Origin of the sequence: Burkholderia sp. AcTa6-5 (assembly GCF_017815075.1) — a bacterium.
In the GTDB taxonomy this organism is placed as follows: Bacteria; Pseudomonadota; Gammaproteobacteria; order Burkholderiales; family Burkholderiaceae; genus Burkholderia; species Burkholderia sola.
Genome location: NZ_JAGIQE010000002.1, coordinates 170553 through 228223 on the forward strand (window position 1 = coordinate 170553; position 57671 = coordinate 228223).

The window sequence follows — 57671 nt, forward strand, 5'->3', positions numbered from 1 at the left end:
AGGTGCTGCTCGACGAATACCGGAAGCTGCTCAACGATCGCACGAAGATCGTGTCCGTCACGCAGGTGTCGAACGCGCTCGGTACGGTCGTGCCGGTGAAGGAGATCGTCGAGCTCGCGCATCGCGCGGGCGCGAAGGCGCTCGTCGACGGTGCGCAGTCGATCTCGCACATGCGTGTGGACGTGCAGGCGCTCGATGCGGATTTCTTCGTGTTCTCCGGACACAAGATTTACGGGCCGACCGGGATCGGCGTCGTGTACGGCAAGCGCGCGATCCTCGACGACATGCCGCCGTGGCAGGGGGGCGGCAACATGATCGCGGACGTGACGTTCGAGCGCACGGTGTTCCAGCCGCCGCCGAACCGCTTCGAAGCCGGCACCGGCAACATCGCGGATGCGGTGGGGCTCGGCGCGGCGCTCGACTATGTGAACCGCATCGGCATCGAGAACATCGCGCGCTACGAGCACGATCTGCTTGCGTATGCAACGAGCGTGCTCGCGCCGGTGCCGGGCGTGCGGCTCGTCGGTACCGCGCGCGACAAGGCGAGCGTGCTGTCGTTCGTGCTGAAGGGCTATGAAACCGAGGAGGTCGGGCAGGCGCTGAACGAAGAGGGCATCGCGGTGCGCTCGGGGCATCACTGCGCGCAACCGATCCTGCGGCGTTTCGGGCTCGAGGCCACGGTGCGGCCGTCGCTCGCGTTCTACAACACGTGCGATGAAGTCGATGCGCTGGTGAGCGTCGTCAGGAGACTGGCGGCGCGGCGTTGACGTTTTCGTTGCGCTGACGTCGATGTTGCCCGCTTGCGGCGGCCTTTGCGGGTCGCCGCAAGCGTTTTTATGCTACCCGGTTAGAAACGCACGACCGGCTTCTGCTCGACGCTGAAGCCGTCACGCAGCACACTGGCCGAATCCGCGAAATAACGGCGGATCTCCGACAGCAGATCGGTGTTGCCGCGCCGGCAGAACACCACGCCCGATCCTTCCTCCGTCAACAGCTCATCGATCAGCGATTCGGGTTGCCCGATATCGGCGAGATGGACGTTCTGCACGCCGTGCGCGAGCGCATCGAGCGCGTCGCGTACGCACGGCGCCGCGTCGGCGGCTGGATGTTCGGCGAGCCATTGCTCGAGTTCCGCGATGCCGTACAGACCGGCAAGCTCGCCGAGTTCGCGCAGCCATGCACTGTCGACCATCATCACCAGCGTGACGGCGCCCGTGCGTTGCGCGAACAGGCTGCCGAGCCGTTCCGGGCGCAACAGCCGGTCGTGGCCCGCGTCGTCCGGTGCGACCGGCATCACGACGGGCACCAGTCCATTGTCGAGAAACGCGTTCAACGCAGCGCTGTCGAATCGTGCGATCGCGCTTGTGCTCGCGTGGTCGGGTTCAGCGCTGGCAACCAGCAAGCCGCCGTCGTGACCGTCGACACCGATCGCCCGGGCGCCGTGGCTGCCGATCAGGCGCACCAGTTCATGATTGATGCCGGTCATGGCCGCATGCACGGTGTGGACCGATTGCGTGCCGGACGCGGTCGGGATGCTTTGGATCACGATCGGACGGATGCCGGTGAGTGCGAGCAGCGCGACATCCTGTGCGAAGGCGGAGCGCGCGTGGGCGTCGCTCGCGGCACCGCCGTCGACGATGACGACGGTCTGTCCGTGCAGCGCCTGCATGAAAGGCAGCGCGCGGGTCAGGCCGGCCACGCGTCGGGTGGGAGTATCAGGGTCTGGGAACATGGGAATCAGAAATGATGGAGGGAATGCCTGCCGTTGCACGATGTCGGGTCAAACAGTGCGTTGCATGAGCCGGTGAATCTCTTCGGGCGTTTGCGCATCGCGCGACGCCTGCCGGATCGCGCGTTCGCTGAACCATCGCGCGGCATCGGCGAGCAGTTCGAGGTGCACGCGGCCGTCCGCGTGCGGCAGCACCAGCACGATGAATTCATGCACGGGCTTGCGGTCCGGCGCGTTGAACGCGAACGGGTACCGCGCGCGAACGAACAGCGCGACGGCCGAGCCGAGCCCGTCGACGCGCGCATGCGGAATCGCGACGCCTTGCCCGAGGCCGGTCGAGCCGAGTTGCTCGCGCTTGATCAGTTCGGCGCGGATCCGGTCGGCGGATACGCCGCTGCCGCGCGCGACATGGCGCGCGATCAGGTCGAACAACTGGCTCGCGCTTTCCACGGGTACATCGAGCAGGATGTTGTCCGGCGGACAAGCGTTGGCGAGCCGGGGCGCGGACGGCGTGCTGCCGCGTCGGTGAGGGAGGGGGGATTGGCCGCCGACGGCGGCCTGCTGCGTTTGCATGCGGATTGCTCCGTGTCGGGATGACAGGGAAATCCTAGATAACCTCGCGTAAAGACGGTGTCAGATACGCGGTGTGCAAGCATTAAAATTTCGTATCGAGCGCCGACGGAGCCGCGCCCGATATGGGCAACCTCAGGTGCCCGACAGTACGAACGGCAGCGTCGTCAGCACAAACACCGAAATGCCGACGACCGGCGCACCGAACGCGATTGCCGCGAACGCGACCGCGGCGCTCGCCAGTACGAGCGTTCTCGACACCCGGCGATGCCGGTCGTGCGCCGTCGGTCGTGCTTCGTGGAGGGTTTCGGTCCGCCGCCCGATCACGTGTTTCCAGAACGTCAAACCCAGCATCATTTCACGGCTCCTGTATGAAAGACGATCGCGACGGGGCATGCGATGCTGCGGAAGCGGAAGGCCCCGTGAATGACATCAGTGATGCAAAACAACCGGCTAGAATCGGCGGATCGATGGCGCGTCGTTACGCGGCCTGTGTCGATGCACGTGCTCGAACGCATACATTGCGATGCGTGACGACCACATCGACATCGCGTTCAAGCGTGCACGGAAAGGACTACGGCGCGCATCGTCCGCCTGTCGGCAGGACGGTGACTCGGGAAGGTGACGCAGGCGTCCGGCCTGTCAGGCAGAAAAGCAACTCGGAGGACGAGGACTTCGGATGCGCATGGCGCGTGCTCGGCGGTGGATGGCGGACCCATTCTAGTGAACGGATGCGCGGGCGCAAGTAAAAAGGTCGTAAAGGCGTGTGAGTCGCGCGTTACGTGCACTGCGAAAGATGCGCGCTGGTGTGGCAGGGTGCGCATCGGAACGTTTGGTTTGCGCCAACTGCTCCGCAGACGGTCGATCCTAAAGAAAAACGCGTGACGACTTCCGTCGCCACGCGTTTCCCGTGACTACATGACCGCGCGCATACCGACAAACCGGCGCGCACGCCGCCGCGTCGTCAGAAATCGAACCCCGGCCCGCCCGCGCCCGGGCCGCCGGGCGCGGCGGCCGGCGCCGCATCCTTCGGCGCTTCGAACACGGTCGCATCGGTCGTCAGCAGCAGCCCGGCCACCGACGCCGCATTCTGCAGCGCGGTGCGCGTGACCTTGGTCGGATCGAGCACGCCCGATTCGACGAGGTCGCCGTACTCGCCCGTCTGCGCGTTGTAGCCGAAGTTGCCCGCGCCTTCCGCGACCTTCGCGACGACGACGCTCGCCTCCTCGCCCGCATTCGTGACGATCTGGCGCAGCGGTTCTTCCAGCGCGCGCAGCACGATCTTGATGCCCGCGTCCTGATCGGCGTTCGCGCCCTTCAGTTCGCGAATCGCCTGCCGTACGCGGATCAGCGCGACGCCGCCGCCCGGCACGATGCCTTCCTCGACGGCCGCGCGCGTCGCGTGCAGCGCGTCGTCGACGCGATCTTTCTTCTCCTTCACCTCGATTTCGGTCGCGCCGCCGACCTTGATCACCGCCACGCCGCCCGCGAGCTTCGCGACGCGTTCCTGCAGCTTCTCGCGATCGTAGTCGGACGTCGCCTCTTCGATCTGCACGCGGATCTGCTTCACGCGCGCCTCGATGTTCTTCGCATCGCCCGCGCCGTCGATCACCGTGGTGTTTTCCTTGCCGACTTCGATGCGCTTCGCCTGGCCGAGCTCGGCGAGCGTGGCCTTCTCAAGCGTCAGGCCCGTTTCCTCGGCGATCACCTGGCCGCCGGTGAGGATCGCGATGTCCTCGAGCAGCGCCTTGCGGCGATCGCCGAAGCCCGGTGCCTTGACCGCCACCGTCTTCAGGATCCCGCGGATGTTGTTCACGACGAGCGTCGCGAGCGCTTCGCCTTCGACGTCTTCCGCGATGATCAGCAGCGGCCGGCCCGACTTCGCGACCTGTTCGAGCACCGGCAGCAGATCGCGGATGTTCGAGATCTTCTTGTCGTGCAGCAGGATGTACGGGTTTTCGATCTCGGCGATCTGCTTGTCCGGATTGTTGATGAAATACGGCGACAGGTAGCCGCGATCGAACTGCAGCCCTTCGACGACGTCGAGCTCGTCGGCGAGCGACTTGCCGTCCTCGACGGTGATCACGCCTTCCTTGCCGACGCGGTCGATCGCCTCGGCGATACGCTGGCCGATCGATTCCTCGCCGTTCGCGGAGATCGTCGCGACCTGCGCGATTTCCTTGCTCGTGGTGGTCGGCTTGCTGATCTTCTTCAATTCGTCGACGGCCGACGCGACGGCCTTGTCGATGCCGCGCTTCAGGTCGAGCGGATTGAGCCCGGCCGCGACGTACTTCTGGCCTTCACGGACGATCGCCTGCGCGAGCACGGTAGCCGTCGTCGTGCCGTCGCCGGCCGCGTCGCTGGTGCGCGACGCGACTTCCTTCACGAGCTGCGCACCGATGTTCTGCAGCTTGTCCGCGAGTTCGATTTCCTTCGCGACCGACACGCCGTCCTTCGTGACGACGGGCGCGCCGAAGCTGCGTTCGAGCACGACGTTGCGGCCCTTCGGCCCGAGCGTGACCTTTACCGCGTTCGCGAGAATGTTCACGCCTTCGGTCAACTTCGATCGTGCGATGTCGCTGAAAATGATTTCCTTGGCTGCCATGATTGCGCTCCGTTATTGATTGACGACCGCGACGATGTCTTCTTCGCGCAGCACGAGAAACTCGTTGCCGTCCACCTTGACGGCTTGCCCCGCGTACTTGCCGAACAGCACGCGCTCGCCGACCTGCAGGTCGGGCACGATGCGCTGGCCGTCGGTATCCTTGCGGCCGGGGCCGACGGCGATCACTTCGCCCTGGTCGGGTTTCTCGGCGGCGCTATCGGGAATCACGATGCCCGATGCGGTGGTGGTTTCCTGGTCGAGTCGCTTCACGATCACGCGGTCGTGCAAGGGGCGTAGGCTCATCTTTTCGTCCTGTGCTGTTCTGTCGAAATTGGCTGGCACTCTTTAACAGAGAGTGCTGACGAGTATAAAAACGCGCGGCGGTGCGATCCAATAACGGATTCGGAAAAGCATTTGCGCGAATGCGCTTTGGACGGGAAGACGGGGAGCGGAGAGGGAGGAGGCGGAAGAAGGCGGCGTGTGCCGCCTTCAGACGTCACGATGCGACGCGAATCACGACCTTGCCGAAGTGCTGCCCCGATTGCAGGTATGCATACGCTTGCGGCGCCTCGTCGAAGCCGAACACGCGATCGACCACCGGCTTGATCCGTTTCGCGTCGACGAGCCGCACGACGTCGTCGAGCATCGCGCGGCTGCCGACCATGAAGCCGTGCAGACGCCGGAAGCCGCCGATCAGCGGCAGCAGCCCGAGTTCGGGCCCGTCGAAGCTGCTGAGCCCGCCGATCACCGACACGATGCCGCCTGTTTTCGTCGCGGCGAGCGAGCGCGGCAGCGTATCGCGTCCGCCGACTTCGACGACGAGATCCGCGCCCGCACCGCCGGTGAGGCGCAATACTTCGTGTTGCCATTCGGGCATCGTCCGGTAGTTGATCGTTGCGTCCGCACCGAGTGCACGAGCGCGTTCGAGCTTCGCGTCGCTCGACGACGTGACGATCGTGCGCAACCCGGCGGCCTGCGCGAGCTGTAGCGCGATGATCGATACGCCACCCGTGCCGAGCAGCACGACGGTCGCGCCCGGCGACAGTCCGCCGTCGACGAACAGCGCGTTCCACGCGGTGACGCCCGCGCACGACAGCGTCGCGGCTTCGTCGTAGTCGAGATGCGCGGGGATCGCGACCAGCGCGGCCTCGTCGGACACGAAGCGTTCGGCGAGCACGCCGTCGAATTGCGCGCCGGGCGAACCCGACACTTTGTGCGGTGTCGGCGGCCCGTCGATCCACCGCGGGAAGTACGTATTGATCACGCGGTCGCCCGGCTTGAAGCGCGTGACGTCGCGGCCCGTCTCGACCACTTCTCCGGCGCCGTCGGCGACCGGGATCAGCGCGTCGGTGCCGATACCGAGATAGTCGCCGCGCGCGAACATCAGGTCGCGATAGTTCAGCGCGGCCGAATGGATCCTGACGACGACGCCGGTCGGCCCGACCGCGCGCGGTGTCGCGTCGATGCGCCGGAGCCCGGCAATGCCGTCGCCCGGTTTGATTTGCCATGCATGCATGTCGACTCCTTTTCGAGATAGTCAGGACTATCATAGTGTTGCGCAGGTGGACGCATTGGCGAGAATTCGGCCGACGATTGTCGCCAGCACGGACACAACCCTGTCATCGCACCGGAGCGGAGCGGCATGGATGAACGGCTGAGAGGCGTCGCCGAATTTGTCGACGTGGTGGAATCGGGCAGCTTCGCGGCGGCGGCGCTGCGCCTCGGCATGACGCGCTCGGCCGTCGCGAAGATCGTCGCGCGGCTCGAACTGCGTCTCGGCGCGCGGCTGCTGCAGCGCACGACGCGCCAGCTCGGCCTGACCGACGAAGGGCTCGTCTATTACGAGCAATGCCGGCGGCTGCTGGCCGAACTCGGCGAAACGGAGGCTGCGCTCGACGCGGGGCGCCGCGAGCCGGCCGGGCGAGTGCGCGTCAGCGTGCCGGTGCTGTTCGGGCGGCAGTGCGTGGCGCCCGTGGTGCGGCGTCTCGTCGAGCGCCACCCGCGGCTCGAAATCGACATGTCGTTCAGCGACCGCGTGGCCGACCTCGTCAACGACGGCTTCGACCTGGCGGTGCGCATCGGCGAGTTGGCCGATACGAACGCGCTGGTCGGCCGCAAGCTGGGCGTGCAGCGCATGGGCATCTGCGCATCGCCCGCGTATCTCGCGCGTCACGGCCGGCCGTCGGGGCTCGACGAACTCGCGTCGCACGTCGGCATCGCGTATTCGCGCGGTGGACAACCGACGCCATGGCGGGTCATCGGCGCGGACGGCGCGGTGCACGACCATCGCGCGGCCGGCCGGCTGCGGTTCGACGACCTGCAGGCGATCGCCGATGCGGCTGCCGCCGGCGCGGGCCTTGCGTGGCTGCCGTGCTGGCTGATGGCGCCGTACGTGCGCGACGGCCGCCTCGCGCTCGTGATGGACAGCGACAGCGTGTCGGGCGCCGAAGTGTTCGCGGTGCGACCGGCGGCGCGTCACGTGCCGTCGAAGGTGCGCGTGGTCGTCGATGCGCTGGTCGACGAGATTCCGAACATGCTGGCGTCGGACGACGCGAACGGCGAGCGCGGATAACGGCGAGCGGTTCTCCGATGACGACGTGACAATCTGGTTGGATGCGTGTCGCACTCTCGTGCGTCTCGCATAGTCAGCCTGAACCCAGTGAGGAAAAACCGGTAAGCCGCTTTTTTCGGGCGACTAGCGCTTGCGTCGTCGCGGATCGATACCGTTTTGTTCGAGCAGCTTGCGCAGCCGCGAGTTTTCGATCCACAGTGAAGCGAACGCGGTCACCGTCATCAGAAGCGGAAACCATTCGCCTGTCGCGCTGATGATCGCCCAGCCTGCGGCCGTGACGATCAGTGCCGTGACGATGAGAAGCAATCGGTCTGCAAGCCAATTCATTGCGCACCCCGAATCGCAGTGTTCGCCTTCAGGCCGAGATAGCTGTACGGGCGCGGCGCGAGCACTTTCTCGGGATAAGTCGCGCAATTCTTACATGTCCCTTTCCAAAAATTGACCGGCAACTCTAGCAGGTTGTCGAGCAGATCGATCGAGTTTAGATCGGGTGATTGCGCCGGCGATATCCCGCCCATGGTGCCGGGTAGCGCTGACGCTGGCATGCCGATCGGTCGCGGTAACCTTCGCGATTGCCGCGATCGGTGTAGTTTTGCAGCTCTTGTTGGCCGTCTCGAGACTTTTTCTAACGTTTCCACGCCAAGGATGGCGAGGGTATGGAGCGCATTGGTGCGCTACGGCGACGCGTCGCGTGTGTCGGCGCTGTTTTCCTGATACCACCCGCCACCGCGTTGATCGCGCTCGTCGTGGTCAGCGAGACGAGCGGCGGGCTCGCGTGGTGAGGCATGGCGCTCGCGGCCGCCGGTCTGTATCGGGTGATGCGGTATTGAGTGCACGACAGGGACTACCTGGGGCAGGTAACAGAATTTAAAGATTTCCGACGCTGGGAGCACATACGTACATCCGGAATGCGGGCGTCTGCGCGGCGCCAAACAGCGAGCCGCAGCGCCTCGGCGGCATGTCTCGGGGAAACAATGCGAGCCGTCAGTCCCGACGCGCGCAGGTTTTTGCGTGTTCCATGAAAACCGCGAGCTTGTGACATCGTGTTGCGAAAAGTAGATTCGCCCGACGGTAACGCCGGGGTTTCGAATGGCTTCAATCGCAATCGAATTGGGTTCGGGAAAGCGCGCGACACTGACGCGCGCGGGACGTGGAACGTTGTTGGCCAGTCAGCGCGCCGCAATCTCCGAACTGATGCTGCACTGGCCGAAGTATGCAGGCCTGACGACGAATGCGGTGATGTACGTGCGGCAATTGGGCCTTGGTACCGTTCGTGGTGCACCGCTCGATGTGCTCAGGTCCGCCATCGAGGATGGGCGGGTCGTCGTCGAGATTGAGCGCGTGGCGGTGAATGGCGGCGCTTCAGGTGGTCGGCGGTCCCTGCCCCCTCTCCCTCGTGGGAACCGGTTCGGTAGAGTGGCACCCATGGCGTTGCGGTCTGCGGACACGCCAATCCCGAGTTGGGCACGGCCAAGCGATGTATCGGCTGATGAGTTGATACGATACCTGGAGAGCATCATAGCTGGCACAGGCAGTGGTATTGCCGGCATCGCGCCCGTACGGGTTGATAGTGCGCTGCTCAGCGACGCGACACCGTTCTCGCTCGACGACTCACCGTGGGGCGACGCTATGACCACGGCGGCTGTCGACGCGTTTCAAGAGGCACAGTGTTTCGCACGATACGAAATCGACATGGAAATGTGTGCGGCCGCTGGCGCGATGTATAAAGACCCCAGAACCTACGCATTGTGCAGGCAACGTGCTTTCGAAAAAATTTCAGACCTGTAGAGGACGGTGACATGAGCAAACCGAGACGCGCCACCATCGTGTTTTACGACGAGGAGACCGAACAGGTTACGCTGTGCACGGTGTTTCGCCGCGACGTGCAGGCCGTCCTTGACCGCGAAATGAATGCAGGTGTCGCCATCACGATTCCGCCGCATGCAGAACCGAATGACGGGTGCCCGATTACCGATGAGGACGCGCGGCGATTGGGCGGCATGGCGCTGCTGATGCAGGCGGGTGTACATCCGGAATTGCGCGAACGGCTCAAGTTCGCAGAGTCGGGTTCCATCGACTGGTCCCCCGTTCAGCGCCCGGACACCGACTGAGAATTGGGGTGGGGCGCCTGCATCATGCCGTCGTGATGGTCTACGACGAGAAGAAGGGCGGACGTCCCCGTAAAAGGCGCGGTGCCGGACAAACGTGCGCCGCAATCGCGATTCGCCCGAAGCTGATGCGACGTGATTCAACCTGACGCGGCGAATCAATCGTCGTGCGAGTTGCGGAATACTGGCCTCCTTACATATTCCCCCACCCCGTTAGCATGTGACGAATCCGACTTTGGGCGTTGCGCGCGCGACGCTAAGATCGCCGCTCCCGTAGATCGAGCGTCAACAAGAATGAAAAAGTCCGCGTCGCCGTTGCATGCTTTTCGTTTCCGTGTCGTCTGCGCCGCGATTGCCGGCGCGGTGTCGCTCGCGTCGTGCGGCGGCGTCGACAGCAGTCCGCCGCCGCAGGCCAGCGCGACGCCCGCGGCCAAGCGCCCGAACATCCTGTACATCATGGCCGACGATCTCGGCTATTCCGACATCCATGCGTTCGGCGGCGAAATCAACACGCCGAACCTCGACGCGCTCGTCGCGTCGGGCCGCATCCTGTCGAACCACCACACGGGCACTGTTTGCGCGATCACGCGCGCGATGCTGGTGTCGGGCACCGATCACCATCTCGTCGGCGAGGGCACGATGGGCGTGCCGACCGACGAGCGGCGCGGGCTGCCCGGCTACGAGGGCTACCTGAACGATCGCGCGCTGTCGTTCGCGCAATTGCTGAAGGACGCCGGTTATCACACGTATATCGCGGGCAAGTGGCACATCGGCTCGGGCATCGTCGGCAGTGCGACGGGCAGCGGGCAGACACCCGACCAGTGGGGCTTCGAGCGCAGCTACGTGCTGCTCGGCGGCGCGGCGACGAACCACTTCGCGCACGAGCCGGCCGGCTCGTCGAACTACACGGAAGACGGTCGTTACGTGCAGCCGGGCCAGCCCGGGCAACCGGGGGGCACGGGCGGCAGCCCTGCCGTGTTCTATTCGACCGATTTCTATACGCGGAAGCTGATCTCGTACATCGATGCGAACAAGCAGGACGGCAAGCCGTTCTTCGCGTACGCGGCCTACACGTCGCCGCACTGGCCGCTGCAGGTGCCCGATCCGTGGCTGCACAAGTACGCGGGCGTGTACGACGCCGGCTACGACGCGATCCGCAACGCGCGGATCGCGCGACAGAAGGCGCTCGGCCTGATTCCCGCCGATTTCAAGCCGTTCGACGGGCTGCCGGAGACGACGGCGGCATCGCCCGCGACCGCGAACAACGGCACGGCCAGCGCGAAGTACATCAGCGCGGTGCATTCGGCCGCGGACGGCTACAGCGACTACGGCTCCGGCAAGGTCGACAGGCTGTGGTCGAGCCTGTCGCCGGCCGAGCGCAAGGCTCAGGCGCGCTACATGGAAATCTACGCGGGGATGGTCGAGAACCTCGACTACAACATCGGACTCCTGATCCAGCATCTGAAGGACATCGGCGAATACGACAACACGTTCATCATGTTCCAGTCGGACAACGGCGCGGAAGGCTGGCCGATCGATTCCGGCGCGGACCCGACGGCGACCGATACCGCGAACGGACAGGACCCGATCTACTCGACGCTCGGCACCGACAACGGCAAGCAGAACGCACAGCGCCTGCAGTACGGGCTGCGCTGGGCCGAAGTGAGCGCGGCGCCGTTCCGGCTCACGAAGGGCTATTCGGGCGAAGGCGGCGTATCGACGCCGACGATCGTGCACCTGCCGGGCCAGTCGCAACCGTTGCCGACGCTGCGCGCGTTCACGCACGTGACCGACAACACGGCGACGTTCCTCGCGGTCGCGGGCGTCACGCCGCCGTCGCAACCGGCGCCGCCGCTGGTCAACACGCTGACGGGCGTCGACCAGAACAAGGGCAAGGTCATTTACAACAACCGCTACGTGTATCCGGTGACGGGCCAGTCGCTGCTGCCGGTGCTCACCGGTTCGACGACGGGCGAAGTGCATACGACGCCGTTCGGCGACGAAGCATACGGCCGCGCGTATCTGCGCAGCGCCGACGGTCGCTGGAAGGCATTGTGGACCGAGCCGCCGCTCGGCCCGCTCGACGGTCACTGGCAGCTTTACGATCTCGCGGCGGACCGTGGCGAGACGACCGACGTGTCGGCGCAGAACCCGTCGGTGATCGGCACGCTGGTTGATCAGTGGAAGACCTACATGAGCAACGTCGGTGGCGTCGAGCCGCTGCGTCCGCGCGGCTACTACTGATCGCGAGGCGACACGATGCGGTTGCGTTTCTGGACGATCGGCGCGGCGCTGGCCGCCACGCTGTTCGCCGCCGCGTTCGCGGTGGGTTATGCGAATCCGGCGGTGCCGGCAGGCGGCGCGTTCGACGATCTGAATCGCGGCCGCGCGCTCGCGCCGCTCGGTTCGGAGCGCGAGTGCAAGCGCTATTCGGGGCTGCCGGCGAAGTGGCGCGACGATCCGAAGGCGGGCATGGTGCACTTGCGCGGCGGCGCGTTCGTGTTCGGCAGCACGCGCGGCTATGCGGACGAGCGTCCGGCCGGCGACGGCACGACGCGCGTCGGCGGCTTCTGGATCGACCAGACCGACGTGACGATCGCGCAGTTCGCAGCCTTCGTGCAGGCGACCGGTTACGTGACCGAGGCCGAGCAGCAGGGCGGGGCGGCGGTGTTCCATGTGCCGACGCGCGACGAGATGAATGCACGCGACCTCGCGTGGTGGTCGTGGGTGAAGGGCGCGTCGTGGCGGCATCCGCGCGGGCCCGGCAGCGACGTGGACGGGCTCGGCAACCTGCCGGTGACGCTCGTCACGCAGCGCGATGCGCTCGCGTATGCGCACTGGCTCGGCCGCGACCTGCCGAACGAGGCCGAATGGGAATACGCGGGCAAGGCCGGCCGCGACGACGCGTCGCTCGATGCGGCGCCGCGCGACGCGAACGGCAAGCCGGCCGCGAACTACTGGCAGGGCGCGTTTCCGGTGCTCGACTCGGCCGAGGACGGTCACGCGGGGCTGGCGCCCGTCGGCTGCTATGCGGCGAACGGCTTTCGTCTTTACGACATGATCGGCAACGCATGGGAATGGACGAAGGATGCGTACACGGGCCCGCATCAGTCGCATACGAACGGCGACACCGCAGCCGTCGCACCGTCGACGCGCCGGCACGATACGCCGATGGTCATCAAGGGCGGCTCGTTCCTGTGTTCGCGCGATTACTGCGTGCGCTATCGCGCGTCGTCGCGCGAACAGCAGGAAGCGGATCTCGGCGCATCGCATATCGGGTTTCGCACGATCCTGAGGGACGCGTCGTGACCGCGGGCATCGGGCGATTCGTTTCGGCGTGGCTGCTGGCTGCCTGCGCGGTGATGCAGCAGGGTTCGGCGATGGCTGCCGAAGCCGCCGCACGTGCCGCACCGGCAGTGCGCGTCGGCGTCACGCGCGGCGTGCATGCGCAGATCCTCGACGAAGTGAAGAAGGCGGCCGCCGCGCGCGGGCTGGGCGTCGACGTCGTCGAATTCGACGATGCGTCGCGCATCGACACGGCGCTGGCCGACGGGCGGATCGACGCGGCCAGCTTCGAGGATGCGCAGCGCCTGAGCGCCACGCGCGCGGCGAAAGGCTATGCGCTGACCGCCGTCGCGCCGACGGTCACGCTGCCGATGGCATTCTATTCGCGCAAGCTGAAGAACCTGAACGAACTGCAACCGGGCGCGACGGTCGCGCTGCCCGCCGATCCGCGCGGGATGGCGCGCGCGCTCGTGCTGCTGCAGAACGACACGCTGGTGACGCTGCGCGAAAAAGCCGGCCTGCATGCGACGCTGCGCGACGTGACGGGCAACCGGCTCGCGCTGAAATTCGCCACGCTGCGCCGCGACCGGCTTTACGCGGCGCTCGACACGGCCGCATTCGTCGCGATCGACAGCGACGACGCGGCCCGCGCCGGGCTGCAGCCCGCGCGCGACAGCATCAGCCTCGAGGACGCCCGCTCGCCGTATGCGAACGTGCTCACGGTGCGCGACGCCGATCGTGCGAAGCCGTGGGTCGCGCAGCTCGTCGCCGCGTATCACTCGGACGACGTCGCGCGCTTCATCCTCACGCGCTACCAGGATTCGGTGCGGCGGCCGTGGTAGACACCTACCTGCTCGCGTGCAACGCGTGCGGACGCTGCTGCAACAGCGCGCCGACGCTGTCGTTGCGCGAACTGTTCCGGCATCGGCACCGCTTCGTCGGCGCGTTGACGATTCGTCGCGTGCCGAAGCGGCGGATCGGCGAACGCTGGCAGGCGGGCGGGCGCGAGCACACGCTCGATGCGGACGACGTCGCGGCCGCCGATGCGCTGGCGGACCGGCTGTTTCATCGCGGCGGCGGCGTGCACGGCGAATGGCTCGCGCTGACGCTGCAAGGCTACGACTATCCGTCGCTCGGCCGTTGCGCGGCGCTCGCCGACGACGGCCGCTGCGGCGTGCACGCGAACAAGCCGTCGATCTGCCGCGCGGTGCCGCTCGATCCGATGCTGCCCGACCGGTTGCAGGCCAGCGTGCTTGCGGCACGACACGACGATGCGGCGTGGCTCGGCGCGAACTGCATCGTCGAGGCCGGGAGCGTGCAATCCACAAACGAATCGTCGTTCCCGATTCCGCTGGTGACGGCCGGGCAGGTCGCGGATCGTGCGGCGCTCGACGCGTATCGCGATGCGCTCGTGTTCGAGCGCGCGGTGTGGCGCGACGCCGTATTCGCGTCGCTGACCGACGGCGGGCAGGACCTGCGCGATGCGCTGTCGCGGCTGGCGCCCGGCGGCTACCTGACCGTGTCGATCGTGCCGGTCCTGCTCGTCGTCGCTCAGGTATCCGCGCATTGCCGCGCGCTGTGCGTCGACTTCATCGACGCGCAGTTGGCGTTGATCGGCGCGAACGTCGAAGCGGCGCTCGCGCGTCGACGGTCCGACGACCGGCCGGCGACGCACGAATTGCGTGGCTTCGCGCAGGCGCTGGAACGGGCGCGACAAGCGCTCGCAGCCATGCCGTCACCCACTGCCGCCACGCGCGACGATGCGTCATGCATCGACGCGTGGCTCGACGATCGCGCCGCCGCCGCTCCGCTCGCCGCTTGACGACGATCGCGGCACGCCGTGCGTGCCTTACACTTGGCGCTCTTTCATCGTGGCAGAGTGAGCGGGCATGTACGCGTCGACCTTCATTTTTCGTGCCGGGCAGTACGACGACGAATTCCACCGGCTCGACCGGCAGATCGCCGACATGGCGCGCGCGACGCCCGGTTATCTCGGCGAGGAAACGTGGGAGAACGCGGAAGCCGGCTTGATCCAGAATATCTACTACTGGGAATCCGAGGCGGCGCTGCGGCAGTTGATCCAGCATCCCGCGCATCTCGAAGCCAAGGCGAAGCAGGCGCGCTGGCTGGACGGGTATCGTGTCGTGATTTCGCAGGTGCTTCGCGAGTACGGCGACGGCAAGCTGACGCCGCCGCGTCCGGAGCCCTCCGCGTAACGGTCGCCGGTCACGCGGTCGCGCCGGTCTCTCCCGGCGTGGCCGGTTCGCGCGCCGCGCGCTCCCAGATCGGGAACGTCGCGTTCTGGATCGACGTCTGCGCGTCGATGACCTTGCGGTGGTCGATGCCGGGCAGGTCGAGCAATCGGTCGACCGCCGCCTTCGCGCCTTCGGCATCCTGCGGAAAGGCACACGCGAACTGCTTGTTCGTATCGAACAGGATCCACCAGACATCCGACACGAACGGCCCCTGGTCGTTGGTTTCGATCAGGATCGCGCCGAGGTCGGACAGCGCGATGCCGCGTGTCGTCCCGGTCTGATCGGTCGACGCGATGCGCGTATCGGTTGCCGTCACGGTCCAGCCGCGCTGCCGGGCAGGCGGACGCGTCGATGCCGGCGCGGCATTCGGCCGGGCCAGGCCGCCGGTGCCGGTGACAGCACCGTTCGGTACGACCCCATCCACGGCGCCGACGGCACCGCTTCGCGTCACGCCATCCTGCCGCGCGCGCCCGTCGATCCACGGCAGCGCGGCGGCGCCCACCATCGCCGCGATCCACCAGTAGTACCCGGCCCCGAACGTGCGGATCGTTTCGTAGTTCGCATCGGTCGGGATCGTATGCCAGCCGAGCGCAAAGACGACGACCACGGCCAGTAGCGCCGACACGGTACGGCTCGGCCTGAGCAGCGCGACGACGAGCAGCGGGTTGCCGAGCCACGCGAATTGCAGGTCGAGGATCGCGAGCGGCCCGAGCGCGAGCACGGTGTAGCCGTGCAACCAGCTTACCGCGCCGACCGCATTCGGCGGTTCGGCCGCGACGGGCAGCAGCAGCGACGCGACATACAGCGCGACGATCACGACGCGCGCGAGGTTCAGGCGGGACGAAGTGGAGCGGATCTGCATGTTGCCTTCTCGTGGTGCACGATCATGCGAAGCGACGAATGCCGGACGGCCGGGCGGTCATTCACGATGCGCGGCGCCGATGTGGCGACGCGCCGATCGCGATTGTGGGCGATTCGCGCGGCGATGTCGAACGTGCGTCATCCAGCGCGTCGGGGTCAAAGCGCTTCGACCAGCAAGCGCGTGCTCTTTTCGCAATACTCGTGACACGCCGCCCGCGCGGCGATCGACGCACCGTGCACGAACCGCGGCGCGTCCGTTCGCCGCGACATCGACACGACGATCGACGGCGGCGACGGCTGCAGCGGCAGCTCGACGACTTCGCCGCTTTCGATCAGCGCATCGACGAACAGCACCGGAATCGCGGCGACGCCGAAACCGTCGCGCACCAGTTGCACGATCACCGAGATCGATGGCGACCCGGTGATGCGCGTCTCCGACAGCGGCACGCCGTGCGCATGCGCGAGCGTGCGGACGATGTCTTCCAGCGCGCGATGGGGCGCGGTGCCGCGCCCGTAGGTGAGGATCGGCTGGCGCAGCACCTGCCGCGCGAGGCCGGTGCGCGTGTTCGGCAGCAGCCCGGCGCGCGCGATCCAGCGCACCGGGTAGTTCGCGAGCGCGTCGCACACGACCGACGCCTCGTCGCTGCCTTCCACGCGAATGATCAGGTCGAGTTCTCCGGCCATCAGCCGGCGCTGCAGCACGACGCTGACGTCGACGGTCAGGTCGATTTCCAGTTGCGGGTAGTCGGCCGCGAGCCGCCGCATGTAATGCGGCAGCCAGCTGTGCACGACCGTCTCGATCACGCCGAGCCGCAGCTTGCCGCGCAGCGCGCGCTCGCCGGACGCGGCGGCCTGCAGTTCCTGCGTCGCCTCGACGACGGCCTTCGCATAGCCGAGCAGGTATTCGCCGTTCGGCGTGAGCCGGAACGCGCGGCTGTCGCGATCGACGAGTACGGTATGCAGTTCGTCCTCGAGCGCCTTCAGGCGCTGCGAGATCGCGGCCGGCGTCGCGTGCAGCGCGGCCGCGGTCGTGCGGAAGTTGCGCAGCTTCGCGAGCATGACGAAGGTTTCGAGAAAACGCGTGTTCATGGCAGTCGGGCGAGCAATGGATGCGCAGCTTGCCGGCGACGAAAAGTGAACGGGACCGGGGAAAACCCGCAGACCCGTTAAGAAATTCTATACAACGGGCGCAAAAAAACTCGTTGGCGACAAAATTTTTTCCTTTCTATTCTTCGCCATATCCGATGACACACCACCGTCATCGCCCCGCCATCCCGATCTGCGACCGACCATCATGACGCCTTCCGAATTCCGCCAGTCCGTGCGCCGCGGCGCGTTCCGCGGCCCGACCGCCGGCCATTGCGGCCCGTTTGCCCAGGCGAACCTCGCGATCCTGCCCGACGCGTATGCGCACGATTTCCTGCGCTTCTGCCAGGCGAACCCGAAGGCCTGCCCGCTGCTGGGCGTCGGCGAACCGGGCGCGTTCCGGATCGCCGCGCTCGGCGAGGATCTCGACATCCGCACCGACGTGCCGAGCTACAACGTATATAGGGACGGCCGCCTGACCGAGCAGGTCGAATCGCTCGAAGCGCTGTGGCGCGACGATTTCGTCGTATTTGCGATCGGCTGCTCGTTCTCGTTCGAGGACATGCTCGCCCGCGAAGGGATCGGGTTGCGCCACGTCGAGGAGGGGCGCAACGTGCCGATGTACCGCACGTCGATCGCGAACCGCCGCGCGGGGATTTTCGGCGGCCAGCTGGTCGTGTCGATGCGGCCGCTGCGCGGCGCCGACGCGATCCGCGCGGTGCAGATCACGAGCCGGTTTCCGGGTGTGCACGGCGCGCCGATCCATATCGGCCATCCGCGGGAACTCGGCATCGAGGATCTGGACGCGCCCGAATTCGGCGACGCGGTGACGATCCGCGACGGCGAGCTGCCGGTGTTCTGGGCGTGCGGCGTGACGCCGCAAACCGCGCTGATGGACGCGAAGCTGCCGATCGCGATCGCGCATACGCCCGGCCACATGCTGATGACCGACATCACGAACGCGTCGCTGGCCGTGTTCTGACCCGCCGGCCCCGCACGCGACACACCTACGACAGACACACAGCACCACACGCCATTTGATCGGCGCACAACGACAGGAGTACCACCATGGAAAGCAAGACCCTCGCGGCGCCCGCCGCCGAGCCCGCGAGCCGCGAGCGCAGCGGCCTGTTCTCGTGGTACGCGGATGCGCAACCGCGCGAACGCCGCGCGTTCTGGAGCTGCAAGGTCGGCTACATGCTCGACGGGATGGACACGCAGATGCTGTCGTTCGTGATCCCGACGCTCGTCGCGACCTGGGGCATCTCGTTGGCCGACGCAGGCTTCATCGGCACGATCACGCTGCTCGCGTCGGCGCTCGGCGGCTGGATCGCCGGCATCCTGTCCGACCGGATCGGCCGCGTACGCACGCTGCAGCTCACGGTGATGTGGTTCGCGGTGTTCACCGCGCTGTGCGGGCTCGCGCAGAACTATCACCAACTGGTCGCGGCGCGCGCGCTGATGGGCTTCGGCTTCGGCGGCGAATGGACGGCCGGCGCGGTGCTGATCGGCGAAGTGATCCGCGCGCGCGACCGCGGCAGGGCGGTCGGCCTCGTGCAGTCGGGCTGGGCGATCGGCTGGGGGCTGTGCGCGCTGCTGTATGCGCTGCTGTTCTCGGTGCTGCCGGCCGAGCAGGCGTGGCGCGCGCTGTTCCTCGTCGGCCTCGCGCCCGCGCTGCTGGTGGTCGCGATCCGCCGCTACGTGAAGGAGCCGGACGTCTACGAGAAGGAGAAGGCCGCGCAGGCGAAGGTGGCCGATGCGCCGCGCCTCACCGAGATCTTCGCGCCGAAGCTGATCACGACGACGCTGCGCGCGGCGCTGCTGACGACCGGCGCGCAGGGCGGCTACTACGCGATCACGACGTGGCTGCCGACCTTCCTGAAGACCGAGCGGCACCTGACGGTGATGGGCACCGGCGGCTATCTCGCGATGATCATCTTCGGTTCGTGGGTCGGCTACCTGACGAGCGCATACCTGACCGACCGCCTCGGCCGCAAGCCGAACTTCATCCTGTTCGCGGTCGGCTCGATGGTGATCGCGTTCGCGTACACGTCGCTGAACCTGACCAACGCGTCGATGCTGTGGCTCGGCTTCCCGCTCGGCTTCTTCGCATCGGGCATCTTCTCGGGGATGGGCGCGTTCCTCACCGAGTTGTTCCCGACCCGCGTGCGCGGCTCCGGCCAGGGCTTTTGCTACAACGTGGGCCGCGCGATCGGCGCGCTGTTCCCGTTCCTGATCGGCGCGCTGTCCAAGCAGTACGGGCTCGGCACGAGCATCGGCATCTTCGCGGTCGCCGCGTACGGCGTGGTGATCGTCGCCGCGCTGACACTGCCCGAGACCCGCGGCCGCGAACTCGACGCTGCCTGACCGACGGCAGCGGCGGGGCCGTCGGCCCCGCGCTTTTTTCCCCTTTCATCGACACCGTGACACGGCGTGCGACGCGCGCCGTGCGGCGGCGTTCGTCCCTCGATTCAACGACGCATCGACCGACATCATGACTGACCGACACCTTTCCTCCGTTCCCTCCGACGCCGCGCGCTGGCAATTCTGGATCGACCGCGGCGGCACGTTCACCGACATCGTCGCGCGGCGGCCCGACGGCACGCTCGTCACGCACAAGCTGCTGTCGGAGAACCCCGAGCAGTACCAAGACGCGGCCGTGGCCGGCATCCGCCACCTGCTCGGCCTCGCGGCCGGCGAGCCGATCACGCCCGCGCAGGTCGACATGGTGAAGATGGGCACGACGGTCGCGACCAACGCGCTGCTCGAACGCAAGGGCGAACGCACCGCGCTCGCGACGACGCGCGGTTTTCGCGACGTGCTGCGTATCGCGTACCAGAACCGGCCGCGCCTGTTCGATCTCGACATCGCGCTGCCCGACGCGCTGTACGAGACGGTCGTCGAGATCGACGAGCGCGTCGGCGCGCACGGCGACGTGGTCGTGCCGCTCGATGTTCAGGGTGCCGAAGCGTCGTTGCGTCGCGTGTTCGACAGCGGCGTGCGTGCGCTCGCGATCGTGCTGATCCACGGCTATCGCCATACCGCGCACGAACGGATGCTGGCGGCGCTCGCGCGCCGCATCGGCTTCACGCAGGTGTCGGTGTCGCACGAGGTGTCGCCGCTGATGAAGATGGTGTCGCGCGGCGATACGACCGTGGTCGACGCATACCTGTCGCCGATCCTGCGCCGCTACGTCGAGCAGGTCGCGCACGAGATGCCCGGCGTGAACCTGCAGTTCATGCAGAGCAGCGGCGGCCTCACGCGCGCCGACGCGTTCCAGGGCAAGGATGCGATCCTGTCGGGCCCGGCCGGCGGCATCGTCGGGATGGTGCGCGCGGCGCGTGCGGCCGGCTTCGAGCAGGTGATCGGCTTCGACATGGGCGGCACGTCGACCGACGTGTCGCACTACAACGGCGAATTCGAGCGCGTGTTCGAGACGCAGGTGGCCGGCGTGCGGATGCGTGCGCCGATGATGAGCATCCACACGGTCGCGGCCGGCGGCGGCTCGGTGCTCGGCTTCGACGGCGCGCGGCTGCGCGTCGGACCCGAATCGGCCGGCGCGAACCCGGGGCCGGCCGCGTACCGGCGCGGCGGCCCGCTGACGGTGACCGACTGCAACGTGATGCTCGGCAAGATCCAGCCCGATCATTTCCCGCGCGTGTTCGGCCCGCATGCGGACCAGCCGCTCGATCGCGACGGCGTGGTCGCGAAGTTCGCGGCGCTCGCCGACGAGATCCACGCGGCGACCGGCCGGCGCGAGACGCCCGAGGCGCTCGCCGAAGGATTCCTGGAGATCGCGATCGGCAGCATGGCGAACGCGATCAAGAAGATCTCCGTGCAGCGCGGCCACGACGTGTCGCGCTACGTGCTGACGACGTTCGGTGGCGCGGGCGGCCAGCACGCGTGCGGCGTGGCCGATGCGCTCGGGATGACGCAAGTGTTCGCGCATCCGCTCGCGGGCGTGCTGTCCGCATACGGGATGGGCCTCGCCGACCAGACCGCGATGCGCGAGCGCGCGGTGGAAGCCGTGTTGTCCGACGAATCGCTGCCGGCGCTGAACGCGGCGCTCGACCGGCTGGCCGACGAGGCCATCGGCGCGCTGCTCGAACAGGGTGTGCCGCCGGAGCGGATCACGACCGAGCGACGTGTGCACCTGCGCTACCAGGGCACCGATTCGGCGCTCGACGTGCCGGCCGGCTCGGTCGCGGCGATGCAGCAGGCGTTCGAAACCGCATATCGGCAGCGCTACGCGTTCCTGATGCCCGGCACGCCGCTCGTCGCCGAGCTGGCGTCGGTCGAGGCGATCGGCCGCTCGGACGCGCCGGTCGACATCGCGCCGCTCGCACCGCGCGAGGCGGGCGCGGCGCCGCAAGCGCACGCGGCCGTGCGTTTTTATTCCGGCGGCCAGTGGCACGACGCGGCGCTGGTCGTGCGCGACACGCTGCGCGCCGGCGACGCGATCGACGGCCCCGCGATCGTCGCGGAGCAGAACGGCACGACCGTCGTCGAACCTGGTTGGCGCGCGGAGATGACCCCACAGGGCAATCTCGTGCTGACGCGCACGACGCCGCTGCCGACGCGCCGCTCGCTCGGCACCGACGCCGATCCGGTGCGGCTCGAGATCTTCAACAACCTGTTCATGTCGATCGCCGAGCAGATGGGGCTGCGGCTGCAGAACACCGCGTACTCGGTGAACATCAAGGAGCGGCTCGACTTCTCGTGCGCGATCTTCGACGGCGACGGCAACCTGATCGCGAACGCGCCGCACATGCCCGTGCATCTCGGCTCGATGGGCGAGAGCATCCGCACGGTGATCGAGCGCAACCGCGGCCGCATGCGCGACGGCGACGTGTTCATGCTGAACGACCCGTACCACGGCGGCACGCACCTGCCGGACGTGACGGTCATCACGCCGGTGTTCGCGGACGGCGCCGACGCGCCGCTGTTCTACGTCGGCTCGCGCGGCCACCATGCGGATATCGGCGGCACGACGCCGGGCTCGATGCCGCCCGATTCGACCCATATCGACGAGGAAGGCGTGCTGATCGACAACTGGCAGCTCGTGTCGGCCGGCGTGCTGCGCGATGCCGAGACGCGCGCGCTGCTGGCATCCGGCCGCTATCCGGCGCGCAACGTCGAGCAGAACATGGCCGACCTGCGCGCGCAGGTCGCCGCGAACCAGAAGGGCGTCGACGAGCTGCGCCGGATGGTCGCGCAGTTCGGCCGCGACGTCGTGCTCGCGTTCATGACGCACGTGCAGGACAACGCCGAAGAAGCGGTGCGGCGCGTGATCGGCGCGCTGCAGGACGGCGCTTACCGCTATCCGCTCGACAACGGCGCGGAGATTCGCGTCGCGATCCGCGTGGATCGCGCGGCGCGGTGCGCAGAGATCGATTTCACCGGCACGTCCGCGCAGCTCGACAACAACTTCAACGCGCCGAAGGCCGTCTGCATGGCGGCGGTGCTGTACGTGTTCCGCACGCTCGTCGGCGACGACATTCCGCTGAACGCCGGCTGCCTGAAGCCGCTGACCGTGATCGTGCCGGCCCGCTCGATGCTGAACCCCGACTACCCGGCGGCCGTCGTGTCGGGCAACGTCGAGACGTCGTCGGCGATCACCAACGCGCTGTACGGCGCGCTCGGCTGCGTCGCATCGAGCCAGGGAACGATGAACAACTTCACATTCGGTAACGATCGAGTCCAGTACTACGAGACGATCGCGGGCGGCAGCGGCGCGGGCGACGGCTTCGCGGGCGTCGCCGCGGTGCAGACGCACATGACGAACTCGCGGCTCACCGATCCCGAGGTGCTCGAATGGCGCTACCCGGTGCGGCTCGATTCGCACCGGATCCGCGCGGGCTCGGGCGGCGGTGGGCGCTGGCGCGGCGGCGACGGCGCGGTGCGGCGGATCCGCTTCCTCGAGCCGATGACCGCGTCGATCCTGTCGAACAACCGGGTCCACGCGCCGTTCGGCGCGGCGGGCGGCGAAGCCGGCGCGCTCGGCCGCAACACGATCGAGCGGGCGGATGGCACGGTCGAGGCGCTCGACCACATCGGCCGCGCGCAGATGGCGCCCGGCGACGTGTTCGTCGTCGAAACGCCGGGCGGCGGCGGCTACGGCGCGGCAGGCTGAGCCCGCGCATCCGGCGCGGATGCGCCGCGCCGGGTGCGACGGGGGCGGGTGGAGGACATTGCAACGAACTGTGGAATAAAGCCGCGTATTCGCGCACGAACGGAATCAAAAACCACGGGAAACTGCGGATCACGGGATCCGATTCGACCCTGCCGCCACGGGCTCCCGAAAGATCGGGCCCCATATCGATGGACCGGCCCCAAACGCCCGCCCGGCGGGGCTTTGCGGCCTGGCACGCCGCTCCCGATGCGCCCCGCCCCGTGCGCGCATTCGCCAACCGCCAATCATGAAAACTCCGGCTTGCCAATCGAGTCCCGATTCCTTGACACACTTCTCTAAATGTGAGTGCCAATCTTCATTGTCATTTGATAAGATGGCTCTCATCATTCCGTAAGGCAGAACCTGCGCGCATCACGCGCGAACGCCGGTCGCATCAGCTGCAAACAAGTACGGGACGAGGCCGCTGTCACGGCAATCACGGCCGCCCTGCGGGGCACGTGCATCGCGGCCCGGGAAGGCGGTGGGGTCACTCGCCTCCGTCTACACTGTGCGTTTTTTTGGATCGGGGCGTGTCCATGGATGACGAAAACGATAGCGCGGTGCTCGAGGCGCACGTCGGTACGCGCAGCCCCTGCTGGCGTCTCGGCAGCGACAGCAATGCACTCGAACTGGCCGCGGTCCGCGGGCTGACCAACGTCGCGGTCGCGCTGACGGTCGAACAGGCCGGGCGCATCCGCGCGCTGACCGGCGTCACGTCGCACCTCGTGCTCGACATCGTGCTGTTCGGCAGCACGGTCAGCCTCCACCTCGTCGGCAGGAAGGTCAATACGGTCGACTGGGCCGGCACGGCGTCCGCCTATTCCGATACCGAGTCCGTCGCCGGCGACCTGTCGCACGGGCTCGCGTTCGCCGAGCAGGTCGTGTCGGAAGTGAATTCGCTCGTCGTGATCCTCGATCGCAACGGGATGGTGCAGCGCTTCAACCGCCTGTGCGAGGAAGTGACCGGCAAGCGCGAGGTCGACGTGATCGGCCGCAGCGCGTTCGAGCTGTTCATGAGCCCGGAGCAGGGCGCGCAGTCGCGCACCAACATCACGGGCTTTTTCGCGAGCAACCAGTCGTTCGCGGTCGAGCGCTACATCAATACGGTCAACGGGCCGCGCCTGTTTCAGTTCCGCAACAAGTTCGTGCAGAGCGGCAGCGGCGTCGAAGAGCAGTTCCTGATCTGCTCGGGCATCGACATCACCGAGGAGCGCAACGCGCAGCAGCGGCTCACCGAGCTCGCGAACACCGACGTGCTCACCGGGTTGCCGAACCGCCATGCGATCAGCGAGCGCATCCACGCGGCGATCGCGCAGGAGGACGCCAATACGCGCGGCCAGGTCGGCATCCTGTTCCTCGATCTCGACAACTTCAAGCGCGTCAACGATCACTACGGGCACATCACCGGCGACCGCCTGCTGCAGGACGTGTCGGCGATCATCAACGGCTGCCTGCCGTCCGGCGCGACGCTCGCGCGGCTCGGCGGCGACGAATTCCTCGTGCTGTTCGAACACGGCACGCGCCCGCTGCTCGAAGCGACCGCGCAGATCATCCTCGAACGGCTGCGCACGCCGATCCATCTCGGGCTGATGGAGGTCTACACGAGCTGCTCGATCGGCATCGCGATGTACCCGCAGCACGGCGATTCGCTCGAGACGCTGATCCGCTGCGCCGACACCGCGATGTACGTCGCGAAGGAGGAAGGCAAGCATACGTATCGCGTGTTCTCGCTCGAGATGAACCAGAAGGTCGCGAAGTACATGTGGCTCGACACGAACCTGCGCAAGGCGCTCGAGGAAGAGCAGTTCGTGCTGTACTACCAGCCGGTCGTCGACATCGCGACGGGCGACGTGCACGGCGTCGAGGCGCTGATCCGCTGGCAGTCGCCCGATCGCGGGCTCGTCGCGCCGATCGAGTTCATCCGTTTCGCGGAAGAGTCGGGGCTGATCGCGCCGCTCGGGCGCTGGGTGATGCGCACCGCGGCCGCGCAGGCCGCCGCGTGGAAAGCGAAGGGGCTCGGCATCCGGATCGCGGTGAACGTGTCCGCTCGGCAGTTGCAGGACATGAACATCGTCCATCAGTTCGCGTCGATTCTCGATGGCGCGGGGCTGAAGCCCGGCCTGCTCGACATCGAGCTGACCGAGAGCTGCTTCATCGAGGACGAGGAGGCGGCCATCGGGCTGATGCGGCAGTTCCGCCAGCTCGGCGCGGAGATCCATCTCGACGATTTCGGCACCGGCTATTCGTCGCTGTCGCAGTTGTCGCGTCTGCCGCTCGACGCGATCAAGCTCGATCGCACCTTCATCACGGCCATCGACCGCAACCCGCGCTCGCAGGCGCTGGTGCACTCGGTCGTGTCGCTCGCGAAGGCGCTGAATTTCGCGGTGGTCGCCGAAGGCGTCGAAACGCATGCGGAAGCCGAATTCCTCAAGCAGCTCGACGTCGATCACGCGCAGGGCTACTACTACGCGCGGCCGATGCCGGCGCAGGCGTTCGAGGCGTGGCTCGCGGAGACGAGAAAGCTCAGGCTGATCGCCTGAGCGTCGTTCCGGAAAAAGGCGCCGCCGGCCGTCGGCGGCGCCCGTCGCATTACACCGTGCGCAGCTTCGACACGCGCCGGTTCTGCAGCATCACCAGGCGTTCCATGTACGCGAGGTCCTTCGGCTCGATCGTGAACGCCGCATGCACCCACGCTTCCGTGATGTCCATCAGCTCCGAGCGCGACAGCTGGAACACGCGATCGCGGGCGCGCAGCATCGCGCGGATGCCGTTCAGCTTCGGCTTCGCCACGTCGATGAAGGTGCGCGTCGCCAGATACGCATCACCTGCTTCGAACGTCTCGTCGATCAGCCCCTGGTCTTCGTACCACTCGGCCGCATGCGCTTCGCCGGTCGCGATCAGCGATTCCGCGAGGCCGCGGTTCGCCTTGCGCGCGACCAGCGAATAGCCGCCCATGCCCGGGAACAGGTTGAACGCGATCTCGGGGAACCCGAGTTTCACGCCCTTCTGCGCGAGCACGTAGTGATGCGCGAGCGCGGCCTCGAAGCCGCCGCCGAGCGCGCTGCCCTCGACCATCGCGATCGAGATCGCGCCGGTGCCGAAGCCGGTGTAGATCTCGTACACGCCGTCGATGCACGAGCGCGCGTAGGCCATCAGTTGATCGCGCCGGCCGCTGCGGATCGCGTCGACGAAGAAGCTCAGGTCGCCGCCGACGTTGAACAGCTCGGGGACGAGCGAGCCCGTCACCCAGAAGTCGAACGTGAGGCCCGAGTCGCGTGCGACGCGCGCGAGCTGGATGATGTCGGTGACGAGTTGCTGGTTGAAACACGGCCGCGGCTCCGATCGCAGCATCATCCACATGACATTGCGGCCTTCTTCGTAGAAGGCGGTCAGTTGCGAGAGTTCGCCGGCTTCGTAAAACGGGCGGCATGCCGGATGAGATTGGAGTTGCATGGTATGTCCTCGTGAGATGTGGTTTTTAAAGCGCGCCGCGCCAGGCGCCATGCGGGAATCGGGTCGCCTGCATGGCGCCCGGCGCGAGGCATCGCCATTGTTGCGCGCGCACAAATGTCGAATTGCGGGGAAAAACGCACGACCGGGACGCCGGCGCGGATCGCGTTCGGGCGAAGCGGCGGGGACGACGGACGGCGGAACGAGGGGCCGACGTCGGCGGGGCGGAGGGGGCTGGCGCGGAGCGGGCGCGGCGGCGATGACGCGGCCGGCGTCGCCGGTCGCTTACGCGCCGGAAAGCGCGTCGGGACGCCGATCGGCCGTAGCGGGTCGGGCCGATCGAAGTACGGATGGCTTGTCGCGCCGTGAGCGTGAGGGATAGCGCGGCTCGCATGGCCGCGCGGTGTCGATCGGTTTCGGACGCCGCCGCTCGAGATGCCGCGCCGTCGGCAAGATGCCGAAGCCGATCACGCCGCCCGCGACACGAACGCAATCACACGGTCAACGGATCTCGAAGGCGCCGTCGCTCGGCATCACGTTTCCTTCCCGACGGCGCGGCTTGACGCTCGCCGGCACGGCGCCCACACTGGGCCGCACGATGGCCACGCGCGCGGGTGGCGCGGGCGGCCGTCATGTGCGCGTCATGCAGGCACGGCTGCCGCACCGGCGCGCGGCGCTGGCGTCCGGCAACGAACGCGCGGAGAACTTCGACGTGGTGCGTTTTCCTTCCCGATGGACCGGCTGCCTGTTCGCGTGCGCCGTGGCGCTCGGCGCGGGTACGGCCGTGGCCGATATGCGCGACACGGGCGGCATGGGCGACATGAGCGACTCGCGCGCGGCGGCCGATGCAGCAGCGCCCGTCACGCTCGTCAGCGACGTCCACGAGTTCGTGATCCAGCACGACGGTTCGCTCGACGAGCACGACGATTCGACGCTGCGCGCGAACGACGCGAACGGCATCGACGCGGTCGCGCAGCGCTACGTGTGGTTCGACAGGAATCTCGAGAAGGTCGAGCTGGTCGCGGCCGAGACGATCGACCGCGACGGCGTCGCGCATCCGGTCGGTGCGGACGGCATCCGCGACGTGCAGGAGCCGCGCTCGGCCGGCGCGCCGACGTTCCAGGACGGGCTGCTGCGCACCGTCGTGTTTCCCGGCGTCGAGGCCGGGTCGAGCACGCGCGTCGCGTTCCGCAAGACCCGCACGAAGCCGGTCAATCGCGGCTATTTCGGCTATACCGTCGAGCCGTCGCGCGAGCCGGTCGACAGCCAGCGGCTGATCTTCGACCTGCCGGCCGACATGCCGCTGTATGCGGATGCGCGCGGCTACGTCGCGCTGCCGCCCGTCACGGCGAACGGCCGCACGCGCTACGAATTCGACTACCGGCACGGCGCGTACGACCGCATCGAGAGCGGCGCGGTCGGCTATCCGACCTACGGCGACCGGCTCGTCGTGTCGACGCTGCCCGACTACGCGGCGTTCGCCGCACGCTACCGCAACGCGGCCGTCGACCCGAGCGCGAACGATCCGGCCGTCGTGCAACTGGCGCGCGCGCTCACCGCGAATGCCGTCGATCCGCGCGACAGGGCGCGCATCCTGTACGACTGGGTGCAGGCGAACGTGCGCTACGTCGGGCTGTTTCTCGGCGAAACGGCCGCCGCGCCGCATCGCGTGACCGACATCCTGCGCAACCGCTACGGCGACTGCAAGGATCACGTCGCGCTGTTCGGCGCGTTGCTCGCGGCGGTCGGCATTCGCAGCGAACCGGTGCTGATCAATCTCGGCGCCGTGTACACGCTGCCGTCGGTGCCCGGCTACGGCGGCGGCGCGATCAACCATGCGATCACGTGGCTGCCCGATCTCCGGCTCTACGCGGATACGACGACGGCTGGCATCGCGTTCGGCTACCTGCCGCCGATCGTGATGGACCGCCCGGCGCTGCTCGTCGATACCGGCGTGCTGTCGCGCACGCCGGCCACGCAGCCGCGCGGCCGCACCGCGCGAATCGCGATCGATGCCGCGCAGCCGGGCGCCGCGCGTGTTCAGGCTTATGTGCAGGATGACGGCTGGACCGCCGAACTCGAACGCAACCTGTTTCGCCGCGCGTCGCGCGACCGCCTCGCGCAACTGGCGAACGAGCGCTTGCGGCAAAGCGGCCTGCGCGGCCGCGCGCAACTGTCGACCAGCGACCGGCGCGTGACCGGCGGGCCGTTCGACGTGACCGTGACCGGCACGCTCGATCGTTTCGTGTGGCCGGACGGTACGACCGCGTTGCCCGCGCTGTCGAGCCTGACGGGCGGTATCGCGACGCAGGTCGAAACCTGGCTGGCCGAGCCCGTGCGCACGCAGCCGTGGGGCTGCGTCGGCGGCACGTTCGACGAGACCGGCCAGATCGTGCTGCCGGCGGGCGTGGTCCTGACCGACCTGCCGGCCGATGCGGCCGTGCACGACCGCTTCGTCGATTTCACGTCGCATTACGTGTTCGATGCGGCCGCGCGCGTCGTGCAGGTCACGCGGCGGATGAGCGCGGATTTCGGCCGTCAGGTATGCACGCCGGACGAGTTCGTGGCGCTGCGCGCGTCGCTCGAGCGCATCGAGCGCGACACGCAGGCGCAGATCGTCGTGCGGGCGAAGCCGCGTTGAACGGCGCGGGCACGGCATTCGCTCCGAACGGGCGAATCACCGGAATCGCCGACGCGCAGGAGGGACATCATGACGGAACGGGATCACGAGATCGCCGAACTCTCGAAGGAATTGCTGGGCAGGATTGTGCAGGGCACGGTCGCGACCGGCGCGGCAGTCGATGTGGAGCAGTGCGCGGCGCTCGCCGTGCAGTGCGCGACGGCGCTGGTCGATCGGCTCGACGCGTTGAAGTGATGCAGGGCGGCCCGGCGTCGGCGCCGCGCGCCGGGCGTTACGCTTCGGCGCGCACGTCGCCGTCCGCGCGCACGGCGCCCGGCGGCTTGCCGACCACGCGCTTGAACGCGCGGCTGAACGCGGCGAGCGAACCGTAGCCGAGCCGGTACGCGACCGCTTCGATCGTCTCGCGGTCGCGCGCGATCCACTGCGCGGCGAGCCGCATCCGCAGCTCGGTCAGGTAGCGCACGGGCGTCATCCCGGTCGCCGCGAGGAAGCGCTCGGCGAACACCGAGCGCGACACGCCCGCTTCGGTCGCGAGTTCCGCGACGCTCCAGTTGCGGCCCGGGTCGCGATGCAGCGCGACGATCGCGCGGCCGAGCTTCGGCTCGCGCAGTGCCTGCACCCAGCCGGTCGCGTCGCCGCATCCGCACTCGACCCAGCCGCGCACGATGAACGCCGCGACCACGTCCGCCAGCCGCGCGAGGATGCCCGCGAAGCCCGCGCGCGCCGTGCACGCTTCGCGCTCCATCGCATCGAGCATCGGGCGGATTTCCGGGTAGCGCGCGAGCAGCGTGCCCACGTGCATGAACGCGGGCATCGTGCCGACCAGCGGCTGCATGCCGCCGAGGTCGAGTTCCATGCAGGCGCTGAAGATCAGCGCATCGCCGGCGCCGGGTTCCTTCGTCGCGCAGCTCGTGGGCGACACGCCGGCCGACGCCACCGACGCGACCGTATCGCAGATCTTCGCGACCTCGAAGCCGTCGATCTCGCGGCACGGCACATCCGGATCGGACACCAGCGCGTGCATGCCGCCGTGCGGCAACAGGATCGCGTCGCCGGCCTCGAGCCGCATCGTCTCGCCCGTCGCGTCGCGCAGCAGCACGGGTCCGCGCACGATGAAATGGAACTGCGCGCGGCCCGTCCCGTGGCCGAAACTCAGCCCGAACGGCCGCGCGACCTGGATCCGGCGGTACTGGACGCCGCTCAGGCGCATCCCCAGCAGCAGCTCGCTGACGAGGTCGTGCGCGTCGGGGATCGGGGGAAGCAGCGGCTCGGACATGGCGAGATTCGGACGAACGATCAATAACAACGGATTGTATGTCATAGACCGTCCTGCCGCTGTTCCTTACGATAGCCCCTCATCAGTACTTTCCCTAACCGACACGGAATCCCGCATGAATCCCGGAATCTCCTCGGCCGCCTCGACGGCGGCCCCCCGCGAACCGGCCTGGGGCGCGGTATTCGCGATGGCGCTCGGCGTGTTCGGGCTGGTCACGGCCGAATTCCTGCCGGCGAGCCTGCTGACGCCGATGGCCGACAGCCTCGGCGTGACCGAAGGCGTGGCCGGGCAAGCCGTCACGGCCACGGCCACGGTCGCGCTCGTCACGAGCCTGCTGATCTCGGCGCTCACGCGCACGATCGACCGGCGGCGCGTGCTGCTCGTGTTCTCGGTGCTGCTCGTCGCATCGAACCTCGCCGTCGCGTTCGCGCCGAACCTGGGCGTGCTGCTGTTCGGCCGCGTCGTGCTCGGCATCGCGCTCGGCGGCTTCTGGACGATGGCGACCGCCACCGCGATGCGGCTCGTGCCGACGGCGATGGTGCCGCGCGCGCTGTCGATCATCTTCAGCGGCGTGGCGGTCGCGACGATCGCGTCCGCGCCGATGGGCAGCTACTTCGGCCACCTGATCGGCTGGCGCAACGTGTTCCTGATCGCGGCCGTGATCGGCGGCATCGCGTTCGTGTCGCAGATCCTCACGCTGCCGTCGATGCCGCCGAGCGGCACGACGCGGCTGCGCACGCTGATCGACGTGCTGCGCCGGCCGACCGTCGGCCTCGGGATGTTCGCGACGATCCTCGTGTTCACCGGACATTTCGCGTTCTTCACGTATCTGCGGCCGTTCCTCGAACAGGTGGCGGGCGTCGGCGTGAACGGACTGTCGGCGATCCTGCTCGGCTACGGCATCGCGAACTTCGTCGGCACGTCGCTCGCGGGCCGCGTGCTCGAACACCGGCTGCGGCCGATGCTGATCGGCATGCCCGCGTTGATGGTCGTGCTCGGCATCGCGCTCGTCGTGCTCGGCCGCGCGCCGATGATCGACGCGGTATTGGTCGCGTTGTGGGGGATGGCGTTCGGCGGCGTGCCGGTCGCATGGTCGACGTGGGTGACGCGCACCGTGCCCGACGAAGCCGAGAGCGCGGGCGGGTTGATCGTCGCGGCGATCCAGCTTGCGATCGCGACGGGCGCGGCCGTCGGCGGCGTCGTGTTCGACGCGAACGGCGCGGCAGGCGTGTTCGTCGGCGCGGCGATCGTGCTCGCGGTGGCGGTCGCGACGATCGTGACCGGCGTGCCGAAGCGGGTCGGCGTGGTCGCGTCCTGACCGTCTGGCGGCCTAGCGGCCCGGCGGCTCGTGTCGCACGGGCTACCGGGCGATCGGCCGCACGTCAGGCGGCGCCGGCGTCCGCGATGCGGTCGAGTGCCGCGAGCGCGTCGGCCGGCAGATCGAGATCGGCCGCCGCGAGATTCTCGCGCAGATGCGCGACCGACGACGTGCCGGGAATCAGCAGAAGATTCGGCGCGCGGCGCAGCAGCCACGCGAGCGCGACCTGCATCGGCGTCGCGCCGATCCGGGCCGCGACGCCGGACAGCGTCGACGACTGCAGCGGCGAGAAGCCGCCGAGCGGAAAGTACGGCACGTACGCGATGCCGTCACGGGCCAGCGCGTCGATCAGCGCATCGTCGCCGCGATGCGCGATGTTGTAGTGGTTCTGCACGCAGACGATGTCGCAGATCCGCCGGCCTTGCGCGACCTGTGCGGGCGTGACGTTGCTCAGGCCGATGTGCCGGACGAGCCCGCGCCGCTGCAGCTCGGCGAGCGTGGTCAGCGGCGCTTCGATCGATCCTTCGGCCGGCCCGTGCGTGTCGAACATGATGCGCAGGTTGACGATGTCGAGCACGTCGAGCCCCAGGTTGCGCAGGTTGTCGTGCACGGCCCGTTCGAGTTCGTCGGGCGCGAAGGCGGGCAGCCACGATGCGTCGTCGCCGCGCCGCGCACCGATCTTGGTGACGATCACGAGATCGTCGCGGTACGGATGCAATGCGTCGCGAATCAACTGGTTCGTCACATGCGGGCCGTAGAAGTCGCTGGTGTCGAGATGGTCGACGCCGGATTCCACGGCTTCGCGCAACACGTTCAATGCGGCCTCGCGATCTTTCGGCGGGCCGAATACACCGGGGCCCGCCAGCTGCATCGCGCCGTAGCCGATCCGTTTGACGTGGCGATCGCCGAGCCTGAAGGTGGCGGTGTGGCGAATATCGGGCATGACCTTGCTCCTGTCGAAGAGATGAATGCGTTCAGCATAAGGACGAGTCGGCTGCGCGATAAGCGGGCATAATTCGCACGGGTTGTACGAAAAGGCGAACAATGCAAACCGATCTCGGCGATCTGAACGCATTCATGGCCGTCGCACGCGCGAGCGGCTTCCGCGACGCCGCTCGCGTGACGGGCCTCAGCGCGTCGGGGCTGAGCGAGGCCGTGCGCCGGCTGGAAGCGCGGCTCGGCGTGCGGCTGCTGCATCGCACGACGCGCAGCGTCGTGCCCACCGAAGCCGGCGAGCGCCTGCTCGCACGGCTCGGGCCCGCGCTGACCGAAGTGGCGGCGGCGCTCGACGGTATCGACGAATTCCGCGGCCGACCGGCCGGCACGCTGAAGCTCAACGTGCCGGTCAGCGCATCGCGGCTCGTGCTGCCGGCGATCGTGCCGCGCTTTCTCGATGCGTATCCGGACATCCGGCTGGAAGTGACGGCCGACGAAAGTTTCGTCGACGTGCTGGCGGCCGGATGCGACGCGGGCATCCGCTACGACGAACGGCTCGAACAGGACATGATCGCGGTGCCGATCGGCCCGCGCATCCAGCGGTTCGCGACCGCGGCGGCGCCCGGCTATCTCGACCGGCACGGCCGGCCGCAGCATCCGCGCGACCTGCTCGACCATCGGTGCCTGCGCGGGCGTTTCGCCAGCGGCGCGATGCCGCCGTGGGAGTTCGAGCGCGACGGCGAGGTCGTGCGGGTCGAACCGGCCGCGGGGCCGTTGCTGGTCCAGATCGGCGGGGCGACGGAGTTGATGGTCGATGCGGCGATCGCCGGGACGGGCATCGTGCATCTGTTCGAAGACTGGCTGCGCCCGCATGTCGACAGCGGCGCACTCGAACCCGTGCTCGAACCGTGGTGGCGGCCGTTCTCGGGGCCTTTTCTGTATTACCCGGGGCGGCGTCTCGTGCCGCCGGCGCTACGCGCGTTCATCGATTTCATCAAGGCATCCTGAGCGCCGATCAGCGCGCCGGGGCGTGTGCGTCGAGCAGGCGCCGCGCGTCGTCGTCGCTCATGCGGCCGACCCACGCGCTGCGGCAAACGCGCGACAACCGAAGCGCGGAAGCGGGCGCCGATGACACGGAAGGTCGTCGTTTGATGGGCAGCAGGCACCCGCCGCCCCGTGAAGCCGTTACCCGCCTTGCTTGACCAGCGCCGCCAGCGCTTTCATCGCCTGCAGATACGGATACGGCCCGTGGCTGATGCGCGCCACGCCGTACTCGGCGAGTTCCGCGATCGTCGGCGTTTCCGACACGCGCATCACGTTCACCGGCAGCGGCGACGCGGCCGTCAGTGCGCGAATCAGCGCCGGCGAGCGCAGGCCCGGCACGAACAGGCCGTCGGCGCCGGCGGCCGCATACGCGCGGGCGCGCGCCAGCGTCGCGTCGAGCAAGCGTTCGTCGTGCGTATCGGCTGCTGCCGTGAAGAACACGTCGGTGCGCGCGTTGATGAAGTAATCGGCGCCCGCGCGATCGGCCGCCCGCCGGGCTGCCGCGAGGCGGGCCGCCGCCTCGTCGACGTCGCGCAGTTCGCCCGTGGCCGGAAAGCTGTCTTCGAGATTGCAGCCGATCGCGCCGGCCTGGATGCTCAGCGTGATCGTGTCGCCGACATCCTCCGGCCGTTCGCCGTACCCGCTTTCGAGATCGACGGTGACGGGCAGGTCCGTCGCGCGCACGATCCGCTCCAGCACGTCCATCATCAGTGCGCGCGGCATCTGCTCGCCGTCGGCGAAACCGTTGGCCGCCGCGACCGACCAACTGCCGGTGGCCAATGCGACGGCGCCCGCGTCGGCCGCCGTGCGCGCACTGCCGGCATCCCACACGTTGAACAGCGCGAGCGGCTGGCCCGCGCGGTGAAGCGACCGGAAAATCGCGCCTTTCTCGTTGTTGCCCATACTCGTCTCCTGATGGATGCCGGACCGATTGTCGTGCCGAGCGATATTGCCACCGAATCGGGCGGTGCGACCGGCTTGCGCAATGTCTGCTGACAGCGCGTGACAGGAAGTGCGCATGACGACCGCAGCGCGATCCGCAGGCCGCCTCAGTCGCGCGACTCCGGATCGACCGACAGCGTGCGCAACTGGCCGCGCAACTGGTCGACTTCGCCCGGCGCGAACGGCCGCTCGATCTCGGCGTGCGCCTGCTGCCACAGCGGGAACGCTTCGGCCAGCAGGTCGTGCCCGGCCGGCGTCAGCGAGAGCAGGCGGCTGCGTCCGTCGTCGGGATCCTGGACGATCGTGACGAGGCCGCGCCGCTCGAGCGGCTTGAGCGCGGCGGTGAGCGTGGTGCGGTCCATCGCGAGCAGCGACGCGACCGATTTCATCGGCGCCGGTTGCGGCCGGTTCAACGACATCAGCAGCGAAAACTGGCCGTTGGTGAGGTCGAGCGGGCGCAGCACGTCGTCGAAGATGCGCGCGAGATTGCGCGCCGCGCGCTGCATGTGCAAACACAGGCAGCAATCGCGCACCATCAGCGTCGTTTCGAAGGGAAGCTTTTCTTTTCGTGCCATGTTGCAATTGTGTTGATATCAACCTATCTTGTCAAGGTCGAGGCGCGGCAACCCGCCGCGTCCGTCATCGGAGGAGCAGGCATGAGTGCGCAACCACAGTTGTATCTCGCCGTATTTCTCGGGAGCCAGGATAGCCCGGCGATGAAGGCATGGCTCGCGCTGCCGGAGGACGAGCGGCGCACGCGCGAGCGCGACGGCATCGCCGCATGGCATGCGTGGGTCGACCGGCATCGCGACGCGATCGTCGAGCTGGGCGGGCCGCTCGGCAAGACCAAGAACATCGACGCAGCCGGCATCCGCGACACGACCAATGCGTTGACCGGCTTCACCGTCGTGCGGGCGGCGTCGCACGACGCGGCCGCCGCGCTGTTCGAAGGTCATCCGCATTTCACGCTGTTCCCGGGCGTGTCGGTCGACGTGATGCCGGTGCTGGCGATTCCCGGCGCGTGAGCGACGCGTGATGCCGCGCGACGCGCGTCGCTTCGTTCGATCCGTCGTGCCCGGCATGCAGACATTTTCCCGACATTCATGGATGGAGACTGGCGATGAAGCTTTACGGATTTGCCGGCACGCGCTCGCAGCGCGCGCTGTGGGGGCTGAAGGAACTGGATGCGGATTTCGAATTCGTGTCGGTCAACCTGCTCGAGGGCGAGCACAAGCGGCCCGAATTCCTGCGCCTCAATCCGGCCGGCAAGGTGCCCGTGCTGGTGGACGGCGACCTCGTGATTCCCGAATCGGCCGCGATCGTGCTGTATCTCGCGGACAAGTACCCGGAGAAGGCGCTGCTGCCCGTCGATCCGGCGCTGCGGGCGCAGGCCTATCGGTGGGTCATGTTCGCGGTGACGGAGCTCGAGCAGCCGCTGTGGCGGATCACGCGGCACACGTTCCTCTATCCGCCGGAGAAGCGCTCGCCGGCCGATATCGAACTGGCGCGCGAGGATTTCGCGACGATGGCCGCGATTCTCGACACGCATCTCGAGGGGCGCGAATTCATCGTCGGCGATACGCTGACGGTGGCCGATTGCGTGACGGCGTACCTGATCGACTGGGCAAGCGAATGCCATTTGATCGAACCGTTCCCGCAACTGCGCGCGTATCTGGAACGGCTGTATGCGCGGCCGAAGGCGCCGCAGCGGATCGCGGAGGCGAGGAAGGCGGCGTGAAATGGTGGTCGGTCATGTCGATTGGCGTGATCGGCCACGAACATTGTTGCAGACCGTTGCAATTCGCTGGACGAGAACCCGGCCATCCTTTATCCCTTCTGCTTCCGAGAAAAACGCGGTTGCTGAGAGGGAAGCATGGCCGAGAACGAGATACGCAACGCTCAGTCGCGCAGTGGATAACCGGTCGTCAGTCGTATTTCCTCGAGGTGCCCAGCGCACCCGTGGCGCCGGATCTGTCGATCATGTCGTTCGTGCTCGACGAGCGACTCGGCGAGCCCTATCGGATCGAGGTGACGCTGACCAGCCCGGTTTCGCTCGCACGCGCCGATTACCTCAATCGCCCCGCGATCTTTACGATCGAGCCGCCCGGCACGAACGTCGCGACGGACGCGATACGTCGATTCGCCGGCTGCATCACCGCGTTCGGTCAGATCCGCAAGACGCGCGATTTCGTATCGTACAGGATCGTCGTCGAGCCGTTCGTCGCCCGTTTGCGCCTCGTGGAGGCGACCCGCATTTATCAGCAACAGTCCGTGCCCGAAATCGTCGAATCGATCCTCAGGCGGCACGAATTCCGCGCGCACCAGTTTTCGTTCAAGCTGCGGCGCGCGTATCCGCGTCTTGCGTTTCGCATGCAGTACCGGATGTCCGACTGGGATTACATTCGCCTGCTGATGGAACAAACCGGATTATTCTGTTTTTTCCGCGCGGGACAGCATGGCGACGAACTGCATTTCGGCGATGATGTCGATGCCTATTCGTATCGTCCGCAAGTCGTCATTCCGTACCGCGAAGCAAGCGGCCTGGAAAGTGGTCACGAGGCCGTGCTTTCGCTCGAATCGTTAAGCGAAACGATTCCTCGTTCGATCAAGGTCGCCGATTACAACCCCGAGAAGGCTGACGACCGATTCAACGCCGAGGCGACCATCGCGCGCGAAGATCCGACGACTTGGGGGGCGAGCTACGTCTATGGCACTCACCATGCCGACGGCGACGAAGCGCGGCGTGAAGCGCAATTGCGCCGCGAGGCGGCGCTTGCATGGCAGGTCACGTATTCGGGCAAGAGTTCGGTCGTCGACTTCGCGCCGGGGCTTGTCGCGAAGCTCGACGAGCAACCGGCCGACGCGCCGCACGGGATCGTCATCGTGTCGGTGCGCCATGCGGGCGGCCGGGATGCGTCGTATATCAACACGTTCGATGCGATTCCGTGCGGCCGGCCGTTTCGGCTGAAACTCGACGAGCGCCGCTGGCCTGCGATTGCCGGCACGTTGTCGGCACGGGTCACGACACCGGGCGCTTCGCCGTATGCGCACCTGACGAGCGACGGCTATTACACCGTGCGCTTCGATTTCGACTTCGACACATGGCCGGCCGGCGGTGAGTGCGTGCCGCTGCGCCTCGCCAAGCCCTTCGCAGGCAGCCATCAGACGGGATTTCACTTTCCGTTGCTGGCCGATACCGAAGTCGCGGTCGCATTTGCCGGCGGCAACCCGAACCGGCCGTATATCGCGCATGCGCACCATTACAGTCAGGCCGTCGATCTGGTCACGAGCCGGGATGGCTTCAACACGCGCAACGTGATTCGCACGCGAGCGAACAACAAGCTTCGCTTCGAGGATCGGAAGGGGCGCGAAAGCATCAAGCTGTCGACGGATTACGGTGGAAAGACGCAGGTCAACCTCGGGCATTTCGTCGACAGCCGGCAGCAGACGCGCGGTGAAGGGTTCGAGGTCCGGACCGACGAGCGCGGCGTGCTGCGCGCCGGCAAGGGACTGTTCCTGTCGGCCGACGCGCAGTCGAGTGCGGGCGGGCACGCTTTCCACATGGCGGTCGCGCGGCGGCAACTCGACGCGGCGCGATCCCGCATGCGCAGTCTGGGCGATGCGGTCGAGAAGGCGCGAGCGACGATGGCGGCCTGCGAAGCGCAGCAGGCGTTGCTCGAAGCGCAGGTTCGTGATCTCGAAGCTGCCGTGCTGCTCGCATCCGCACCGCACGGGGTCGCCGTGACCAGCGGAGAACACATGCAATTGGCGGCTGACGGACATCTTTTCACGACGACGGGCGGCAACGCCGATGCGGCGATCGGCGGCAACTATACGGTTGCAGCGGGCAATGCGGTGTCGCTGTATGCGAATGCGCACGGAATGAAGCTGTACGCGGGCGCGGGCAAGGTCGACGTTCAGGCGCAAGCGGATGCGCTCGAACTGACGGCGCTGAAGGGTGTGACGATCGCGAGCACGTCGGATGCGGTGACGCTGAATGCGCAGAAGGCGCTGGTGCTGATGTGCGGCGGCGCCTATATCAAGCTCGAAGGCGGGACAGTGGAGATCGGCAGTGCGGGCGAGATCCGATTGCGGGGGCCGGTGAGTGCCGGGCCGTCCGCGACCCGTCGGCAGGCGTTGCCGCTGATGCCGGCACAGGAACAAACCGGCATGTAACTCTGGCATGCGTATCCGAATGGCGAGCCGGTCAGGAACGCAAAGTATCGCGTGACGTTCCCGGACGGTTCGTGGCGCGAGGGCAGGCTCGATGCCGACGGCCGGGGCACGGTGGCGGATATGCCGCGCGGCGGTGGCTCGGTCCAGTATTTCGAGGAAGACCACGATCTTCAGGACACCACGCGCAAGTGGGGCGATCCGCAAGGGACGCCACCATTTTCGCCGGCGAGCGGGGATGCCGGCCACACGGTGCCGAGTCTCGTCGGGGCGTCGATGACGGCCGCGATTCCCATAGCGGAGTCGGCCGGGCAAGCGCTCGGGGCGGCCGCGCTCGTCAGGGAAGCCGCATCGGGCGGGGCGGCGAACGTCGCGAACGGCGATGCCGCTGCGCTTGCCCGGGCCTCGCTCGACGCTGTCGGCAAGCCAGTCGCGAATTCCACAAGCAATCACGCGGCGGCTTCGATGCCCGGCGCCGCCCCCGGTCTCGTCAAAACCACCGTATCGCGCTGATCGCGCGCGGTGTTCGCTTCCTATTCGAAACAGATAACAACTTATGGCCGGAACCACCGCACCCTCGACCCCGCAGCGCCCGATACCCAACGCGATTCTTCAGAATGCCGAAGCACGGCGCGTGATCGTCAGTCCGGTGCCCGCACCGGACACCTCGCCGAAGCTGATCGCGACCGACGCCGAATCGGTCGGTAACCCCGGCCTCGAGATCTTCGTGCAGTGCCTGTACATGGTGCCGTTCGTCGGCAATGCGATGTCGCTGTACGACGTCGGTGTCGACATCTATCGGATCTGCAGCGAGCCGGGCGGCACGAAGAAGGTAGTCAACTGGGGCATTCTCGCGATCGATGCGATCGGCGTGGTGCCGGCCGCTGGCAATGCGACGCGGCCAGCGCGCGCGATCGTCAAGGAAGTGTTGCTCGCATTTGCAAAGGGTGCGGGCGCGGCGATGCTCGTCGACCTGTTCTGGGCGACGGCCGGCGGCGACGTGCTCGCATTCATGGCCGAGCTCGATACGCACCTCGACGCGTGGAAGAAAGACATCGTCGCGGGCGTGCGCGAAGCGTCGCGCACGGTGCGCCGCTTCGTGCTCGATCCTGTTTCGGCGGCCGAGCAGATGGGGCGCATCAAGAAGAACCCGGGCTTCCTGTCGTGGGTGCCGTCGACGGAGGAGATCGTGCTCATCGGCATCGACCAACTGCTCAGGATGTCGGGCCAGCGCGATGCGATCGTCGCCTGGCTCGACGCGTTCGACCGCGAAACGGGGCCGATGCTTGACCGCGCGTTCGGCAGCGTGGACGACGCGGGCGGCTTGCTGTTCATGGCCGCGCAGATCACCGCGGAGATCAAGGCGCGCAAGGCGCGCGGGATGCCGTCGCACGTCGCGCAGGTCGCGCCGGGCACGATGCGCGCGCCGCACCGCAAGCCCGGCGAGCACCGCGATTCGACGCAGAAAGGCGCGACGCCCAGCCCGCTGCCGCCGAAGGACGGGTGCGGCTGCCCGAAGACGGCGAGCCCGAAGCCCGTCAATTATGCAATGGGCGACGAGCACCTCGCGCAGACCGACTTCGTGCTCGACGGTGCCGTGCCGATCGTGTGGACGCGACGCTATCGGTCGAGCCTGGCGGCCTACGATGCGAGCCCGCTGGGTGCGCGCTGGAGCAGTGCGTATCACCTGTCGCTGGAGGAGCGGGACGGTACGCTGACGTTCTTCGATCCGGACAGCCGCGCGGTGCCGTTGCCGCCGGTGGGATTCGGGGAGTCGGTCGAGGTGCCGGCCGAGCCGTTCACGATTGCACGCCCGGATGGCCGCCGTATCCATTTGACCTATCCGGACGGCAGTCGAGAGGAATACGAACTGGGCGGCCGCGTTGCGCCGGCCCGTTACCGCCTCGTTTCCCGCCTCAACCGCGACGGCCTTGGCCTGGGCTTCACGTACAACGCCGCCGGCGAACTGGTGACGATCAGCGATGGTGCGGCGAACGCGATCCGCATCGAGTACGTCGACGGCCGCGTCTCGGCGATCTACCGTGCAGGCGTGCCGGGCCTCGCCAACGAAGCCGTCGCGCGCTACACGTACAGCGCCGACGGCGACCTGAGCGGCCACGTCGACATGCTCGGCTTCCGGCGTACGTACACGTACGAGCAACACCTGCTCACGCGTTATACGGATTTCAACGGACACCCCGCGAACCTCGCATGGGACTGGCCGGGCCGACGCGAAGGCGTGCCCGCGCCGGCCGACGCACGATGCGTGCGGACGTGGTACGGCAACGACGGCCAGCATGTCCAGGACGACATGCACTTCGAGTACCACCGCGAACACTGGTACACAAAGGTGACCGATGCGGACGGTCATGCGACGATTCACCGCTACGATTTCCACAACCGGATCGTGCTGGTCGAGCATCCTGACGGCTCGACCGAATCGTACGAATGGGACGACCAGCACCGTCTGGTCGGCATGCGCAACGCGCTGGGTCACACGCAGCGTTTCGAGTACGACGCGCACGGCCGGCTGACGGCCGAGATCGACGCACTCGGCAATGTCACGCGTACCGAATACGACGCGCGCGGTTTGCCGGTCCAGGTCACCGGGCCGGATGGCCGTGTCACCCAAACGGCCTACGACGCGCTTGGCCGGCCGGTCTCCGTAACGGACGCGGCAGGCCGCACGACCCGCTACGTGTGGGGCGTACGCAGCGAATTGCTGTCGCTGACCGATCCGAAGGGCGGCGTAAAACGCTTCCGTTATGACCGCGGTGGACGGCTCGCGGAGGCGGCCGACTGCTCCGGCCACACGACATGCTACGGCTACGACGAGCGCGGTCATCCGTCGCGGATCACCGATGCCGCGGGCCACGACACGCTTTATCGCTGCGACGCGCGAGGGCAGGTCGTCAGCGTCGTGCATCCGGACGGCGCCGAGGAACGCTTCACGTGGGACGGAGAAGGCAACCTGCGCACGTATCGCGACGGCGCGGGCCACGTCACCGAGTACACGTTCAATGCACGCGGGCAGCCGACCTGGCGCAAGGACGCCGCAGGCCGGGAACTGGCATACGGATACGACCGGCAATGGCGGCTCGACACGCTGACCAACGAGAACCGGGACCAGACGCGGTTCGGCTACGACCGGCTGGGGCGCATCGTCGAGCAGACGGACTTCGACGGCAGCACGACCCGCTACCAATGGGACGATGCCGGGCAACTGATCGGTTCGCAGGCCGGGGACGTCGAGACGACCTACACGCGCGACCCGCTTGGCCGGCTGACGCGGCGGGAGACGAAGGGGGCGGGCGGCCGGGGCCGGGTGACCGAACTCTTCCATTACGACGCCCGCGGCCGGCTGACGACCGCGCAGGGATATCACAGCCGTGTGCACCTGCACTACGACGATGCCGATAACCTGATCGCCGAAGAGCAGACGATCTACCCGGACACCGACGGGTCCTACACGACGGTGACGCGTCACGAATACGACGTGCTCGGCAACCGGATGCGCACGCAATTGCCGAACACGCGCACGATCGACTGGCTGCGCTACGGTTCGGGCCATTTGCACGGCGTGCTGCTGGACGGCCGGCCGCTGGTGGACTTCGAGCGCGACAAACTGCATCGTGAGATCGTGCGCCGGTATCGCAGCTTCGAGCAGGTTCGGGAATACGATCCGGCAGGTCGATTGCAGCGCATGGTCGTGCGGCGTGACGGGAGTGCGCGGCTGGCGGACTGGATGGCCGCACGCCGGTTGCAGTACGACGCGGCCGGTCACCTGACGCGTATCGAGGATCGCACGCGCGGCGTGACGGAGTATGCGTACGACCCGACCGGGCGTCTGCTGAAGGCGACGACACGGGACTTGAAGGAGGTGTTCGCATTCGATCCGGCGGGCAACCCGGTGGATCCGGACAGCATCCCGCCGCGCCCGAGCGACGAAACGATCGAGTCGGCCACGGCGCGGATGCAGCGGCAAATGGCGCAGGATCGTGCGTGGTGGGACGCCCATCCGGGCGAACGGTTGCCCGACGAACAACTCGCGCGGCGCTTGCGGATTGCCGACGAGGTCGACGCGCTGACCGGTTGGGAGCGGTCATTGCCGAAGTGCATCGGCAACGTGCTGAAGGAACTGAACCGCACGCGCTACGAGCACGACGCGCACGGCAATCTGGTGCGCAAGACGGAGCCGGGTGGCGTGACGTGGCTGTACGAATACGACGCGGCGAACCGGCTCACGCAGGCCGAACGCTATGCGAGGCGGCCGGCGGCGAACGAGATCGACCGGATCGAGCGGACGCAACACGGCATGACGTCGATCCCGGGCACGGTGCGGCCGGAACTGCGCGTGCACTTTGCCTATGATGCGTTCGGCCGACGGCAGTTGAAAGACGTGACGAGCAGGGACGGCCGCATCGATCGGACGGTGTTCACGTGGGACGGCGACGTGCTGCTGATGGAGGAGCGGTTCCATCTCGCACCGCTCGAGCCGGGGGAACGCGGCGAGCGGGTGAGGGATCGCTCGACGCCGGTGGTACGGGAGGATCCGGCCGATCCGTACTCTGTGCCGGTGGCGCAGCGGGTCCATACGTTCATTGAGCGGCACCGGTGGCAGGGGGCGTCGCTATACCTGCACGAACCGGGGACGTTCGTGCCGCTGGCGCGGCTGGACGAGACGCTGGTGGAGGCGGCGTTCGTGGCGACGGGCACGGATGGAAGGTTCGTGCAGGTGCCGGCGAAGACGCGGCATGCGACGCTGTTCTACCAGAACGACCACCTGGGGACACCGCAGGAATTGTTGGACGAGTCGGGAAAGGTGGTGTGGCTGGGGCGGTATCGGGCGTGGGGCGGCGAGAAGACGGTGTGGGGGGAGGTGCCGGAGCGCAACGAGGTGGGGAACGCGGTTCGGTTCCAGGGGCAGTATCGGGATGAAGAGACGGGGCTGCATTACAACCGGTATCGGTACTATGATCCGAGTAGCGGACGGTTCATATCGAAAGACCCGATCGGACTCAACGGCGGACTGAATGCGTTCCAGTACGCGCCGAACCCGATAAGCTGGATCGATCCGCTTGGGCTCTCTGACTTCGAGCCGAAAGTTCTAACAAGCGGAACCGTTTTCAGAAATGCGTCTGGAACACCTGATAGTCTGACTCCAAGACTGGGGAAAGACACGACTCGCATTGACGGGAAAGAGCCGGGTCTATCGGCGGCGACGTCAGAGGCCGGACTGGATAGCGGAAAATACGTTGCGTTAGACGTGCAAAAGCTTTGCTCGTGTGGTTTACAAGCGACGCATGACAAGCCAAACGGTCACGTAACAATTAGACCCATAAACGATTCCGCCGATTCCAAGTTGACTGATTGGGCTAAATCCAGAGGGAATGGATCAACACACCCTCTGACGGAAGGTATATTGGGATCGGTCACTGGAAGGGGGAAGAAGTGATGCCAAGCGATATTTGTGCTTATTTGGCGAGGTACGTTAAGGCAGTGGAGGCCGAAGTTGGTGAGAGAGTGATGCTCGAATCATCAAGTTCTGGCTTCTATCAAAACGTGCTAGGCGGCACGGCGTATGTGAGTTTCTATCCAAGTGAGATAGATTTAACACTTGATCTAAATGGTGTGGAGGGGATGTACGAGCTGACTGCCGACTTAACACATCAGGATGGGAGAGTTGTTGTTGGAGATATTTTTAAATTAAGTGGTAATGCTGAGTTCTTAAAGGAAAATCTCGGCGGAATTTTTAATGATTTAGTGAGATTGATTTCGGGTCGCCTGTAAGAGAATGAACATGTGTCGGTGGTCCTCGTCCGCCTGAGGTTGCTCCTGAGTTCGTGAAATTAATTCAATGGGGCGGCGGTGCTCTGGAGAAGGTTGGAATAAAGTGAGGGGTGAAGTGTGCGGAAAATAAAAATCACGTATCCTGGCTGGTATGACGAGCTTGCAGAATTTGAACATGAAGAAAAAGGATTTTTGGAAGGCGTTCTCGTAACCTCTGAGGAGGGTGATATCACGCTGAATTTTTACGATGCAGTTAGATTCGCTCAAGATGCAACCGATGGCGTTCGTGACGACGGATTTTTCTATATGCCTAACATCGTGGTTGTCGAGAGCGTTTCCCGAAGGAATATTGAGGCGGCGGCACAAAGAATCGTTGATGGCGGGGTAGCGGTATGAGTACGATCTGGTTCGACGTTTGCGCCCCACACCCTTGCGGAAATTCCTCACAGCCCCACTGCTGCAGGAGTGTCGCCAAACGAACAGGGTTGCGATGCGACTATGACGAGGGTTACTTTTGCACCAAAGCCGTAGTTCGTCGCTATTTTGCAATCAGCAGGAGCGTGACGTATAGACGGGGCTGCATTACAACCGGTATCGGTACTATGATCCGAGTAGCGGACGGTTCACCTCCAAGGATCCGATCGGGCTTGCAGGCGGGATCAACGTCTACCAATACGCGCCGAATCCCATCACGTGGATCGATCCGCTTGGGCTGACTGGTAAGCCTCTTCCTGGGACCACGAAGGTCAATCGGATTGGGGGTAACTCGATTGATAACCTCCGCTTGAAAGAGCCAGAAAAGAAGCTCAATCCTCCTGGGATATCCGTCCTACATGGTTGTTGTCCCTGCGCTGCAGCTCAACAGATGAGGGATGCTTTTCCGAAGGCTACGGGTTTGCAGAAGGCAACAGAAACTGTTGCATCGGGTACGGCAGATGCGATCCGAGGAGCCGGGTTCGATGTTATTGAGGACCGGACTAATAAATTTCCAAATCATGCTCGAATCATTCATCCTGGTGGCGCAGACGGCTTCAGCGATGAGAACCTCAAGGGGTTGTCCGAAGCACTTGGGAAAACCACAGGGTGCCCACGATGATGAAGTTCTATTTGAACGATTGCAGTGGAGATTTAGCAGGAGAGGTCACGGTGACTTCTGCCGATGGGATACTCATGCTCGGAAACTTTGCCCCTGGTCCGCATTTCTGCTCGTATGAACAACTCTTCATGGAATTTGAGCAAGCTGCAAACAATCAGCTCTTTGTAGAGATAGATCGGTTGGAGCGAGAAATCACCGAACTTGGCTTTTATTTGGTTGGTCCACTTCCGCAAGAGAACCGACTTGAAATTGACGATTTGCAAATCATGGGAAGCGATGTGAGCTTTCGAGTGAGGCGTTAAGCACCAAGGGCCGCAGTTGCGGCCCTTGTAGTTAGTGTGGTTAGCCGCAATCGGGGGTGATTTGCGCGGCGGTAATGGTGAGCTTGCCGTGTTCGACGTGAACGCGGAGCTTCTGGCCGGCGTGGAAGCCTGCATCGTGGATCAACCAGCGGCCGGCGATCTTGAGCCAGAGGTGCAGCGGCTCGCAGCTCTCATCATAGATGGCCCTCATCCCGTAACGACCGATGTCGCGCTTGCGCTGCATGGTGATGAAACGTTCCGTGACGGGTGGACGTGCTTCAAGATTGGCGTCAGCCATGATCAACTCCTGGCGTGAGTTGGTGGTGGTCAGCGGGCCGTATGGGTTGGCGCCCATGCGGCCGGCGCTCTTTTACAGCGGTGTTACCTCGCCATGAGCTTCGACATCTGCGAGCGTTTGACAAGGCTGTCCCTCAGGACGATCAGCGCTTGCTGATCCTCGTCCGAAAGCAAATTCATCTGTTCGTACAGTGCATGCAGCCGCGGGTTATGAATACGCGGCTCGATGGGCGGCTCGAGTCCGACGAGGGAGTCCACGCTGGTTTGCAGCACTTGCGCGATGCGCACGACCGCATCGAGTTGCGGCAGCGATGGCGGGCTTGCGGACGTGGGGCATCGATTACGCACGACGTCTGGTGCTGGTTCGCGAGGGCAAGGGATGGCGGGACCGGATGGTGCCGATCGGCAAGCGCGCGTTGCAGTGGCTGGACGTGTACATGCGCGAGGCACGCGAGGAACTGACGACAGGCGGTCACCAAGCGTTATGGGTGACGGACTTCGGTGAACCGCTGGATGCGTCGTACCTGGCGCACATTGTGAAGCGGCTGATGGCGTCGGCGGGGATCAAGAAGGTCGGGTCGTGCCACCTGCTGCGTCACGCGATGGCCACGCACATGCTGGATAACGGAGCGGATACGCGGTTCATCCAGGCAATGTTAGGGCACGTGTCGCTGTCGACGACGCAGATTTATACGATGGTGTCGTTGGAGAAGCTGAAGCACATCCATGCGGCGACGCATCCGGCGCGCGGAGATGGACGGATGCGGGAGCCGGAGTATGTGGATGACAAGGCGGCGCAGGGGTTGAAAGCGGGCTCCTTGTTAGCGGCCATCGACGCGGAGTCGGAAGCGGATGCGCAGGAGTAAAGGCCAGCGCCCCTGCGGGGCGAAGGATATGATCTGCGAACGATCCGATTGAATGTATCCAACCGTCGTACAGACGTCTACGACACGTCGTCCGGCCCGCCGAGCACGCGACAAAGCATCGACAGGTCGCGCAGCCTGAGATGCGGCGCCGCGGCGTACCCCGGCGCGTATTCTCCTGCAGAAACCGGCTCGCGTACGACCCACGCCGCCTGCAGCCCCGCATTCAACGCGCCGACGACATCGAGGTGGAAGTCGTCACCCACATGCAGCAATTCGCCCGGCCGTACGTCGAGCGCGTCCGCCGCCGCATGGAAGATCTCGGGTTCCGGCTTCGCGAAGCCGAACTCACGCGCACTGAGCGTCGTGCGAAAGAATTCGCCGCCGCCGGTTAGCCGGAGATCCGCATTGCCGTTGGTGACCGCGATCAACGGAAAGCGCTCGCTCAACCACGCGAGCGCCGGCAGCGCGTCTTCGTAGAATTCGACGCGGTTGCGTGCCGCGTAGAACACGTCGTACGCACGATCGGTCAGCGAGACATCTTCGTTCGCGCGTTCCAGCGCCAGCCGGATCGACCCGATTCGCATCGCGCGAAAGTCACCGGCGAGCTCCGGGCGCAAACGTTCGTATTCCTCACGCAACGCACCGAGCGCCTGTTGCGTCGGCAGCACGCGCTCGGTATTCGGCGCGTGCTCGATCAACCATGCGCGAAGCGTCGCCTCGGCCCGTACGACGGACGGCCCGAACGGCCACAGGGTGTCGTCGAGGTCGAACGAGAGCGCGGAAACTTGGGCGAGACGCATGGCGGTCGAAAGCGGGAAGTCGTTTACCAGGGCCACGGAACGGCGGTTCCGGTGCCGTTGTCGAGCGCGTGTCGATAGAGGAAGCGCGCGACGGTCAGGTCCTGCAGCGCAAGCCCCGTCATGTCGAAGACGGTGATCTCGTGCGCGGCACGATCGACCGATGCCGCACCCGCGAGGATGTCACCGATTTCCGTGCGCGGCAAATCCGGCGCCCACTGGCACTCGCCGATGGTGCGCGCCTGATCGTGATCGTCGACGACGATGCGCGCGCGTTCCAGCACGCCGGCCGGCAGTTCGCGCTTGCCCGCGGTATCGGCGCCCACGCAGGTCAGGTGGGTGCCCGGCTGAACCGCATCCGCGTCGAACAACGCGCCGCCGCCGGGCGTGGCCGTGATCACCACGTCGCTATGGGCGACCGCATCGTTCCGGTCGCGCGCCACGCCGATCGTGCACCGTTCGACGAAGTGCGCTTCGAACGCCGGATCCGGCTCGCCGTTGACGGTCACGTACTGCACCGTGCATCGCTGCGGCAGCAGCGCGAGCGCGTAGTCGAGCTGCACGCGCGCCTGCACGCCGGTGCCGAACACGCAGAGCCGCGTGCTGTCGCGACGCGCGAGCTGTTGGAGCCCGAGGCCGCCCGCGGCGCCGGTTCGCGCGGTGGTGATCGCGTTGCCGTCCATGATGCACAGCGGCCGGCCGGTCGCCGGATCGAACAACGCGACGGTGGCCTGATGCGGCTCGCCGCCGCGCGCCCGATTGCCGGGCCAGAACCCGGCCGCCTTGAAGCCGAGCAAGTCCTGATCGGCGACGTCGCCCGACTTGATGCCGAACACGCCGCCTGTGTGCAGTTTCTCGCGCACGACCGGAAATACGCGTCCGGCCCTTTGACTGTGCAGCACGAAGGCTTCGCGGACGGCCGCCATCACTTGCCCGGCTTGCAGGGCGGGCTCGACGGCATCGCGGTCGAGGAGAAGGAGGCGGGCGTCGGTCGGCATGGTCGGGGGTGCCTGGTCGGCACGAGGCGAATTCAGGGTATTTAAAGTTTGTCCAGATTTGGACGAATAGTCAATGCACGGATGACGCGGCGGGGACGGATGCTCACCACCCGTAGAAGCGCGGCCACGTCTGCGCGGCGCCGTCGTCGCCGACGGCCTGGTATTCGGGATGCTGCGCGCCGGTCGCGCACGCATGATTCGGCAGGATGCGCAGCCGCGTGCCGATTGGAAACCGCTGCGCGATGCCCGTATCCGGCGTACCGGTTCGCGACACGATCCCGTGTTCCTGGTTGGCGCCGCTCAGCAGGTAGCCGCCGAGCACGTCGCCCGCTTCGGTGCAGACCTGCCCGTAGCCGAAATCGTGCGCCTGGCGCTGCGTGCCGCGGTCGCGGCTCATCGCCATCCAGCCCGCGTCGACGATCGCCCAGCCTTTCTCTTCCTGATGGCCGATGACGGTGGTCAACACTGACAGCGCGATGTCGGACGGCTCGCACACGCCGATGTTGTGCATCACGAGGTCGAACATCACGTACACGCCGGCGCGCACTTCGGTCACGCCGTCGAGCCGTTCCGCCGCCAGCGCGGTGGGCGTCGACCCGATGCTCACGACCGGGCACGGCAACCCGGCGGCCCGCAGGCGCTCCGCGGCCCGCACGGTGCGGCTGCGTTCCTGCTCGGCGATCGCGACGAGTGCTGCGTGCGTGTCGTATTCGTAGCTGGAGCCCGCGTGAGCCATCACGCCGCCGAGCAGCATGCCGCCGTCGGTCAGCGCGCGGCCGACATCGATCAGCAAATCGGCGTCGGGCGGGATGCCCGAGCGGTGGCCGTCGACGTCGACCTCGATCCATACGTCGAAACGTTCGCCGTGCTCGCGCCCGAACGCGGCGATCGCATGGGCGGCCGGCAGGCTGTCGGCGACGATCTTCAGGTCGCAGCCTTGCCGACGCAGCGCAAGCGCCTGGCCGAGCTTCGCGGGCACCATGCCGACCGCGTAGACGATGTCGCGGATGCCGTCCGCGAAGAACTGCTCGGCTTCCTTGAGCGTCGATACCGTGATGCCCTGCGCGCCCGCCGCGATCTGCGCGTCGACGACGTGCCGGCATTTGGTGGTCTTGACGTGCGGCCGGAACCGCACGCCGAGTGCGTCCAGATGCGTCTGCATGCGCGCGATGTTGCGCTGCATGCGGCCGACGTCGATCAAGGCGGCCGGGGTGTTGAGGGTGTGAAGGTCCACGATGCGTCCGATTGCGGGGTTGCCGATGCGGACACTGTAGGGCAGTCGGCTCACGGCGTGTTTAATGCGGAACTAATCTGCCATTAAGGGAAGTTTAATTGGCCGACTCTCGCGGAGCGCGGCCCCGGCTCACGCTTTGCCGCGCCACGGCGGCGGATCGAGAAACTGCCGCGCGGCGTCGAGAAACACCCGCTGCCGCGCGGAGCGGCCGGTCCGCGACGGCAACAGCGCCGTCACCGGCGCGGGCGGCAGGCTCCAGCCGGGCAGCAGCCGCACGAGCTTGCCGTTCGCGAGCAACTGCGCGACGTCCCACTCCGAGCGTTCGACGATGCCGAGCCCGGCCAGCGCCCATTCGGTGATGACGGTGCCGTCGTTGGACGACAGCGCGCCGGTCACGCGGATGACGGTCGCCCGCCGCGATTCGCCCTTGACGCCGCGGCCGGGCGAGAAGCGCCAGCGCGGGATGTCTTCGTCGTTCTCGCGCAGGCACAGGCAGTCGTAGCGCGTCAGGTCGGATGGATGGTTCAGGTCTTTGAGGCGGCGCGCATACGCGGGGCTCGCGCACAGGAAGCGCTCGTTGGGCGCGAGCGGATAGCCGATCCACGAAGACGACTTGAGGCCGCCGACGTGGACGACCACGTCGGCGCCCGATGCGCTGGTCAACGGGCTTTCCGACAGATGGAGCGAGATTTCGAGCTTCGGATGCGCGCGCTGCACGTCGCGCACGATCCGCGCGACGTACTTGCGGCCGAAGCCGAGCGGGGCGACGACGCGCAGCGTGCCCTGCACGTCGCCGTGGTCGCCCGCGATGCTGACTGGCAGCGCCTCCACGCGCTCGAGAATGCCGACGGCTTCCTGGTACAGCCGCTGCCCTTCGTCGGTCAACGCAATCCCTTTCGGCTGCCGCACGGCGAGCCTCGCGTTCAGGCGCGCCTCCATCCGTTGCAGCCGAATCGTGACCGCGGGCGGCGTGAGGTCGAGCAGCCGGGCCGCCGCGGCCAGCGAGCGCGACGTGCCGATCGCGCGGACGAGTCGAAGGTCGTCGAGGTCGAGCATTTCATGACTCTTAATGCATAGGGTATCGAGCATTAAACCGCAGATCGCGCGGCGAAGCCATCGACGTGGCGCGGGGTGGCTGCGGTGAGGATGGCCGGAAGGCGCCCGCTTCCTTCGCCTGATACATCGACGACCGTGACGCCCCCGCTGTCCACCCGCCTACGCGTCCAGCCCGAAAATCAGCGATCGATGTACGCCCACGCCGGCCGCCACGCCCGATGCCGATGCGAACGTCGCATTGGTCATCAGGCTCGACGCATCGCCGGCCGCATACACGCCTGCGACGCTCGTCCGCTTCCACGCATCGACGCGAATCGCGGTGCCGAGCGGCCCTTCGTCGAACGCGCAGCCGAGCTGCTGCGCGAGGTCGCTCGCCATGTCGGTGCGCGCGCCGACGAACAACGCGTCGATCGGCACGACCTGCCCGTCGGCGAGCCGCAGCGCGTCGATACGCGGCGCATCGCCGACGATCTCGACGACCGGCGAGCGTTCGATGCGCACGCCGCGCGCGGCGAGCAACGCGGCTTCCTCCTCGTTCGCTTCGACCACGCGCTGCGTGAACCACGTCGTCGGGCCCCAGTCCGGAATCAGGATCGCCTGATGGACCGACAGCGGATGCGTGGCGAGCACGCCGAGCCGCTGGCCGCTCACTTCGTATCCATGACAGTACGGACAATGCAGCACGCTGATGCCCCAGCGTTCGGCGAGCCCCGGCAGCGCGGGCAGTTCGTCGCGGATGCCGGTCGCGAGAATCAGCCGGTCGGCGCTCGCGCGGCTGCCGTCGGCGAGCGTCACGTGAAAGCGTTCATCCGCGTCGCGTTCGGCCGCACGTACTTCGCCGTCGATGCGCTGCACGGTCGGATACGCGGCAAGCTGCGCGCTCGCTTCGGCGACGATCCGCGCGGGCGGCTTGCCGTCCTGCCCGAAGAAGCCGTGCGCATGCTCGGCAAAGCGGTTGCGCGGCCGGCCGGCGTCGATCACGAGCACGCGGCGGCGTGCGCGCGCCAGTTGCATCGCGGCCGACAGCCCGGCAAAGCTGCCGCCGATCACGATCACTTCATGATGGGTATCCATGCATCCACTCCTTTCTGAATCTGCGTGACGGATAGACGTGCTTCGCTGGCGGCCAACTCATGAAACACGAGAAGTTGCATGATAGGGCGATGGTATCATTCATGCAACTTCAGAAGTTTCGAGAGAGGGGAGTCCCGCCCGTGAGAACCGACAGCCGTTTGTCGCGCGTGCTGCATGCGCTGATCCACATGGACCAGGCCGACGGCCCGCTGACGTCGGAGACGATCGCGACGATGCTGGGCACGAATCCGGTCGTCGTGCGGCGCCTGCTCGGCGGGTTGCGCGATTGCGGCTACGTGCAGTCGGAGAAGGGGCACGGCGGCGGCTGGGCGCTGAGCGTCGCGCTCGACGACATCACGCTGCTCGACGTCTATCGCGCGGTGGGCGAGCCGCCGCTGTTTTCCGACCTGGTGTCCGAGGACGCGCCCGAATGCCTGGTCGAACAAGCGGTCAACGCGCATCTGTCGGCGGCGCTGAAGGAGGCTGAAGCGTCGCTGCTCGCGCGCTTCGGCGAAGTCACGCTCGGCATGCTGTCGCGCGATTTCGAAGCGAAGGCGGCGCGGCTGCGCAAGCCGCGCTGACGCAGCGCAGCACGGCCGCCGTACGCGCGTCACGCACGCGCAGGCGCGGCCGAAACCGCCGCGCCGCCATGTTCTGTCCCCCGACTTCTGCCCGGTTCGCCCGCCACAGGGCAAAATACGGGTTTTCCGCACCCGCGAGGGCGCGTTCGAATCACGCGCCCGGCGGCGGCAGTGCGCATGCCGCACGCCGCCGCCGGGCGCCCAGGCAAGAAACGCTCGCCCTGCCGCGAGCCCACAGGAGTCCAGACCCCATGCCCGAATCCAACCTGTCCTTTTTCGGCCGGCTGTCGCTGGCCGTCGGCACGTTCTTCTCCGTGCTCGGCAACCGCGAATTCGCGGCCGGCGTGCTGCGCGTGCGCGAGGGCGCCCCGGCGCCGGTCCCGGTCGCGCCGACGCCGGCCCCCGCTGCCGCGCCCGTCGCACCCGCGCCGGTGAAGGCGCCGGCCCCCGAGCTGCGCGAAGCGAGCCCGCAGGCCGCGCTGCAACTGCTCGGCCTGCTGCAGCGCGATGCGCGCTTCATCGATTTCGTCGAGGAAGACATCGCCGGCTATGCGGACGCCGACATCGGCGCGGCCGCACGCCTCGTGCACGACGGCTGTCGCGCGGCGCTGCGCGAGCACTTCACGATCGTGCCCGTGCGCGACGAAGCGGAAGGCAGCCGCGTGACGCTGCCGGCCGGCTTCGACGCGACGGCCGTGCGCGTGACCGGCAACGTGGTCGGCTCCGCGCCGTTCACGGGCACCGTCAGCCATCGCGGCTGGCGTGTTTCCGACGTGCGCCTGCCGAAGCTGACGGGCAGCCACGACGCATCGGTGATCGCACCGGCGGAGGTGGAACTGTGAGCGATCCGCGCTATTCGATCGGTATCGACCTCGGGACGACCCACTGCGCGCTGTCGTACGTCGACAGCAGCACGAGCGACGGCGAAAAGATCGTGCAGCAGGTGCTGCCGATCGCGCAGCTGACCGCACCGGGCGCGCTGGAATCGCGCGACCTGCTGCCGTCGTTCCTCTACCTGCCGCATGAAAGCGAACTGACGCAGGGCGACCTGACGCTGCCGTGGACGGCCTCGCGCGCGTTCGCGGTCGGCGAGATGGCGCGCACGCGCGGCGCCGGCACGCCGATCCGCCTCGTGTCGAGCGCGAAGAGCTGGCTGTGCCATCCTGGCGTCGATCGCCGCGCGGCGATCCTGCCGAGCGATGCGCCGCCGGAAGTGGCGCGCGTGTCGCCGCTGGAAAGCTCGATCCGCTATCTCACGCACCTGCGCGAAGCGTGGGACCACGCGCATCCCGACGCGCCGTTCGCCGACCAGGACGTGACGGTCACGATCCCCGCGTCGTTCGATCCGGCCGCGCGCGAACTGACGGCGGAAGCCGCGCGCGCCGCCGGCTACTCGCGGATGACGCTGCTCGAAGAGCCGCAAGCGGCGCTCTACAGCTGGATCCAGAAAAGCGAAGGTGGCTGGCGCAAGCAGGTGCAGGTCGGCGACCTGATCCTGTGCGTCGACGTCGGCGGCGGCACGACCGATCTGTCGCTGATCGCGGTGGTCGAGCGCGACGGCAATCTCGAACTGCATCGCGTGGCCGTCGGCGAGCACATCCTGCTCGGCGGCGACAACATGGATCTCGCGCTCGCGCACGTGGTCGCACGCAAGCTCGCGCAGCAGGGCACGCAGGCCGATCCGTGGCAACTGCGCGCGCTGACCTACGCGTGCCGCGCGGCCAAGGAAACGCTGCTGTCCGATCCGACCACCGACGCGGTGCCGCTCGTCGTGCCGAGCCGCGGCTCGAAGCTGATCGGCGGCTCGATCCGCACCGAGCTCACGCGCGCGGAACTGACGCAGACGATCCTCGAAGGTTTCTTCCCGCAGGTCGATGCGGCCGCGCGCCCGGTGAGCCGCGCGCGTGTCGGCCTGACGCAGCTCGGCCTGCCGTATGCGCAGGACGCCGGCATCACCCGCCATCTCGCGGCGTTCCTCGGCCGCCAGGTCGCGGCGCTCGACACGCTCGAAGGCGTGCAGCGCACGCTGCCGCAAGGCGCGACGTTCCTGCATCCGACCGCCGTGCTGTTCAACGGCGGCGTGTTCAAGTCGACGCTGCTCACGCAGCGCGTGCTCGATACGCTCAACGGCTGGCTCGCCGCCGAAGGCGCGCCGCCCGCGCGCCTGCTCGAAGGCGCCGATCTCGATCTCGCGGTCGCGCGCGGCGCGGCGTACTACGGCTACGTGAAGCGCGGCCGGGGCGTGCGCATTCGCGGCGGCACGGCGCGTGCGTACTACGTCGCGATCGAATCGGCGATGCCCGCGGTGCCGGGGCTCGAGCCGCCGGTGCAGGCGCTGTGCGTCGCGCCGTTCGGGATGGAGGAAGGCTCGGACGCGGCACTGCCGCCGCAGGAATTCGGTCTCGTCGTCGGCGAACCGGTGCAGTTCCGCTTCTTCGGTTCGTCGGTGCGCCGCCAGGATCAGGTCGGCACGCTGCTCGACTACTGGTCGGCGGAAGAGCTGCAGGAGCTGGAGGAAATCCAGGCGACGCTGCCCGCCGAAGGGCGTACGGTCGGCGAAGTCGTGCCGGTGAAGCTGCATGCGCGCGTGACCGAAGCCGGCACGCTCGAACTCGAGGCGATCCCGAGCGGCACGAACGAGCGCTGGAAGGTCGAGTTCGACGTGCGCGGCGCCGCCTGAGCGCGATGAAGCGTTATACGGTCGGCATCGACCTCGGCACGAGCAATACGGTCGTCGCGTACGTCGAGGCCGGTTCCGACGCGATCCGCGTGTTCGACGTCGAGCAGCTGGTCGGCCCGGGCGCGGTGGCCGCGCAGCCGCTGCTGCCGTCGGTGCGTTATCACCCGGCGGCGGGCGAGCTGCCGCCGGACGCGCTGCGGCTGCCGTGGGCGGCCAATTCGAAGGCTGATCCGAAGGCCAGCGCGAATGCGGCCGATGCGCCGCCGGCCGTGATCGGCCGCTACGCGCGCACGCTCGGCGCGCAGGTGCCGGGCCGGCTCGTGTCGAGCGCGAAGAGCTGGCTGTCGCACGCCGCGGTCGACCGGCTCGCGGCGATCCTGCCGTGGGGCGCGGCCGATGGCGTCGACAAGGTGTCGCCGGTCGATGCGAGCGCGAGCTATCTCGCGCATGTGCGCGACGCGTGGAACGCGCGTTTTCCCGATGAGCCGCTCGCGCAGCAGGACGTGATCCTGACGGTGCCCGCGTCGTTCGACGACGGCGCGCGTGCGTTGACCGTCGAGGCCGCGCGGCGCGCGAAGCTGCCGGCGCTGCGCTTGCTCGAAGAACCGCAGGCCGCGTTCTACGACTGGCTGTACGGCCAGCGCGACACGTTGCGCGAGACGTTCGCCGCGCCGCGGCGCGTGCTGATCTGCGACGTCGGCGGCGGCACGACCGACCTCACGCTCGTCGACGTCGCGCCGGGCGACGACGGCCAACCCACCTTCACGCGCGTCGGCGTCGGCAATCATCTGATGCTTGGCGGCGACAACATGGACCTCGCGCTCGCGCGCCTGGTCGAGTCGCGGCTGACCGAGCCCGGTACGCGGCTGTCGGCCGCGAGCCTGTCGCAACTCGTCGAGCGCTGCCGCGCGGCGAAGGAGCGGCTGCTCGGTGACGACGCGCCGGCGTCCGTCACCGTCACGCTGCTCGGCGCGGGCAGCAAGCTCGTCGGCGGTGCGCGTTCGGCGGAGCTGACGCGGCAGGAAGTCGAGCAGATCGTCGTCGACGGGTTCTTTCCGCAGGTCGAGGCCGGCGAATTGCCGCGCCGTGCGCGCGCGGCGATCGTCGAATTCGGCTTGCCGTATGCGAGCGACGCGGCCGTCACGCGCCACGTCGCCGCGTTCCTGAACCGTCATGCGGAAGGCCCGCTGCCGGACACGCTGCTGCTCAACGGCGGCGTGTTCCGCGCGGGCGCGCTTGCCGGCCGTCTCGCGCAGACGCTCGGTGCGTGGCGCGGCGCACCGCTCGACGTGCTGCACAACGCGCATCCCGATGTGGCCGTCGCGCGCGGCGCGGTGGCCTACGGGCTTGCGCGCGCCGGGCATGCGCCGCGCATCGGCGGCGGCTCCGCGCGCAGCTATTTCCTCGTGCTCGACGACGGCGAAGGCGACGCAGCCGCCCGCGGCGTCTGCCTGCTGCCGCGCGGCGCGGAAGAGGGCCGCGAGATCCGCCTCGACGATCGCACGTTCGCGCTGCAGCTCGGGCAGCCGGTGCGTTTCCACCTCGTGTCGACGGTGGCCGACACGAAGTATCAACCCGGCGATCTCGTCGATCTCGACGGCGGCGATTTCGTGCGGCTGCCGCCGATCGCGACGGTCGTCGATGCGAAGGCGGGCGGCGACGCGCGCGAAACGCCGGTGAAGCTCACCGCGTCGCTGACCGAGGTCGGCACGCTCGAAATGCATTGCATCGCGACGGGCGACGCGGCGCGCCGCTGGCGGCTCGAATTCCAGTTGCGCGGCGATGCGCCGGTGCAAGGCGACGATGCGGCGCTCGCGCGGCATCCGCGGCTCGACCAGGCGCTCGAGCTGATCGAGCGTTCGTTCGGCAGCAAGGCC

The 57671-nt window shown here is 67.3% G+C and carries 52 protein-coding genes (2 of these 52 cut by a window edge); 31 read left to right on the forward strand and 21 right to left on the reverse strand.

The annotated features are described in order from the left end of the window. Window positions 1-767 carry the 3' portion of a family 2A encapsulin nanocompartment cargo protein cysteine desulfurase gene (locus J8I33_RS03655; protein WP_209924581.1) on the forward strand. It extends 1252 nt beyond the left edge of the window, so 767 of the gene's 2019 nt are visible here — the last part of the coding sequence; its start codon lies off the left edge, out of view; the stop codon is at window positions 765-767. Between the two features lie 80 nt (window positions 768-847). Here the strand turns inward: J8I33_RS03655 and J8I33_RS03660 are convergent, their stop codons facing one another. The 6 genes from J8I33_RS03660 to J8I33_RS03685 all read right to left on the reverse strand — a co-directional run bounded on the left by J8I33_RS03660 (window position 848) and on the right by J8I33_RS03685 (window position 6420). Further along, complete coding sequence (locus J8I33_RS03660) at window positions 848-1732, reverse strand: acetylglutamate kinase (RefSeq protein WP_050017249.1); 885 nt, start codon at window positions 1730-1732, stop codon at window positions 848-850. A 48-nt stretch (window positions 1733-1780) separates the two neighbouring features. Continuing rightward, window positions 1781-2302, reverse strand: coding sequence for a PTS sugar transporter subunit IIA (locus J8I33_RS03665; RefSeq protein WP_209933203.1), 522 nt, complete (start codon window positions 2300-2302; stop codon window positions 1781-1783). Between the two features lie 132 nt (window positions 2303-2434). After that, window positions 2435-2656 carry a hypothetical protein gene (locus J8I33_RS03670; RefSeq protein WP_209933205.1) on the reverse strand — a complete coding sequence of 74 codons (222 nt, stop codon included), beginning with the start codon at window positions 2654-2656 and terminating at the stop codon, window positions 2435-2437. Between the two features lie 607 nt (window positions 2657-3263). Next, window positions 3264-4904, reverse strand: a complete 1641-nt coding sequence (groL, locus tag J8I33_RS03675; protein WP_050017246.1) for a chaperonin GroEL — start codon at window positions 4902-4904, stop codon at window positions 3264-3266. A 12-nt stretch (window positions 4905-4916) separates the two neighbouring features. After that, window positions 4917-5207 carry a co-chaperone GroES gene (locus J8I33_RS03680; RefSeq protein WP_011694564.1) on the reverse strand — a complete coding sequence of 97 codons (291 nt, stop codon included), beginning with the start codon at window positions 5205-5207 and terminating at the stop codon, window positions 4917-4919. A 193-nt stretch (window positions 5208-5400) separates the two neighbouring features. Then, window positions 5401-6420: an NAD(P)-dependent alcohol dehydrogenase gene (locus J8I33_RS03685; protein ID WP_050017245.1), complete on the reverse strand. Its 1020-nt coding sequence runs from the start codon at window positions 6418-6420 to the stop codon at window positions 5401-5403. A gap of 126 nt (window positions 6421-6546) precedes the next feature. Here J8I33_RS03685 and J8I33_RS03690 point away from each other — a divergent pair, with 126 nt between their 5' ends. Further along, a complete protein-coding gene (locus J8I33_RS03690) occupies window positions 6547-7476 on the forward strand; it encodes a LysR substrate-binding domain-containing protein (protein WP_124594171.1) in 930 nt (309 codons plus the stop codon). Window positions 7477-7599: 123 nt separating this feature from the next. Here J8I33_RS03690 and J8I33_RS03695 read toward each other — a convergent pair whose 3' ends face one another. Continuing rightward, window positions 7600-7782 (reverse strand): hypothetical protein, encoded by a 183-nt coding sequence (locus J8I33_RS03695; protein WP_244138010.1) that lies wholly within the window; start codon window positions 7780-7782, stop codon window positions 7600-7602. A gap of 783 nt (window positions 7783-8565) precedes the next feature. On the opposite strand from J8I33_RS03695, the gene J8I33_RS03700 reads away from it, so the two are divergent. The 7 genes from J8I33_RS03700 to J8I33_RS03730 all read left to right on the forward strand — a co-directional run bounded on the left by J8I33_RS03700 (window position 8566) and on the right by J8I33_RS03730 (window position 15085). Beyond that, window positions 8566-9264 (forward strand): hypothetical protein, encoded by a 699-nt coding sequence (locus tag J8I33_RS03700; protein ID WP_245171432.1) that lies wholly within the window; start codon window positions 8566-8568, stop codon window positions 9262-9264. Between the two features lie 11 nt (window positions 9265-9275). Beyond that, window positions 9276-9587: a hypothetical protein gene (locus J8I33_RS03705; RefSeq protein ID WP_050017241.1), complete on the forward strand. Its 312-nt coding sequence runs from the start codon at window positions 9276-9278 to the stop codon at window positions 9585-9587. Between the two features lie 291 nt (window positions 9588-9878). After that, on the forward strand, window positions 9879-11828 hold the full coding sequence (locus tag J8I33_RS03710) for an arylsulfatase (protein ID WP_089489016.1): 1950 nt from the start codon (window positions 9879-9881) through the stop codon (window positions 11826-11828). Window positions 11829-11843: 15 nt separating this feature from the next. Next, entirely contained in the window at window positions 11844-12893 is a 1050-nt protein-coding gene (locus tag J8I33_RS03715) for a formylglycine-generating enzyme family protein (RefSeq protein ID WP_124594166.1), read from the forward strand. 53 nt (window positions 12894-12946) lie between these two features. Beyond that, the gene (locus tag J8I33_RS03720; RefSeq protein WP_245171479.1) at window positions 12947-13711 is read left to right on the forward strand and encodes a MetQ/NlpA family lipoprotein; all 765 of its coding nucleotides are present in this window, start codon (window positions 12947-12949) and stop codon (window positions 13709-13711) included. Further along, window positions 13705-14691, forward strand: a complete 987-nt coding sequence (locus tag J8I33_RS03725) for a YkgJ family cysteine cluster protein (protein ID WP_209933207.1) — start codon at window positions 13705-13707, stop codon at window positions 14689-14691. The genes J8I33_RS03720 and J8I33_RS03725 overlap by 7 nt, the downstream gene beginning before the upstream one ends. Window positions 14692-14758: 67 nt before the next feature. Then, on the forward strand, window positions 14759-15085 hold the full coding sequence (locus J8I33_RS03730) for an antibiotic biosynthesis monooxygenase (RefSeq protein ID WP_209933209.1): 327 nt from the start codon (window positions 14759-14761) through the stop codon (window positions 15083-15085). 10 nt (window positions 15086-15095) lie between these two features. Here the strand turns inward: J8I33_RS03730 and J8I33_RS03735 are convergent, their stop codons facing one another. Together J8I33_RS03735 and J8I33_RS03740 are read right to left on the reverse strand one after the other, a co-directional pair. Further along, window positions 15096-15986 (reverse strand): hypothetical protein, encoded by an 891-nt coding sequence (locus tag J8I33_RS03735; RefSeq protein ID WP_209933210.1) that lies wholly within the window; start codon window positions 15984-15986, stop codon window positions 15096-15098. A 155-nt stretch (window positions 15987-16141) separates the two neighbouring features. After that, complete coding sequence (locus tag J8I33_RS03740) at window positions 16142-17074, reverse strand: LysR family transcriptional regulator (RefSeq protein ID WP_050017235.1); 933 nt, start codon at window positions 17072-17074, stop codon at window positions 16142-16144. A gap of 205 nt (window positions 17075-17279) precedes the next feature. On the opposite strand from J8I33_RS03740, the gene J8I33_RS03745 reads away from it, so the two are divergent. The 4 genes from J8I33_RS03745 (at window position 17280) to pdeR (ending at window position 25783) form a co-directional block, all read left to right on the forward strand. Next, window positions 17280-18053 (forward strand): putative hydro-lyase, encoded by a 774-nt coding sequence (locus tag J8I33_RS03745; protein WP_050017234.1) that lies wholly within the window; start codon window positions 17280-17282, stop codon window positions 18051-18053. 86 nt (window positions 18054-18139) lie between these two features. Then, window positions 18140-19438: an MFS transporter gene (locus J8I33_RS03750; RefSeq protein ID WP_089489020.1), complete on the forward strand. Its 1299-nt coding sequence runs from the start codon at window positions 18140-18142 to the stop codon at window positions 19436-19438. A gap of 127 nt (window positions 19439-19565) precedes the next feature. Beyond that, a complete protein-coding gene (locus J8I33_RS03755) occupies window positions 19566-23204 on the forward strand; it encodes a hydantoinase B/oxoprolinase family protein (protein WP_209924589.1) in 3639 nt (1212 codons plus the stop codon). A gap of 575 nt (window positions 23205-23779) precedes the next feature. Further along, entirely contained in the window at window positions 23780-25783 is a 2004-nt protein-coding gene (pdeR, locus tag J8I33_RS03760) for a cyclic di-GMP phosphodiesterase (RefSeq protein ID WP_050017231.1), read from the forward strand. Between the two features lie 49 nt (window positions 25784-25832). Here the strand turns inward: pdeR and J8I33_RS03765 are convergent, their stop codons facing one another. After that, a complete protein-coding gene (locus J8I33_RS03765) occupies window positions 25833-26696 on the reverse strand; it encodes a crotonase/enoyl-CoA hydratase family protein (RefSeq protein ID WP_209924590.1) in 864 nt (287 codons plus the stop codon). A gap of 709 nt (window positions 26697-27405) precedes the next feature. Here J8I33_RS03765 and J8I33_RS03770 point away from each other — a divergent pair. Next, window positions 27406-29334 carry a DUF3857 domain-containing protein gene (locus J8I33_RS03770; RefSeq protein WP_209924786.1) on the forward strand — a complete coding sequence of 643 codons (1929 nt, stop codon included), beginning with the start codon at window positions 27406-27408 and terminating at the stop codon, window positions 29332-29334. Window positions 29335-29403: 69 nt separating this feature from the next. Next, window positions 29404-29568 carry a hypothetical protein gene (locus tag J8I33_RS03775; RefSeq protein ID WP_012338702.1) on the forward strand — a complete coding sequence of 55 codons (165 nt, stop codon included), beginning with the start codon at window positions 29404-29406 and terminating at the stop codon, window positions 29566-29568. 37 nt (window positions 29569-29605) lie between these two features. On the opposite strand, the gene J8I33_RS03780 is transcribed toward J8I33_RS03775, so the two are convergent. Further along, entirely contained in the window at window positions 29606-30655 is a 1050-nt protein-coding gene (locus tag J8I33_RS03780; protein WP_209924591.1) for an AraC family transcriptional regulator, read from the reverse strand. Window positions 30656-30725: 70 nt separating this feature from the next. Between J8I33_RS03780 and J8I33_RS03785 the strand changes: the two genes are divergently transcribed. Beyond that, a complete protein-coding gene (locus J8I33_RS03785) occupies window positions 30726-31928 on the forward strand; it encodes an MFS transporter (protein ID WP_089489022.1) in 1203 nt (400 codons plus the stop codon). 64 nt (window positions 31929-31992) lie between these two features. Here J8I33_RS03785 and J8I33_RS03790 read toward each other — a convergent pair whose 3' ends face one another. After that, a complete protein-coding gene (locus J8I33_RS03790; RefSeq protein ID WP_176016463.1) occupies window positions 31993-32871 on the reverse strand; it encodes an aldo/keto reductase family oxidoreductase in 879 nt (292 codons plus the stop codon). 101 nt (window positions 32872-32972) lie between these two features. Here J8I33_RS03790 and J8I33_RS03795 point away from each other — a divergent pair, with 101 nt between their 5' ends. Continuing rightward, window positions 32973-33872 (forward strand): LysR family transcriptional regulator, encoded by a 900-nt coding sequence (locus J8I33_RS03795; RefSeq protein WP_050014347.1) that lies wholly within the window; start codon window positions 32973-32975, stop codon window positions 33870-33872. A gap of 177 nt (window positions 33873-34049) precedes the next feature. Here the strand turns inward: J8I33_RS03795 and J8I33_RS03800 are convergent, their stop codons facing one another. Both J8I33_RS03800 and J8I33_RS03805 read right to left on the reverse strand, forming a co-directional pair. Further along, a complete protein-coding gene (locus tag J8I33_RS03800) occupies window positions 34050-34811 on the reverse strand; it encodes an isocitrate lyase/phosphoenolpyruvate mutase family protein (RefSeq protein WP_209933212.1) in 762 nt (253 codons plus the stop codon). 146 nt (window positions 34812-34957) lie between these two features. Further along, on the reverse strand, window positions 34958-35425 hold the full coding sequence (locus tag J8I33_RS03805) for a MarR family transcriptional regulator (protein ID WP_209933214.1): 468 nt from the start codon (window positions 35423-35425) through the stop codon (window positions 34958-34960). 81 nt (window positions 35426-35506) lie between these two features. On the opposite strand from J8I33_RS03805, the gene J8I33_RS03810 reads away from it, so the two are divergent. From J8I33_RS03810 to J8I33_RS03845, 9 genes are all read left to right on the forward strand, one after another. Next, complete coding sequence (locus tag J8I33_RS03810; protein WP_050014352.1) at window positions 35507-35875, forward strand: hypothetical protein; 369 nt, start codon at window positions 35507-35509, stop codon at window positions 35873-35875. Between the two features lie 95 nt (window positions 35876-35970). Then, window positions 35971-36588 (forward strand): glutathione S-transferase family protein, encoded by a 618-nt coding sequence (locus J8I33_RS03815; RefSeq protein ID WP_050014353.1) that lies wholly within the window; start codon window positions 35971-35973, stop codon window positions 36586-36588. Window positions 36589-36602: 14 nt separating this feature from the next. Continuing rightward, window positions 36603-39026 (forward strand): type VI secretion system Vgr family protein, encoded by a 2424-nt coding sequence (gene vgrG, locus J8I33_RS03820; RefSeq protein WP_245171498.1) that lies wholly within the window; start codon window positions 36603-36605, stop codon window positions 39024-39026. A gap of 51 nt (window positions 39027-39077) precedes the next feature. Beyond that, entirely contained in the window at window positions 39078-39536 is a 459-nt protein-coding gene (locus J8I33_RS34395) for a hypothetical protein (RefSeq protein ID WP_245171435.1), read from the forward strand. A gap of 121 nt (window positions 39537-39657) precedes the next feature. Next, the gene (locus J8I33_RS03825) at window positions 39658-44478 is read left to right on the forward strand and encodes an RHS repeat-associated core domain-containing protein (RefSeq protein ID WP_348636000.1); all 4821 of its coding nucleotides are present in this window, start codon (window positions 39658-39660) and stop codon (window positions 44476-44478) included. After that, window positions 44478-44813, forward strand: coding sequence for a hypothetical protein (locus J8I33_RS03830; RefSeq protein WP_209924595.1), 336 nt, complete (start codon window positions 44478-44480; stop codon window positions 44811-44813). Before J8I33_RS03825 ends, J8I33_RS03830 begins: the two co-directional genes overlap by 1 nt. A gap of 117 nt (window positions 44814-44930) precedes the next feature. Beyond that, a complete protein-coding gene (locus tag J8I33_RS03835) occupies window positions 44931-45209 on the forward strand; it encodes a hypothetical protein (protein ID WP_209924596.1) in 279 nt (92 codons plus the stop codon). 181 nt (window positions 45210-45390) lie between these two features. Beyond that, entirely contained in the window at window positions 45391-45909 is a 519-nt protein-coding gene (locus tag J8I33_RS34400; RefSeq protein ID WP_245171501.1) for an RHS repeat-associated core domain-containing protein, read from the forward strand. Further along, window positions 45906-46211, forward strand: a complete 306-nt coding sequence (locus J8I33_RS03845) for a hypothetical protein (RefSeq protein WP_176016465.1) — start codon at window positions 45906-45908, stop codon at window positions 46209-46211. The genes J8I33_RS34400 and J8I33_RS03845 overlap by 4 nt, the downstream gene beginning before the upstream one ends. A gap of 40 nt (window positions 46212-46251) precedes the next feature. Here the strand turns inward: J8I33_RS03845 and J8I33_RS03850 are convergent, their stop codons facing one another. Together J8I33_RS03850 and J8I33_RS03855 are read right to left on the reverse strand one after the other, a co-directional pair. Beyond that, complete coding sequence (locus J8I33_RS03850) at window positions 46252-46509, reverse strand: SymE family type I addiction module toxin (protein WP_176016466.1); 258 nt, start codon at window positions 46507-46509, stop codon at window positions 46252-46254. 83 nt (window positions 46510-46592) lie between these two features. Continuing rightward, entirely contained in the window at window positions 46593-46796 is a 204-nt protein-coding gene (locus tag J8I33_RS03855; protein WP_209924597.1) for a hypothetical protein, read from the reverse strand. 23 nt (window positions 46797-46819) lie between these two features. Between J8I33_RS03855 and J8I33_RS03860 the strand changes: the two genes are divergently transcribed. Further along, window positions 46820-47374 carry a tyrosine-type recombinase/integrase gene (locus tag J8I33_RS03860; protein WP_209924598.1) on the forward strand — a complete coding sequence of 185 codons (555 nt, stop codon included), beginning with the start codon at window positions 46820-46822 and terminating at the stop codon, window positions 47372-47374. Window positions 47375-47451: 77 nt separating this feature from the next. On the opposite strand, the gene J8I33_RS03865 is transcribed toward J8I33_RS03860, so the two are convergent. The 5 genes from J8I33_RS03865 to J8I33_RS03885 form a co-directional block, all read right to left on the reverse strand. Beyond that, complete coding sequence (locus J8I33_RS03865; protein WP_209924599.1) at window positions 47452-48174, reverse strand: HAD-IA family hydrolase; 723 nt, start codon at window positions 48172-48174, stop codon at window positions 47452-47454. A gap of 23 nt (window positions 48175-48197) precedes the next feature. Further along, window positions 48198-49169, reverse strand: coding sequence for an ornithine cyclodeaminase family protein (locus J8I33_RS03870; RefSeq protein ID WP_124594236.1), 972 nt, complete (start codon window positions 49167-49169; stop codon window positions 48198-48200). A gap of 103 nt (window positions 49170-49272) precedes the next feature. Then, a complete protein-coding gene (locus tag J8I33_RS03875; protein ID WP_050014357.1) occupies window positions 49273-50403 on the reverse strand; it encodes a DSD1 family PLP-dependent enzyme in 1131 nt (376 codons plus the stop codon). Window positions 50404-50532: 129 nt separating this feature from the next. Further along, window positions 50533-51492, reverse strand: coding sequence for a LysR substrate-binding domain-containing protein (locus tag J8I33_RS03880; RefSeq protein WP_089489024.1), 960 nt, complete (start codon window positions 51490-51492; stop codon window positions 50533-50535). 126 nt (window positions 51493-51618) lie between these two features. After that, window positions 51619-52533, reverse strand: coding sequence for an NAD(P)/FAD-dependent oxidoreductase (locus tag J8I33_RS03885; protein WP_050014359.1), 915 nt, complete (start codon window positions 52531-52533; stop codon window positions 51619-51621). Window positions 52534-52673: 140 nt separating this feature from the next. Here J8I33_RS03885 and J8I33_RS03890 point away from each other — a divergent pair, with 140 nt between their 5' ends. The 4 genes from J8I33_RS03890 to J8I33_RS03905 all read left to right on the forward strand — a co-directional run. Next, window positions 52674-53114 carry an Rrf2 family transcriptional regulator gene (locus tag J8I33_RS03890; protein ID WP_209924601.1) on the forward strand — a complete coding sequence of 147 codons (441 nt, stop codon included), beginning with the start codon at window positions 52674-52676 and terminating at the stop codon, window positions 53112-53114. A gap of 251 nt (window positions 53115-53365) precedes the next feature. Beyond that, window positions 53366-53956 (forward strand): DUF2760 domain-containing protein, encoded by a 591-nt coding sequence (locus J8I33_RS03895; protein WP_209933217.1) that lies wholly within the window; start codon window positions 53366-53368, stop codon window positions 53954-53956. Next, window positions 53953-55794 (forward strand): Hsp70 family protein, encoded by a 1842-nt coding sequence (locus tag J8I33_RS03900; protein WP_209933218.1) that lies wholly within the window; start codon window positions 53953-53955, stop codon window positions 55792-55794. The genes J8I33_RS03895 and J8I33_RS03900 overlap by 4 nt, the downstream gene beginning before the upstream one ends. A gap of 5 nt (window positions 55795-55799) precedes the next feature. Then, window positions 55800-57671, forward strand: the 5' portion of a protein-coding gene (locus tag J8I33_RS03905) for an Hsp70 family protein (protein WP_209924604.1). 891 nt of this gene lie beyond the right edge of the window; only the first 1872 of its 2763 coding nucleotides appear in the window; its start codon is at window positions 55800-55802; the stop codon falls past the right edge of the window.

What these genes read in the sequence shown, in the direction of transcription:
- J8I33_RS03690 (WP_124594171.1), top strand. Translation starts at nt 6,547, where the DNA reads ATGGATGAACGGCTGAGAGGCGTCGCCGAATTTGTCGACGTGGTGGAA.
- J8I33_RS03895 (WP_209933217.1), top strand. Translation starts at nt 53,366, where the DNA reads ATGCCCGAATCCAACCTGTCCTTTTTCGGCCGGCTGTCGCTGGCCGTC.
- groL (WP_050017246.1), bottom strand. Translation starts at nt 4,904, where the DNA reads ATGGCAGCCAAGGAAATCATTTTCAGCGACATCGCACGATCGAAGTTG.
- J8I33_RS03815 (WP_050014353.1), top strand. Translation starts at nt 35,971, where the DNA reads ATGAAGCTTTACGGATTTGCCGGCACGCGCTCGCAGCGCGCGCTGTGG.
- J8I33_RS03775 (WP_012338702.1), top strand. Translation starts at nt 29,404, where the DNA reads ATGACGGAACGGGATCACGAGATCGCCGAACTCTCGAAGGAATTGCTG.
- J8I33_RS03885 (WP_050014359.1), bottom strand. Translation starts at nt 52,533, where the DNA reads ATGGATACCCATCATGAAGTGATCGTGATCGGCGGCAGCTTTGCCGGG.
- J8I33_RS03860 (WP_209924598.1), top strand. Translation starts at nt 46,820, where the DNA reads ATGGCGGGCTTGCGGACGTGGGGCATCGATTACGCACGACGTCTGGTG.
- J8I33_RS03710 (WP_089489016.1), top strand. Translation starts at nt 9,879, where the DNA reads ATGAAAAAGTCCGCGTCGCCGTTGCATGCTTTTCGTTTCCGTGTCGTC.
- J8I33_RS03810 (WP_050014352.1), top strand. Translation starts at nt 35,507, where the DNA reads ATGAGTGCGCAACCACAGTTGTATCTCGCCGTATTTCTCGGGAGCCAG.
- J8I33_RS03700 (WP_245171432.1), top strand. Translation starts at nt 8,566, where the DNA reads ATGGCTTCAATCGCAATCGAATTGGGTTCGGGAAAGCGCGCGACACTG.
- J8I33_RS03665 (WP_209933203.1), bottom strand. Translation starts at nt 2,302, where the DNA reads ATGCAAACGCAGCAGGCCGCCGTCGGCGGCCAATCCCCCCTCCCTCAC.
- J8I33_RS03750 (WP_089489020.1), top strand. Translation starts at nt 18,140, where the DNA reads ATGGAAAGCAAGACCCTCGCGGCGCCCGCCGCCGAGCCCGCGAGCCGC.
- J8I33_RS03880 (WP_089489024.1), bottom strand. Translation starts at nt 51,492, where the DNA reads ATGCTCGATACCCTATGCATTAAGAGTCATGAAATGCTCGACCTCGAC.
- pdeR (WP_050017231.1), top strand. Translation starts at nt 23,780, where the DNA reads ATGGATGACGAAAACGATAGCGCGGTGCTCGAGGCGCACGTCGGTACG.
- J8I33_RS03865 (WP_209924599.1), bottom strand. Translation starts at nt 48,174, where the DNA reads ATGCGTCTCGCCCAAGTTTCCGCGCTCTCGTTCGACCTCGACGACACC.
- J8I33_RS03660 (WP_050017249.1), bottom strand. Translation starts at nt 1,732, where the DNA reads ATGTTCCCAGACCCTGATACTCCCACCCGACGCGTGGCCGGCCTGACC.
- J8I33_RS03785 (WP_089489022.1), top strand. Translation starts at nt 30,726, where the DNA reads ATGAATCCCGGAATCTCCTCGGCCGCCTCGACGGCGGCCCCCCGCGAA.
- J8I33_RS03790 (WP_176016463.1), bottom strand. Translation starts at nt 32,871, where the DNA reads ATGCCCGATATTCGCCACACCGCCACCTTCAGGCTCGGCGATCGCCAC.
- J8I33_RS03680 (WP_011694564.1), bottom strand. Translation starts at nt 5,207, where the DNA reads ATGAGCCTACGCCCCTTGCACGACCGCGTGATCGTGAAGCGACTCGAC.
- J8I33_RS03720 (WP_245171479.1), top strand. Translation starts at nt 12,947, where the DNA reads ATGCAGCAGGGTTCGGCGATGGCTGCCGAAGCCGCCGCACGTGCCGCA.
- J8I33_RS03735 (WP_209933210.1), bottom strand. Translation starts at nt 15,986, where the DNA reads ATGCAGATCCGCTCCACTTCGTCCCGCCTGAACCTCGCGCGCGTCGTG.
- J8I33_RS03670 (WP_209933205.1), bottom strand. Translation starts at nt 2,656, where the DNA reads ATGATGCTGGGTTTGACGTTCTGGAAACACGTGATCGGGCGGCGGACC.
- J8I33_RS03685 (WP_050017245.1), bottom strand. Translation starts at nt 6,420, where the DNA reads ATGCATGCATGGCAAATCAAACCGGGCGACGGCATTGCCGGGCTCCGG.
- J8I33_RS03715 (WP_124594166.1), top strand. Translation starts at nt 11,844, where the DNA reads ATGCGGTTGCGTTTCTGGACGATCGGCGCGGCGCTGGCCGCCACGCTG.
- J8I33_RS03765 (WP_209924590.1), bottom strand. Translation starts at nt 26,696, where the DNA reads ATGCAACTCCAATCTCATCCGGCATGCCGCCCGTTTTACGAAGCCGGC.
- J8I33_RS03845 (WP_176016465.1), top strand. Translation starts at nt 45,906, where the DNA reads ATGATGAAGTTCTATTTGAACGATTGCAGTGGAGATTTAGCAGGAGAG.
- J8I33_RS03805 (WP_209933214.1), bottom strand. Translation starts at nt 35,425, where the DNA reads ATGGCACGAAAAGAAAAGCTTCCCTTCGAAACGACGCTGATGGTGCGC.
- vgrG (WP_245171498.1), top strand. Translation starts at nt 36,603, where the DNA reads ATGTCGATTGGCGTGATCGGCCACGAACATTGTTGCAGACCGTTGCAA.
- J8I33_RS03850 (WP_176016466.1), bottom strand. Translation starts at nt 46,509, where the DNA reads ATGGCTGACGCCAATCTTGAAGCACGTCCACCCGTCACGGAACGTTTC.
- J8I33_RS03745 (WP_050017234.1), top strand. Translation starts at nt 17,280, where the DNA reads ATGACGCCTTCCGAATTCCGCCAGTCCGTGCGCCGCGGCGCGTTCCGC.
- J8I33_RS03830 (WP_209924595.1), top strand. Translation starts at nt 44,478, where the DNA reads ATGCCAAGCGATATTTGTGCTTATTTGGCGAGGTACGTTAAGGCAGTG.
- J8I33_RS03730 (WP_209933209.1), top strand. Translation starts at nt 14,759, where the DNA reads ATGTACGCGTCGACCTTCATTTTTCGTGCCGGGCAGTACGACGACGAA.
- J8I33_RS03780 (WP_209924591.1), bottom strand. Translation starts at nt 30,655, where the DNA reads ATGACATACAATCCGTTGTTATTGATCGTTCGTCCGAATCTCGCCATG.
- J8I33_RS03755 (WP_209924589.1), top strand. Translation starts at nt 19,566, where the DNA reads ATGACTGACCGACACCTTTCCTCCGTTCCCTCCGACGCCGCGCGCTGG.
- J8I33_RS03800 (WP_209933212.1), bottom strand. Translation starts at nt 34,811, where the DNA reads ATGGGCAACAACGAGAAAGGCGCGATTTTCCGGTCGCTTCACCGCGCG.
- J8I33_RS03705 (WP_050017241.1), top strand. Translation starts at nt 9,276, where the DNA reads ATGAGCAAACCGAGACGCGCCACCATCGTGTTTTACGACGAGGAGACC.
- J8I33_RS03870 (WP_124594236.1), bottom strand. Translation starts at nt 49,169, where the DNA reads ATGCCGACCGACGCCCGCCTCCTTCTCCTCGACCGCGATGCCGTCGAG.
- J8I33_RS03740 (WP_050017235.1), bottom strand. Translation starts at nt 17,074, where the DNA reads ATGAACACGCGTTTTCTCGAAACCTTCGTCATGCTCGCGAAGCTGCGC.
- J8I33_RS03795 (WP_050014347.1), top strand. Translation starts at nt 32,973, where the DNA reads ATGCAAACCGATCTCGGCGATCTGAACGCATTCATGGCCGTCGCACGC.